The sequence below is a fragment of the Catellatospora methionotrophica genome (assembly GCF_011297335.1).
In the GTDB taxonomy this organism is placed as follows: domain Bacteria; phylum Actinomycetota; class Actinomycetes; order Mycobacteriales; family Micromonosporaceae; genus Catellatospora; species Catellatospora methionotrophica.
In genome coordinates this window covers 227,838-285,508 of sequence record NZ_JAAOTJ010000004.1, presented here as the reverse complement: position 1 = coordinate 285,508, position 57,671 = coordinate 227,838, and the positions used below count along the sequence as shown (strand labels likewise).

The following is a 57,671-nucleotide window of genomic DNA, read 5'->3' as shown; positions in this document are numbered from 1 at the left end:
GCGCAGCACGTGGTCGACGCGGTGCCGCGGCTCCTCGATGTGGCCGTACAGCATCGTCGAGGGGGTGCGCAGGCCCTTGCTGTGCGCCAGCCGGTGGATGCGCGACCAGTCCTCCCAGTGGCAGGCGTGGTCGACGATGTGCTGGCGGACCTCCCAGTCGAAGATCTCGGCGCCACCGCCGGTCAGCGACTCCAGGCCGGCCTCCATCAGCTCGTCGAGGATCGCGTCGGCGGTCAGGCCGGAGATCTTCTCGAACCACTGCACCTCGGTCGCGGTGAACGCCTTCAGCTTGACGTTCGGCAGCGCCTGCTTGAGCTCCTTGAGCACGCGCGGGTAGTAGCGCCACGGCAGCGTCGGGTGCAGGCCGTTGACGATGTGCAGCTCGGTGAGCTGCTCGTCCTTCATCTCCAGCGCCTTGGCCACGGCCTGCTCGACGCGCATCGTGTACGCGTCCTTCTCACCGGGCTTGCGCTGGAACGAGCAGTAGGCGCAGCTCGCCGAGCAGACGTTCGTCAGGTTCAGGTGCCGGTTGACGTTGAACATCACCCGGTCGCCGTTCTTCTCCGTCCGGACGTGGTGCGCGAGCCGCCCCAGCCAGGCCAGATCGTCACTCGCGTAAAGCGCCTCGCCGTCTTCGCGGCTGAGCCGCTCCCCGGCGTAGACCTTCTGCTCCAGCTCCCGCTTCAAACCCACGTCCATGGCAGTGAGCCTACGACGTGCCGCCCAGCGGCCCTGTTGCGGCCCTTGACAGCGATTGCTCAGCTTGACGCCACCGGGACAGAAGGGTCGACATGGAACCTGATTTCCGGTAGGAACTCTGTGGGACCAAAGGGGAGGACGGGGCCGCTGATGTCCAAGCGCCGGAGCGGGCAGGCTCGACGGCAGAGTCAGATAGCGGTGGGTTCGGCTGTTCTCAGCGCACTCATCGCCGGTGGCATCGCTGTGCCCGCCGCCGCTGACCCGCCCGTCGGCTCGAAGATCACCGCGATTCCCGATGCCGGGCTGCGGCCGCAGGCTGACGGCCTGCCCACCCTTCCGTTCGGCTCGCTCAGCCAGCCCCGCACCCTGCCGCAGACCGCGCAGGCCGCGCTGCAGGCGCAGTACACCGCCGCCGAGCTGGAGCTGTCCGTGCTCGGCGCCCGGCGCAGCGAGCTCTACCAGGCCTACACCAACGCGGTCGTGGCCAAGGCCATGGCCGACTACGCCTGGCGCGCCACCGCCGACACGCTGCGCGCGGCCAAGGAGGCCGCCGAGGCGGCCGCCGTCGCCGAATACCAGGCCGCCGTGAAGGCCCCGCCGCGCCTGGGCGACTCGCTCGGCGAGCTGGGGCAGCTGATCCCGCGGACCGAGTCGACTCCCGAGACCGAGGCCGTGCTCGCCGACCTCGGCACCGCTCAGCACGAGGAGCGGCAGGCCTACACGGTGCTCACCTCGGCGATCTCCGCCGAGCAGCAGTCGTCCACGGCCTACTCGGCGGTGGAGAAGGAGTTCAAGCGCAAGGAGATCGCGTTCCTGGAGCTGAAGCGGCGGCTCGCCGAGCTTCAGTCCGAAGCGGACCGGGTGCGCGAACGCCAGGAGCAGAACCTCGGCAACTACTCGCCGGGCAAGAGCAACGCGGGCCTGGTCGCCGCCGCGAAGGCGCAGAAGGCCGTCCTGTTCGCGCTCAGCCAGCGCGGCAAGCCCTACCGCTGGGGCGACGAGGGCCCGAACACCTACGACTGCTCCGGCCTGATGCTGGCGTCGTACAAGGCTGCCGGGATCACCCTCAACCGGGTCGCCAAGGACCAGTACTACGGCACCCGCAACAAGTCCGTGAGCAAGTACGCCCTGCTCCCCGGTGACCTGGTGTTCTTCGCCACAGACCCGAGCGACTGGCGCACCATCCACCACGTCGGCATGTATCTCGGCGATGGCAAGATGGTCCACGCGCCCCGCACCGGTGACGTGGTGCGGCCCGCATCGGTCAGCCTGAGCAGCATCGACTTCGCCACCCGCGTGGTGGACGCGGTGGCCGCCCCGAACCAGCCGAGCCCGACGAAGAGCCCCACGCCGAGCCCGACGAAGACCACCTCGCCGAGCCCGACGGCCACCACGTCGCCGTCGAGCAGCAGCTCGCCGAGTGCCGCGCCGGCCAGTTCGTCGCCGCCGCCGCCGAAGCCGGCCGAGTCGCCGTCCCCAGAGCCGCCGGCCGCCGAAAGCCCCAAGCCGACGCCGACACCGACGCCCACCCCCGCTCCGGCACCCGCGGCGTGACCCAGATCACCCCGCGAAACGGGCTTCCGGGGTGACCCCCACTACACCACCGTGTTAATCGCGGGGCGTTGGCGGCGAACACCGGTACACTCAACGGGTTGTTCTGGGCGCGCTCGGCGCGCCTTCGAGCGTTCCTGCGGGTGACTTGCAGCGGCACGAGGCCGCGCGGCGCGGGGATGCGCCACCCGAGAGGTTTCGCTTTGACTATGCACGACCCTGCCCTGTTCCCGTCCGTCTTCGAGATCAACATTGATGTCGAGGGCAAGGCCGCGGCCGAGAAGGCCGCCGCCACGGAAGCCGCAGCGGCAACCACCACCACCACTGACGTCATCGACGCCGGGGACGCTCCGGAGGCCGCGGACACCGCCGCCGCCGAGCAGCTTCCCAGCTTCGCCGACCTGGGCCTGCCGCGCGCCATGGTGCGCGAGCTGACCCGGGGCGGCATCACCCAGCCCTTCGAGATCCAGGCCGCCACCCTGCCGGACGCGCTCGCCGGACGCGACGTGCTCGGCCGCGGCCAGACCGGCTCCGGTAAGACCCTCGCTTTCGGACTGCCGCTGCTGGCGCGCATCGCCGAGGGCAAGCCGGCCCGCCCGCACCACCCCAAGGCCCTGATCCTGGTGCCCACGCGCGAGCTGGCCATGCAGGTCGCGGACGCGCTGCGCCCGCTGGCCAAGGCGATGGACCTCTACACCGGCACCGCGGTCGGCGGCGTGCCGTACGACCGGCAGATCCTGGGCCTGCAGCGCGGTCTCGACCTGATGATCGCCACCCCGGGCCGCCTCGGCGACCTGATCCAGCGCGGTGCCTGCGCGCTGGACGACATCGAGGTCACCGTCCTGGACGAGGCCGACCAGATGGCCGACATGGGCTTCCTGCCCGACGTCACCGAACTGATGGCCAAGACCCCGGCTGGCGGCCAGCGCCTGCTGTTCTCGGCCACCCTCGACGGTGACGTGGACACGCTGGTCAAGCGGTTCCTGAACAACCCGGTGACGCACTCCACGGCCCCGGCCGAGGCGTCGGTGTCCACCATGGACCACATGATGCTGCTGATCCCGCCGCAGGAGAAGTTCAAGGTCACCGCGATGATCGCGAACCGTCCGGGTCGGACGATCATGTTCGCGCGCACCCAGATGGGCGTGGACCGCCTGGTGGACCAGCTGCGCGAGGTCGGCGTACGCGCCGGTGGCCTGCACGGCGGCAAGACCCAGAGCGTCCGTACGCGGACCCTGGCGCAGTTCAAGGAGGGCCGGATGAGCGTCCTCGTCGCCACGGACGTCGCCGCGCGCGGCATCCACGTCGACGGCGTGTCGCTCGTCGTGCACATCGACCCGCCGAAGGACCCCAAGGACTACCTGCACCGGGCCGGTCGCACCGCCCGCGCCGGCGAGTCCGGCGCGGTGGCCACCCTGGTCCTGCCCAAGCAGCGCCGCTCCACCATCTCGATGATGGAGAAGGCCGGCGTGGCCAAGCCCGCCGAGCACCGGCTGCGCGTCGACGACCCGAAGCTGGTCGAGCTGACCGGTGCCGTGGAGCCGTCGGGCCAGCCCGTGGTCGAGGAGCCGGAGCCGCGTTTCCAGCGCGGCGGCCGTGGCCGAGACGGCGGCCGTGGCGGCTACGGCGACCGTGGTGGCTACGGCGACCGCGGCCCGCGCCAGTACGGCGACCGGGGCGGCTACGGCGACCGCGCCCCGCGCTCGTACGGCGACCGCCCGCAGGGCGACCGGCCTTACCGTGGCGACCGCCCGACCGGCGGCGACCGCCCGTTCCGCAGCGACCGCCCGGCCGGCGACCGGCCGTTCAACGGCGACCGCCCGCAGGGTGACCGGCCGTTCCGCAGTGAGCGTCCGCAGGGCGACCGCCCGTTCCGGGGCGACCGCCCGCAGGGTGACCGCCCGTTCCGGGGCGACCGCCCGCAGGGTGACCGCCCGTTCCGGGGCGACCGCCCGGCCGGTGGCGACCGCCCGGCCGGTGGCGACCGCCCGGCCGGTGGCGACCGCCCGGCCGGTGGCGAGCGCTCGTTCAACGGCGATCGGCCGCCGTTCCGCGGCGAGCGCTCGTTCGGCGACCGCCCGGCCCGCAGCGACCGCGGTGACCGTCCCTACGGCGACCGTCGCGCCAGCTGATCAACGCTTTACCAAGGTCCCGCATCGGCCGCTGTCGCGGCTGGTGCGGGACCTTTCGTATGCGGGACGGAGTGACACACCCCGCAAGGATGCTGCTCTGCTCGCGTCGCCAGGCCTGCACCCAGACATGTCTGCGCCAGCCGATGCTCGTTTCGGGACGCTTAGGCGTCCCGAAACGAGCACTTCGCCGCGGAGCACAGCCCCGGGACGCGACACGCCGCAGCCGACACGCGGTCCGCCACTGCGCTGCCTGCCCGCCGTCGCCGGCCGGTGCGGGCGATCAGCCCTGCCAGGTGCCGGTGGCCAGGAAGTGCCGGACCGTGGTCAGCGGGTCGGCCAGGTCCAGGCCCTGCCCGGTCAGCCAGCCGTCGTCGTAGTAGGTGTGCGCGTATCGCTCGCCGCCGTCGCACAGCAGGGTGACCACCGAGCCCGTCTCACCGCGCGACAGCATGTCGGCGATCAGGCCGAACGCGCCCCACAGGTTCGTGCCGGTGGAGCCGCCCACCCGGCGGCCCAGCACCTCGGAGGCGACCCGCATCGCGGCCAGCGAGCCCGCGTCGGGCACCCGCACCATCCGGTCCACGACGTGCGGCTGGAACGACGCCTCGACGCGCTGGCGGCCGATGCCCTCGATCCGGGAGCCCTTGCCGGTCGTCAGGGTCGGGTCGCCGGACTCGTAGGAGGGGTAGAAAGCGGAGTTCTCCGGGTCGACGACCAGGATCTTGGTGCAGTGCCGCTGGTAGCGGACGTACCGGCCGATGGTGGCCGAGGTGCCGCCGGTGCCCGCGCCCATCACGACCCAGGCCGGGACGGGGTGCCGCTCCAGCGCCATCTGCTGGAAGATCGACTCGGCGATGTTGTTGTTGCCCCGCCAGTCGGTCGCCCGCTCGGCGTAGGTGAACTGGTCCATGAAGTGACCGTTGCGGTCCTCGGCCAGCCAGCGCGCTTCGACGACGACCTGCGCCGGATCGTTGACCAGGTGGCACTCGCCGCCCTGGAACTCGATCAGCTCGATCTTCTCCTTGCTGGTGGACGCGGGCATGACCGCCACGAACGGCAGCCCCAGCATGCGCGCGAAGTACGCCTCGGACACCGCCGTCGAGCCCGACGACGCCTCGACGACCGTCGTGTCCGCCCGGATCCAGCCGTTGCACAGCGCGTAGAGGAACAGCGAGCGGGCCAGCCGGTGCTTGAGCGAGCCGGTGGGGTGCACCGACTCGTCCTTGAGGTAGAGGTCGACGCCCCAGGACAGCGGCAGCGGGAACGGCAGCAGGTGGGTGTCGGCGCTGCGGTTGGCGTCCGCCGCGACCTTGCCGATCGCCTCCGTCACCCACGCCCGGTCGTCGTCACAACACCTGTCCAGCTGTTCCATGCCCCGGACGGTAACACCGCACGAAGGAGTTTCAGCTGAGCAGAGGCCTGGGACGGCCCTCGAACGTGGTCGACAGGGCGATGGCGGTGCGGGTGCGGGCCACCCCCCGGGTGCGGGAGAGCTGCACGATCAGCTGCTCCAGCTCCCCGATGGTGCCGACCCTGGCCTTGACCAGGTATGACTCCTCACCCGCCATGAAGTAGCAGGACTCGATCTGGTCGAGCCCCTGCAGCGCCGCGGAGACGTCTTCCATGTCGACGGCCGGGTCGGCGACGATGCCGATCAGCGCGGTCACGCCCAGGTCGATGGAGCTGGGCTCCACGTCGGCGCGGTAGCCGCGGATGACGCCGGAGGCCTCCAGCTTCCCGACGCGGTCGTGCACCGCCGGCGCGGAGAGGCCGACCTGTCGCGCGAGCTCCGCGTACGAGAGGCGGGCGTTGTTGCGCAGCAGGTCAAGCAGGTTGCGGTCGATCGCGTCCACACAGAGCACCTTAGAGGCAGTTTCTTCCAGAGTGGGCACGGAGGGGCGCATCTTCGGGCAATATACGAATGAGGTTCGCAACATATGGATGCGAACCCCCCAAAAGGTGCATACGACCATTTTAGGGACACAAGCTAGTGATGGTGCTCTAATTGGGCGTACGTCCCAGCGGACGCGGCTACCGGGTGCGCCCGGACCAAATCCGTCGACGCGAGGAGGTGGGCGTGGACACAGGAGATCGCCTGTTGACACCTGGCGAGGTGGCCGCGCTGTTCCGGGTCGACCCAAAGACGGTGACCAGGTGGGCAGCGGCCGGACGCATCGGCAGCATTCGCACGCCGGGCGGCCACCGCCGGTTCCGCGAGTCGGAGGTGCGGGCGCTGCTGGAGGGCGAGGGCGAGTTCGACGAGGACAATCCTCCGGGCGGCCCGGCACCGCAACCCGGCACCGGCACCGCGCCGCGGGCGGCGGGCAGCCGGCCGGGCGGATACTGACGCGGCGGTCCAACCAGGATCTCCATCCAGGGGTACGACACGGCGGTCCATATGGTCGTACCCTCATCAGCGGCGCTGACCCGGCGCCAGGAACAGGGCACGTCCCGGCGCTCGCCTCCCGTCCGCGGGAAGGGACACCACGTTCCTTGAACGGGCCACCGAACCGTGTGGCCCGTGCCGGACCCGAGGATCGAGCCGACCGCATGCCAACCAATCGGCGAGCCGCCCAGCTGCTGGCAGCGACGTGCTCGGCGCTGACCGAGACCATCCGGCGGCACATGCCCGCCGGCCCCTACCGGGACTTCACCGCATGGGCGTACTCGGCCGACAATCCCCGGCGGCACGAATATCTGCAGAGCACCGGGGTCATCCAGCTCGTCACCATGAACACCAGGATGCTCAGCGGCCTGGTCGAGGAGGACGACTGGCCCGTCATGCTGGAACACGCCGGGCGCATGAACGCCTACCAGGTGTTCGAGGTCGTCTCCGACGACCTGGCCATCGGCCTGGGCCAGCCCGCGCTCGACGACGCCCAGACCCGGCGGCTCGAACTGATCGGCGCGCTCAACCGGGCCATGCTGCAGGCGCTGACCCCCGGCCGGAACACCCCCGCCATGCTGCTGCTGTCCGGCCCGGCCCGCGACGCCGCCCGGCACGCCTCCAGCTTCGACCAGAGCCTGGTCAGGGGCAAACGCGCCGGTATGGCCGAGGACTACGCCCGCCACGTCGGAGCCGACGCGCCACTGCTGCAGGACGTCGAGTACGGCCTCTGGGCCGCGCTCGTCGCCAACGTCGAGAGCTGCCGCGACCTGGTCGACGGCATCGACGGCGCACCGACCGCCTCGCTGGTCCGCCAGGGCCTGGCTGACCGCTACCGGGCGGTGGAGCGCACGCTGCGCGCCGAGCACCTGTCCCGGCTCGACCTGGCCGCACTCGGCGGGCAGAGCATCCTCGTCCTGCCGACCCTGGGTTACTTCGTCTGCGTCCTCAACGACGTGCTGGCCCCGGTGCCCCAACATCGGGCCGTACTCGCCGACGGCACCCTGTCCGACCTGCTGTCCGACGCGTCCCTGCTGGTGCGGCTGCAGAACGACCTGGGCACCCGGCTGCTGCGCATGCCCGCGGTGCAGCAGCACGCGCTGATCAACCGCATCGTGCGGACCTGCGACGCCGAGGGGCGCGACACCGCCGAAGGGGCACTGGATCTGCTCGCCGCCGACTCCGACGCCGCGTTCAACCGGCTGCAGAAGGACATCGTCGCCGGTGAGGCCAACGTCGCGCTCTGGCATGCCCGGCGCGCCCCCGACGCCGTCACCGCCCTCACCGCCCTGGCCGACAGCCTCACCTACCACTCCGGCCTGTACGCCCTGCACAGTGCCCGGTTGGCCGCCGGACTGTCCGCCCTGGACGCCCGGCTGCCCGACCGCCGCGCCACCACGCTGATCGACCGCTTCGTCCGCTTCCACGAGCGCATGTACTCCCACTCCCACACCGACCCGCTGGGCGAGTACGCCATCTGACCCGGGGCTCGGCCGTGCCGGGGTGGGACTAGGGTCGAAGTGTGCCTGCCGACGAAACGCCGCGTACGCCCTGGATCCTCGGGGTGTCGGGGGCGTCCGGGACCCCGTACGCCGCGGCGGTGCTGCGCGGGCTGTGCGCGGCCGGTGAGGCGGTGGACCTCGTCGTGTCCCGGGCGGCCCGGCTGACCATCCTCGACGAGACCGGGCACGCGTTCCGCGACGCGCACTGGCGCGAAGACCTCGCCGCCTGGCTCGACGCCCCACTCGACGGCGCCGACCTGCGCTACTGGCCTGCCGGGGACCTCGCGGCGGGACCCAGCAGCGGCTCGTACCGGGCCAAGGGCATGATCGTCGTCCCGGCCTCGACCGCCGCGTGCGCCGGCATCGCGCTGGGGCTGTCCAAGGACCTGCTGCAGCGGGCGGCCGAGGTGAACCTCAAGGAGCGCCGCCCGGTCGTGATCGTGCCCCGGGAGACGCCGGTGACCCGCAGCCACCTGCTGCACCTGGTCGAGCTGATCGACTCCGGCGCGGTCGTCCTGCCCGCCAGCCCCGGCTTCTACGGCAGCGGCGCGAACGCCCAGGCCCAGCAGCTCATCGACTTCGTCGCGGGCAAGGTCCTCGACGCCGCCGCCGTCCCCCACACCCTGCTCACCCGCTGGACCGGCCACCTCGGCACCCGCTGACCGCACCCGCCCGCGCGGCGCGCCGTAGGCCCACCGCATGATCGTCGTTTCGTGCCAGAAAGTCAGACCCGACTTTTGGACACGAAACAGCGATCAAGGCCCGCCGGCCAGACCCGGACCGACGTCTAGACGACCAGCGCCACGACGGCGAAGACGAACAGGGCGATGCCGACGAAACCGTTGGCGGTGAAGAAGGCCCGGTTGACCTTGGACAGGTCGGTCGGGGTAACGATGACGTGCTGGTAGCCGAACGCGGCCGCGGTCAGCGCCAGCCCGATCCACCACGGCCAGCCCAGGCCGACCCACACCCCGAACGCCACGAACAGCGCGAACGTCACCACGTGGGTGAGCGTGGAGATCAGCAGCGCGTTGCGCACCCCGTAGCGGGCGGGCACGCTGCGCACGCCGATCTGCCGGTCGACGTCGGCGTCCTGGCAGGCGTAGATCAGGTCGAAGCCGCCGATCCACAGCCCCACCGCGAGGCCGAGCAGCCAGGCCGGGCCGGACCCGGCGAAGGTGCCGGTGACCGCCAGCCACGCCCCGATCGGCCCGACCGCCTGCGCGAGCGCGAGGATCGCGTGCGGCCAGTCGGTGAAACGCTTGCCGTACGGGTACAGCACCAGCGGCACCACGGCCAGCGGGGCGAGCAGCGCGCACAGCGGGTTGAGCGCGAGCGCCGCCCCCATGAACACGACCAGTGCCACGGCCGCGCCGAGCCAGGCCGTACGCACGCTCACCGCGCCGGTGACCAGTTCACGCTGGGCGGTACGCGGGTTGCGCGCGTCGATGTGCCGGTCGATGATCCGGTTCGCGGCCATGGCGAAGGTGCGCGCCCCGACCATCGCGACCGTGATCAGCAGCAGCGTGAGCCAGTCCACGCGGTGCAGCGTCCGGTCCATCGCGACCAGCGCCGACAGGTACGCGAAGGGCAGCGCGAACACCGAGTGCTCGATCGCGACCAGCTTCAGGAACGCCTTGACCCGGCCCGGCTCCTTGAGCGCGGGGCCGGACGCGGCGACGTCACGCGACGCGGTGCTCACTTGCGCCATCCCTTCCGCGACGGGTTCTCCGGGAACCCGTACTCCTTCCAGCGCTTGTCGACCTTCGCGACGACCTCGGGGGCCATCCGCATCTCCTCCGGCCAGCCGCGCGTGTAGCCCTCGGTGGGCAGCTTGCGGGTGGCGTCGACGCCGGCCTTGCCGCCCCAGAACTGCTGGTACGACGCGTGGTCGAGGTGGTCGACGGGTCCCTGCGTGAGCACCAGGTCGTGCGCGTAGTCGACGTTGCCGAAGGCCCGGAACGCGACCTCGGTCAGATCGCGCGGGTCGCAGTCGTCGTCCACCACCACGATCAGCTTGGTGAGGCTGAGCAGGTGCGCGCCCCAGACAGCGCTCATCACCTTCTGCGCGTGCTTCGGGTAGCGCTTGTTGATCGCCACGACCAGGCAGTTGTGGAACACGCCCGCCTCGGGCATGTGGTAGTCCACGATGTCCGGCACCAGGATCTTGATCAGCGGCAGGAAGATGCGCTCGGTGGCCAGGCCGATCGGCCCGTCCTCCTGCGGCGGCTTGCTCGTGATGATCGAGTGGTAGATCGGGTCGCGGCGCATCGTCATGCACTCGACGTGCAGCACCGGGAACGGCTCGACCGGCGTGTAGAAGCCGGTGTGGTCGCCGAACGGGCCCTCGGGCAGCCGCTCGCCGGGCTCGACCCAGCCCTCCAGGATCACGTTCGCGCTCGCGGGCACCTGCAGCGGCACGGTCAGGCAGTCGACCAGCTCCACCCGCTCGCCGCGCAGGAACCCGGCGAACAGGTACTCGTCGATGTCACCGGGCAGCGGCGCGCTCGCCGCGTACGACACCACCGGGTCCGCACCGAACGCGATCGCGACCGGCAGCCGCTCGCCGCGGCGCTCCGCGACGGCGTGGTGCGCGGTCGAGTCCTTGTGAATCTGCCAGTGCATGCCGACCGAGTTGTGCGAGTGCTGCTGCAGCCGGTACAGGCCAAGGTTGCGCTTACCGGTTTCCGGGTGCTTGGTATGGGTCAACCCGTAGTTGTGGTAGATGCCGCCGTCACCCGGCCACATGACGAGGCCGGGCAGCATGTTGAGGTCGACCTCGTCGCCCTTGAGCACGACCTCCTGGCAGGGCGCGCTCTTCACCTTCTTCGGCGGCAGCGACTTCAGCTGCATGATCTTGCCGAGGCCGTCCATCATGCCGCTGAACCCCTGCGGCAGCTCCGGCTTGGCCAGCTCGCCGATGCGGGCCCCGATCTCGTCGAAGTCCTGCACGCCCAGCGCCATCGCCATGCGTCGCTCGCTGCCGAAGATGTTGATCGCGAGCGGCATCACGCCACGGGTCGGCTTCTCGAACAGCAGCGCAGGGCCCTTGGCCCGCACGGTACGGGTGACGATCTCGCTGATCTCCAGCGTCGGATCGACGGGGGTGGTGACCCGGTGCAACTCCCCGGCCCGCTCCAGCGCGCCGAGGAAGCCCTGCAGGTCGTCGAACGGGAAACGCGGTGCCGCCATGCTGGCATCCTCGCATCTGCCCCGTCACTCCCCCGGGGAGGGGCGACGCGCTGCGGCGTACGCCATCGTCACCAGCGCCCCGCCGGACCGGTTGACCGGGATGTGAACCCCCGCCTCACCCGCCTGCTGGCGGTGGCGCTGCTGGCGCTCGCCGCCGGATGCGCCCCCGGCGCGACCAGCGGCACCATGCCCGAGTGCCCCGCCGGCCGCCCCGCCTCCACCTCCGCGCCCACCGGGCCGCCGAGCCTGACCTCGCCGGGCGCATGCCGCTCGTACGCCACCGTGGTCCAGCCGGTCGCGCACGCCGTGCCCAGCCCCGGCTACCACCACCTCGGCGCGACTACCCGTGGCCGCTGGTCCGGGGTGCTCGGGCGGATCGAGGTCGGCGACGCCGACGTGCGCCAGAACACGTACGACTTCGTGGCGGCGCGGTTCATGGCCAAGGCGGGCCACGGCAGCGAGCAGGCCTGGCTGGAGGTCGGCTGGACCGAGACCGGCTGGACCGGCAACTCCCGCCAGCGCGTCTACACCTACGACACGGCCACCCGCGCCTGGGCCTTCTACGACCAGTACGCGGTGAACCCGGGCGACCGGCTGTGGCTGCACCTGCAGACGGAGACCACCGGTGACCGGCCGGTCTGGCAGGCGTGGTTGTGGTGGGGCGAGCGCTGGAACCTGCTCACCCAGCAACCGCTGCCGCTGACCGGCCTCGCCGAGATCGAGCAGTACGTCGAGGTCCACGGCGACCCCGCCGACCCCGGCACCGTCGTCATCCCCCGGCTGGCCATCGACAACGTCCAGCTCAAGTCCGCGCCCACCGGCCCGTTGCGCCCCTGGAACGGCGACGTCCCCACCGTGCCCGGCGCCGACTTCGCCACCTACTGCCTCGACTGGCAGCGCCCGTACACCTCCTGGACCACCACCACCTGCTGACCCGCGAAGGCTGGGCTAGCCTTCGGCCTCGTGCGGATCGTCACCTTCCCCGAGCGGCAGACCCCGGCGGCCCTGCGAGCCCAGGCCCTGGCGCTGCAAGCCCAGGCCTGGCCACCGACCACCACCGCCGCAGACATCGACCCCGACAGCGACGACTGGCACGATCCGGCGCTCGATCCCGAGACGATGCTGCTGGTCGACGACGGCGGCACGGTGCTCTCAAGTCTCGACGTGCTGTCGAAGGACGTCGAGCACGGTGGCCGAAGCTACCGCGCCCGAGGTCTGAGCCGGGTGGTCACCGGGGCGGCTCACAGGGGCCGGGGGTACGGCCGCCTTCTGGTCGCCCACGCACGCGAGGCGATCCGGCTCAGCGGCGCGGACCTGGGCATCTTCACCTGTGACCGGGAGTTGCAGGGCTTCTACGAGAGCGCGGGCTGGCACCTGCTACCCGGCGCGGTGCTCATCGGCGGCACGGCCGACGACCCGTTCCCCAGCGACCGGTTCGACAAGGTGACGATGGCCGACTTCTGCACGCCCCTCGCCCGATCACACGCGACGACGTTCACCCACTCCCGCATCGCCCTCCACCCCGGCCTCATCGACCGCCTCTGGTGACCGCCGCCGGTCAGGATCGGAAGCGGTTTCCTCAGGGCTGAGGAGGCCGGGGCGGCTACACGCCGCCGTAGGAGTGCAGGCCGGTGAAGAAGATGTTCACGCCGAACAGGTTCATCATCATCGTCAGGAAGCCGATGACGGCGATCCAGGCCGCCGTGGAGCGCTTGATGCTGGGCGTGGCCCGCGCGTGCAGGTAACCCGCGTAGACGACCCAGGAGATGAACGCCCAGACCTCCTTCGGGTCCCAGCCCCAGTAGCGCCCCCACGCGACCTCGGCCCAGATCGCGCCCGCGGTCACCCCGAAGGTCCAGATCGGGAACGCGAACGCGTGCAGCCGGAACGACAGCCGCTCGACGGCCTCGGCATTGGCCAGGCGCCCGCCGAACGCGTACAGGAAGCCGCGCTTGCCGTCGTCCCAGCCGGTCCGGACCAGGTACATGATCGAGGCCGCGCCCGCGACCATGAACAGGCTCGACGAGGTGATCACCGCACCGATGTGGATGCCGAACCAGTACGAGTCCAGCGCCGGGACCAGCGGCCCGACCGGCGTGTAGAGGATCATCCCGGCCACGCCGACGAGCAGCACCTCGAACAGCATCACGAACAGGCCCAGGTGGCGCACCTGCCGCTGGAAGTACAGGGTGCCCAGCCAGATGACCCCGCCCAGCGCGGTGATCGACAGCACGAACTCGTACATGTTGCCGAACGGCAGCCGCTCGGCGGCGATGCCCCGGCTCACCACGGTGATCACGTGCGCGGCCACGCCGAGGATCGTCGCGCCGACGGCGGCGGGCCCGAGCCACGCGGCCCGCGACCGGGAGGCGCCGGGTGCGGCGTCGTCCGGTGCGGTGACCGTCGGGGCCGCGTAGCCGTGCGGGGCCGGGGTGACGACCGGCGCACCCGCGCCGACCAGCTCCTTCGCGGGGACGGCCGCCGCGGTGGCCGCGTTCGCGATCCGGCCGCGGTCGCCGAACGCGTACTCGCCCGCGTGCAGCAGCATCGCGGCCAGGTACGAAAGCAGGGTGACGACCAGAAGGCCGTCGGACAGTTCTGCCACTACCGTTGCCACCTCTCGACCAGGGAACGGAACTCGTCTTCGAAACCGGGGTACTCGGTGCGGGGCAGGCCGCCCGCCTCGGCGGTGCCGTCGGGGCGCAGCCGCAGCCAGACGCGGCGGCGCTTGCCGTACAGCGACAGCGGCAGGCCGACCAGCAGCAGGATCGCGCCGGTGAGCACGATCGGCTCGCCGGGGTCGTGCCGGATCGACACGGTGATCCACTGCCGGGTGCCGGTGAACTGGAGCTTGCTGCCGTCTTCCAGGGTCCAGGTCTCGCCGATGCGCATCAGCTTGGCCTCGCCGTACTTCTTCAGCCGTCCGGCGTCGAGCTGGCGCTGGTCGAGGTCGTAGACCGAACTCGGGATGCCCGCGTCCAGCCCCAGGTCGCCGCGGTAGGCGACGAGCATGAGCGCCGGGTTGCGCTCCTCGGGATGGTCCGAGCGCAGGTAGGGCGGCCCGTCCTTGGTCGGCAGGTACGTCCCGGAGAACGCCATCTGCTTCGTCTTGTCGCTGCCGTTGGCGTCGGGGAACGCGGCCACACCCTCGCTGGTCAGCGTCGGGTCGGTGAACGGGAACGGCGCGACCGTCTCCTGGGTCACCCCGGCGGCGTCGGTGTAGCGCAGCACGGGGGCGTACCCGTGGCCGAGCAGGTACACGTTCGCGCCGTCCAGGCGCAGCGGGTGGTTCACGGCGAACGTGTGGCGGCCCAGGTCGCCGTGCGCGGAGTCGCTGGCGGTGACGTCGGCGGCGAACGAGATCGGCATGCCGTCCGCGCGGTACTCGGCGCGGAAGTCGGTCAGTTCCAGGCAGAAGTCGGGCAGGTCCCCCGCGGTGACGCGCGGCCCGAGCCCGAAGTCGTCGTACTGCTGCACCGTGTTGCAGAAGACCTGCTCCGGCCCGGCGACGATGAGCCGCCCGGCATGCCAGCCCCACAGCGAGCCGAGCCCGACACCGACCAGGATGACCAGCAGCGAGCTGTGGAACAGCAGGTTGCCGGCCTCCTTCAGGTAGCCCTTCTCGGCGGCCAGGGTGATCGTGCCGTCGGCGTGCTCGCGGCGCACGGTGCGCCAGCCGCGCAGCACGGCCTTCGCCGCCGCCTCGTCCACGGGCGTGGCCAACAGCGCCGACTTCGGCAGCCGTTCGAGGACCTTGGGCGCGTCCGGCGGCGCGGTGCGCAGTGCCCGGGCGTGGTCACGCAGGCGCGGCGTGATGCAGCCGACCAGCGACGTGAACAGGAGCAGGTAGATCGCGGCGAACCACGGCGAGGCGTACACCTCGAAGCCCCACAGCCGGTCGAGCACCGGCGCGAGGTTCGGGTTGGCGGCGTAGAAGCGCTGCACGTCCTCGACCTTGACCGAGCGCTGCGGCAGGACCGAGCCCGGAATCGCCGCGACGGCCAGCAGGAACAGCAGCATCAGCGCGGTGCGCATGCTGGTGAGCTGCCGCCACCCGTTGCGCGCCGCGGCCCATCCGGCCGCGACCACCCAGGGGGTACGCCGACGCGGCGGCTCGCCCGCGGGCGGCAGCTCGACGGCTGCTTCGGTGACGCTCATGCGCCGCTCCTGCGGCATGACATGCGCTGCCTCATATGGAGATCTCCCCGGCTCCGAAGGTGACCCGCAGCCAGATGATGAAGTCGCCCCAGGCCCCGGTCATGAGGGCGAGGCCGACGAGGATCAGCAGCGCGCCGCCGAACCGGGTGACCCAGCGCGAGTTGCGCCGGATGAAGCCGACCACCCCGGTCAGTTTGCGCATGCCGAGCCCGAGCACGATGAACGGGATGCCGATGCCGAGGCAGTAGGCCAGGCCCAGCACCACGGCCCGGCCGGTGTCCCCGTACGCGCTGGCGAGCAGCCCGACCGCCCCGAGCGTCGGCGACAGGCACGGCACCCAGCTCAGCGCGAACACCGCGCCGAACACCGGGGCCCCCCACAGCCCGGCCTGCGGCAGCCGCTGGATGCGCTTCTCGTTCTCCAGGCCGGGGATGACCCCGACGAACGCCAGGCCGAACAGCACGATCAGCGCGCCGATGCCGACCTGCAGCGCCCGCTCGTAGGTGAGCAGCACGCGGCCGATCTGCGCGGCGACGATCGTGGTGGTGAGGAAGACGACGGCGAACCCGGCGATGAACAGCAGCACCCCGGCCAGCACCCGGCCGCGCCGGGCCTTGCCCAGCCCGGTGCGGTCGTCGCCGAGCGTGGCGTCGAGGTCGGCCCCGACCAGGCCGGTCACGTACGACAGGTAGCCCGGCACCAGCGGCAGCACGCACGGCGACAGGAAGCTGGCCAGCCCGGCGAGCGCCGCGACGGCGACCGCCAGCAGCAGCGGGCCGCCGTTGACGACGGCCGCGAAGTCCTCACCCATCAGCGTTCCTCAGCCACGGTTCATCAGCCGGCCTGCTCGGCGGCGAGTTCGCGCACGATAGGGCCCAGCTCGGCGGCGTTGGTCGCCTTGCGCAGCACGGCCGCGACCCGGCCCTGCCGGTCGATGATCAGCGTCGAGGGGGTGGACACCGGGGGCACGTCGACGAAGCGCAGCGACAGCCGGCCGCCCGGATCGAAGATGCTCGGGTAGGAGTTGCGGGCGGCCACGAACGCCTTGGCCTTGTCCCGGTCGTCCCGGTTGTTGATGCCGAGGAAGACCACGCCCGAGGCGGCGGTGTCCTTGGCGATCTGCTCCAGGTCGGCGGCCTCCAGGCGGCAGGGCGCGCACCAGCTCGCCCAGAAGTTCACGACGACCACGCTGCCGCGCTTGTCGGCCATGTCGTACGCGCCGCCGTCGAGCAGCTCGCCGGTGACCGCGGGGGCCGCCTTGCGCTCGGCCGGCGGGAAGCGCAGCACGTCGCCGACGGCGGGCGGCCGCTCGTCGTCACCGCAGGCGGCGAGCGCGACCGTGGCCAGCCCGGCCACGGCGGTCGCCAGCACGGCACGGCGGGTGCGGGGGCGTGATGTCACGCGCCCCATCATGCCCCGCGCCCGGCTCCGGTCCCCAGGTGGGCTGCCGGCTCGGAGTATGTGATCTGCGCCAACTGATCACCTTCGAAGACGAACGAGGTCAGGCTGGCCAGCCCGCACTGGCGGCGGCGCGGGTCGTGCCAGAGCCGCTTGCCCTCCATGGCCATGCGCAGGGTCCAGATCGGAAGCTGGTGCGACACGCAGACCGCCTCGTGCCCGCGGGCGTGCTCGCGGGCGGCGTCCATGGCCAGGATCATCCGGGCCGCGATCAGCCGGTACGGCTCGCCCCAGCTCGGGGTCAGCGGGTTGCGCAGCACCCACCAGTGGCGCGGATCACGCAGCGCGCCGTCTCCAGCGCCGACCCGCATGCCCTCGAAGTAGTTGCCGCTCTCGACCAGGTTCGGGTCGAGGTGCACGTCGAGGCCGAGTTGCTCGGCGAACGGCTGGGCGGTCTGCTGGGCCCGTTCCAGCGGGCTGGACACCAGGTAGGTGACGTCCCGGTCGGCCAGCGCCGTGGCGGCCGCCTTCGCCATCTGCTGGCCGAGGCCGCTGAGCTGGAAGCCCGGCAGCCGCCCGTACAGGATCTTGGCGGGGTTCTGCACCTCACCGTGCCGCAGCAGGTGAACGATCGTCCGCATCACCGATCACGCTCCGGGCGATCGACGATGCGGCACCGACGGCGACATGGTGCTCTCGCGACGCTCGATCATGACGCTGCTGCCGCCGCCCTGGCCGCGCCCGGCAGGGCGGCGGCGATGTGGTCTAGGGCGTCGTCGTCGATGGCGCCCGAGACGAACCACGACTCGAACGCGCTGGGCGGCAGGTAGACGCCCTGCGACAGCATGCTGTGGAAGAACGCCTTGAACGCGGCGGCGTTCTGCCGCCGGGCGTCGTCGTAGTCGCGCACCTCGGCGTCGGTGAAGAAGATCGAGAACATGCTGCCCGCGGTGGCCAGCCGGTGCGGCACGCCCGCCCCGGCCAGCGCCTTCGAGGCGAGCTGGCCGATGGTCGCGGCGGTGGCGTCGAGTCTGGCGTACAGCGCGTCGTCGGCCAGCCGCAGCGTGGCCAGCCCGGCGGCGCAGGCCAGCGGGTTGCCCGACAGCGTGCCCGCCTGGTAGACCGGCCCGGCCGGGGCCAGCTTCGACATCACGTCGGCGCGGCCGCCGAACGCCGCGGCGGGCAGCCCGCCGCCCATGACCTTGCCGAACGTCCACAGGTCGGCGTCGACCGGCTCCAGGCCCTGCCAGCCGGAGCGCGACACCCGGAACCCGGTCATCACCTCGTCCATGATGAGCAGCGCCCCGTGCCGGTGTGCGATCTCGGCCAGCCCCGCGTTGTAGCCGGGCAGTGGCGCGACCACGCCCATGTTGCCCGCGGCGGCCTCGGTGATGACGGCGGCGATGTCCGCGCCGTGCGTCTCGAAGGCCTGCGCCACCGCGTCGAGGTCGTTGTACTTGAGCACGATCGTCTCGGACGCGCCCGCGCCGGTCACGCCGGGCGAGTCGGGCAGCCCCAGCGTCGCGACGCCGGAACCGGCCGCGGCCAGCAGCGCGTCGACGTGGCCGTGGTAGCAGCCCGCGAACTTGACGATCTTGGTGCGGCCGGTGAACCCACGAGCCAGCCGGATCGCCGACATGGTCGCCTCGGTGCCCGAGTTGACCAGCCTGATCTGCTGGGCGGAGGTACGCGAGACCAGCTCCTCGGCCAGCTCGACCTCGCCCGGGGTGGGCGTGCCGAAACTGGTGCCCCGGGCGGCGGCGGCCTGGATGGCGGCGACGACCTCGGGGTGGGCGTGGCCGAGCAGCAGCGGGCCCCACGAGCAGACGAGGTCCACGTAGCGGCGGCCGTCCGCGTCGAAGAGCCAGGGGCCCTCGCCGCGAACCATGAAGCGCGGAGTGCCCCCGACGGCGCGGAACGCCCGTACGGGCGAGTTCACACCGCCTGGCACGATCGCCGCCGCCCGGTCGAAAAGCTCCTGGGAGGCGGGTGCGTCTGCCGGATAACCCACCGGCTCGTTGAAGTCGATCACAGCGTACGAATTATGGCACGCGGTATGGCGCCAGCAGCTCACGCAGGTGCGGTGGGGCGGCCTGCACCACAGCGGAGCCGCTGCGCGCCAGCAGCACCTCCCGCAACGTCTCCAGCACCGACACCAGCCGCCCCGCGGGCAGCTCGCCGGGCACCGCGGCCCAGGCCTGCCCGACGCCGATGCTGCCGCGCACCGGCACCGGCGACCCGATCGCGTCGACCAGCGTGTAGCAGACCGAGTGCAGGTCGCCCTCGGGCGCGTACAGCCGCACCGCGACCTCGTCGGGGCGGAACGGGTACTTGCCCCACCACAGCGGGGCCTGCGCGGTCAGGTAGGCGTGCCCGCCGAGGCGGCGCACCAGCATCCGGCCCCGGTCGGCCAGGCCCACGGCCGAGCCCTCCAGCAGCACCGCCATCACGCCGGTGGCGTCGCGCCGCCCGCCCGCCTGCGGGGTGCGGCGGATGCCGGGCATGTCCAGCTCGATCGCGGCCGGGGCGAGGTTGGCGGCCAGCACGTCGTCGCGCAGCGTCGCGACCTGCAGCGGTTGCAGAACAGGACAGACCACCCAGGCCGCGGCCGGGGCGAGCGGGAAGGTCTGCAGCGTCACCGCGACGATCAGGCTCGCCGGGTGCGACCCGCCGGGGTGCGTCCAGCGCAGGTCGAAGACGCTGGACCCGAGCAGCTTGGCGCGGTCGGCCACGGTGGTCACGGTGCCGTCGGGCAGCACCACGGTCGCGTCGACGACCTGCACCGCGGGCGGCCCGTAGAGGTGGGTGAGCGGCCCGAACTCGGCCGCCGCCAGCACCCCGCCGAACGTCGCGCGAGCCGACGGCGGGTCGAGCGCCAGTCGGCGGCCCGACCGGGCGAGCACGTCCTGCGCGGCCGCCACGCCCACCCCCGCGCCGACCGTGAGCTGCTCGGTAGTGGCGTCGTAGCGCAGGTCGGCGAGGTCGGACACGTCCACCAGCAGGTCGACGACCGGCGGCGGGTCGAGCCAGCAGGCTTTGGACCCGTTGCCCCGGGGCAGCACCGTCAGCCCCAGCTCGTGGGCGCGGCTCATCAGCGCGGCGGCCTCGGTGAGGTCTCGCGGGGCGGCGACCCAGCGCACCAGCGCTCCGTCGACGGCGTCCAGCGCGCCCGCCGAGCGCACGGGGCAGCCCAGCCGTAACTCGTCCAGCTCGGATTCCTCACGCACCGGTGCCGTCATCCCCTGCTCCAACCGAAATTGAAGGGCTCGCTCCTGACAGTTCACCCCGCCGGAGGCGGGCTGGCGACACGTGAGACGGAAATCTTCACGCAGCGCACAAAGCTCATTCGTACGTATGTTCGATACTAGTCGTCGAACGCCGGTTCCGGCAATCACCGCTGCCTTCGTACCCAGGCTGCCGGTAGCGTTACCGCCATGACTTCCGATCTCCCCAACGGGCCCGAGACGGCCCCCGTCGCACCGCGGATCGCGAGCACGCGCAGCCATCACGGCGACGACGTCATCGACGAATATGCCTGGCTGGAGACGAAGGACGACCCGGCGGTCACCGCATACCTGGAAGCCGAGAACGCCTGGACCGAGCGTGCCACCGCGCACCTGAGCGGGCTGCGCGAGACGCTGTTCGGCGAGATCAAGGGCCGTACCCAGGAGACCGACCTGTCGGTGCCCGTCCGCAAGGGCGCGTACTGGTACTACGCCCGCACCGTGGCCGGAAAGCAGTACGGCATCCAGTGCCGCCGCCCGGTCGCCCCGGGCGAGACCGCCCCGCCGAGCATCGCCGCCGACGGCACCGCCCCGGCCGACGAGGAGATCCTGCTCGACGGCAACGAGCTGGCCGCCGGGCACGACTTCTTCGCCCTGGGCACGCTCGACGTGACCCCCGACGGGCGGCTGCTGGCCTTCTCCACCGACTACACCGGCGAGGAACGGTTCACGCTCCAGATCAAGGACCTGAGCACGGGCGAGATCCTGCCCGACAGGATCGAGGGCGCGTTCTACGGCAGCGCCTGGTCGGTGGACGGCTCGCAGCTGTTCTACCTGACCGTGGACGACGCCTGGCGTCCGCACCGGGTGTGGCGGCACGCGGTCGGCACGACCGGCGACGACACGCTGGTGCTGGAGGAGGCCGACGAGCGCTTCTGGATCGGCGTCGAGCTGACCCGCTCGCAGCGCTTCATCCAGCTCGACATCCACAGCAAGGTCACCAGCGAGGTCTGGCTGATCCCGGCCGACGACCCCACCGCCGCGCCGACCGTGGTCGCCCCGCGCGTGCAGGGTCTGGAGTACAGCGTCGAGCCGCAGGGCGACCGGCTGCTGATCCTGCACAACCGCGACGCCGCCGACTTCACCCTGGCCCAGGCACCGGTCTCGGACCCGGCCGACTGGCAGGAGCTGATCGGGCACACCCAGGGCGTACGCCTGGAGGGCGTGGACGCCTTCGCCGACCTGTACGTGGTGTCGCTGCGCCGCGAGGGCCTCACCGGCCTGCGCCTGGTCCCCACCGTCACCGAGCCGCGCGACATCACCTTCCCGGAGCCGCTCTACACCGTCGGCCTGTCCGGCAACCCCGACTACCCGACCGACCAGCTGCGCCTGAGCTACACCTCGATGGTCACCCCGGACTCGGTCTTCGACTACGTGGTCGCCACCGGCGAGCTGCTGCTGCGCAAGCGCAAGCCGGTGCTGCCCGGCCCGGACGGCGAGCCGTTCGACCCTGCCCACTACGAGCAGCACCGGGTCTGGGCGACCGCCGACGACAACACCGGCGTGCCGATCTCGCTGGTCTGCAAGGCGGGCACCCCGGTCGACGGCTCCGCGCCGCTGGTCCTGTACGGCTACGGCTCGTACGAGTCGAGCATGGATCCGTGGTTCTCCATCCCGCGCCTGTCGCTGCTCGACCGGGGCGTGGTGTTCGCGGTCGCGCACGTGCGCGGCGGCGGCGAGCTGGGCCGCCACTGGTACGACGACGGCAAGCTGCTGGCCAAGCGCAACACGTTCACCGACTTCGTCGCGTGCGCCCGGCACCTGGCCAAGAGCGGCTGGACCAGCCCCGACCGCATCATCGCGCGCGGCGGCTCGGCCGGTGGCCTGCTGATGGGCGCGGTCGCCAACATCGCGCCGGAGGCGTTCGCGGGCATCGTCGCGCAGGTGCCGTTCGTCGACCCGCTGTCGTCGATCCTCGACCCGTCGCTGCCGCTGACGGTCACCGAGTGGGAGGAGTGGGGCAACCCCCTGGAATCCCCCGAGGTGTACGCGTACATGAAGGCGTACTCGCCGTACGAGAACGTCGCGGACCTGGAGTACCCGCCGATCCTCGCGGTGACCAGCCTGAACGACACCCGCGTGCGCTACAGCGAGCCGGCCAAGTGGGTCGCGGAGCTGCGGCACACCGCCCCGCGCGGCGAGTACCTGCTCAAGACCGAGATGGGCGCCGGGCACGGCGGCCCGTCAGGACGCTACGACGCCTGGAAGGAAGAGGCGTTCGTCGCGGCCTGGATCCTGGACCGGGTCGGCCTCGCCGGCTGACCCGCCCCACTCGCCAACAGCGGCGGCGTCGCGCACCAGCGCGACGCCGCCGCTCTTTTGTAGATTGTTTGACTATTATGTCTGATTTAAAGCACTCCAAACCGGAGGGTCACTATGGTGCGATCATGTCGACATGGGAGCAGGCGTCGAGATAGTCGACGTCACCCGCATCGCCCACGAGGCCGCACTCGTGACCTTCTCCGAGATGGACGTTCGATGAAGACAGCATGATACGGCATTTGTCCGATAGCTACACATAGATAGCTCGGGAGTACTGACTGCCCATTGTGTCCGATTCACTTCTGGCAGCGATACATGGCAAAACTTGCCATCACGCATGTGTCGAAAATCGATCACCCCATCGAACACCATCAACTCCAGCAACGCCGAGAGGCATCCCCCGCGAATTCCGCGCGGAGGATGCCTCTCATGATCACCGGGTCAGAAGATCACCGGATCGATCTGCCGCCAGTCAGGACAGCGGCGGGTAGGCGTTCGCCATCAGCTCGGCGAACTGGGCCGAGAACCACGCGCCCGAGATCGGGGCGTTCGGCAGAGCGCCGGTGAGGTTGTTGCCATTGAGGCCGTTGCCGGTGTACGTCGGGTCGCACATCCGGTCGAAGCCCTTGCCCTCGTTGTTCGGGATCAGCGACGACGAGCCGTCGGACTCGCCCGGAGGCTTGACCCACACGTAGGCGTCGATGCCGGTCGCCGGGTTGGCCCGGGGACGCTCGCCCAGACCCGCGCCGGACTGGTTGCACCAGTTACCGGCGTGGATACGACGGTCGATCCGCGACTGGTTGATGAACGTGTCCACGTTCGTCGACGTCGACGCGGCGGTGGGCCGGTTCGCGCCGCCCCAGCCGTTGCGGGAGGTGTCGATCAGCATGCCGATGTTCGACGGGAAACCCTCGGCGACCAGCCGCGTACGGAACGCCTGCGCGAACGACTGCTCGTCGACGTACTGGTTCCAGTCGATCCACTTGGACTGCCGGACCGAGGTGCCGTTGACCGACGAACCGATCGTGAAGTACGGCTCGACCAGCGCCGAGTAGTTCGCCGTGTTCGCGATGAACCCGTGCACCTTGTCCACGGTGCTGCCCTCGGCGGTGGCGGCGGCCTTGAACTTCAGCGCCGACGGGCCGAAGTTGGTGTCCCAGCCGATCCAGCCGTGGTGGGCGGCGTCGATGTAGTTGTAGACATTCGAGATCGCGCCGAGCTTGTTCAGCGCGTAGCCGACGCCGTTGACGTAGCCGTTGTTGTTGTTCATCGTCTGGCACTTGGGAATGTTGAGGTTCGTGACCAGGTTCGGCAGCGAGTCGATCTCGATGATCGCCACGATGCGCAGCGACGAGTACTTCGCCTGACCCATGATCGCCGCGATCGGGTCGATGTACTCCGACTTGTAACGCGGCAGCTCGTCCACGCCCAGCTCGCCGTTGGAGGCCAGCGCGGCGCAGTCACGACCGGGCAGGTTGTAGATCACGAACTGCACGGTCAGCGGACCGGAACCCGCGTTGGCCTGCCGCAGCGCCTCGTCGAGGTGGTCGGCCAGGCCCATCGACCCGTTCGAGCTGCTGCCCGACGTGCCCGCGATCGCCGCGATCCGGTCCAGCCACACCGCGGTCGAGATGTTGGAGACCCGGCTGCCGCCCGACACGGACGCGGCCTTGGCCGACCACTCCGGGTTGACGTAGCCGCGCGCACCCGAGTACGGGTTGTCGACCTTCACGCCGGGCACCGTCGGGCTCGGCGAGGTGCTGGGGCTCGCGCTCGGGCTGGCCGACGCGCTGGGGCTGGCACTCGGGCTCGCGCTGGCACTCGGCGACGCGCTCGGGCTGGCCGGGGTGCTCGGGCTCGCCGTCGGGGTGACCCCACCGGTCGTACACGCGACGTTGTTCAGTGTGAACGCGGTCGGCTTCGGGTTGCTGCCGGTCCACCGGCCGTTGAAGCCGATGGTCGTCGACGCGCCCGTGGCCAGGCTGCCGTTGTAGGGCAGGCTGGCGCCGGTCACGTTCGCACCGGACGCGCTCCAGGTCGCCGACCAGCCCTGGGTGAACGTCTGCCCGGCCGGGAACGCGAACTTCAGCGTCCAGTTGGTGATCGCGTCACCGGTGTTCTTGACGACCACGGTGCCGGTGAAGCCGCCGCTGCCGGCACCCTCGGTCCAGTCGTTCGTGGTGTACGTGATGTCGCAACCGGGCGCGGCATGCGCCATGGTCGCCGGGATCGTGACAAGGCCGGCGAACACCAGGGTGCTCGCACCGGTCAGCGCGACGAGCTTGCGCCTTCCGGACAGCCGGATCGGGAATTTCATGCCATCTCCTTGGGCGGTGACCGCGCACCCGGCTCGGGACGCGGCTGCGGCACGGACGCGGCCGCGAACGGCCACGGCACAGTGCCGATGAGTGGTACAGACACCCGGCCCGGCGGGCGATGCGCATGCAGAAACGGCTCGTAATCACCGCCGACCCTGCTGGGTTGCCCTCGGCGGTTGATCGCATGGGCGCGCTCCCATACACGATCGAGTGTCATGCTTGCACAGCTGTAGCTGCCAACACAACACCGGATCTCCATCCTTGTATACGCACGGATAGCCGACGCATGGAATCGCTCCCACCGGGCGCTGCCACAGCGATGGCCCGCCCCAGGTCGGGACGGGCCATCGGGAAGGGCACCGTCAGCCGTAGCTGACGGTGAAGTTGTGCGTGGTGTACGCGGTCCACGTGCCGTCGGCCAACCGGCCGCGTACCCAGAGCGAGCGGTAGCCCGCCGACGTGGGCGTGAAGGTGAACGTCGCCGCACCGGCGACGGCCGGAGTCGTCGTCGGCACGCCGTACCACTCCCACTGGTATTCGTACTCGACCACACCGGCCACACCCTCGGTGAAGGTGAACTCGCCGGTCACCCCCACCCCGCCGGAGTAGCCTTCCGCCGGATAGGTGGACGAGGTGACCAGGGGGGCCGTGCCCACCAGGAACGGGTAGTCGGTCTGGGGTGTGTACTCGCCACTGGCCGTCCGGCCCCGAACGGAGAGGACGTTCTCTCCGTTACGGTTCATCGTCAACTGCGTCCGGGTGTAGAAGCCGGTGCTGGGCACCGTGACGACCGGATCGCCGTTGAGCCGGACCTCGTACGTGGCGATGTCGGTCCGCTCGGACCGCAGCGTGAACTCGGCAACCCATCCGAGGCCGCCCGCCGCGCTGTACATGCTGTACGTGCTCGTCACCTCGATGAACGGGTCGATCACCCGGAAGCTGTACTCCCGTGACGCGCTCGTGGCACCGTCGGCGTAGACGGCGGTCACGACCATCAGGTTGTACCCGGTGTGGGTCGGCGCGATGTCAGGTGTCGCCACGCCGTCCGGACCCGCCGGAACGGTGATGTACGTGTCGCTTGGGTAGAAGCTGTATCGGTACTCCACCACGCCGGTCTTGGCCGGGCGGAACGTGAAGCGCCCGGGCTGGCCTGGCTGACCGTGGGCGACGCCACCGTCCTGCGGGTAGTCCTCCGAGGAGACCGACGGACGGTCGCTGACCCGGAACGTGTAGGTCGCGGTCGGCGAGAACGTCCCATCGGCCAGTAGCGCCCGAGCCGTCAGCGCGTTGACGCCCGGGAACGACGGCGCCCACTCGACGGCGGCGCCGTAGACGCTGGCCGGGATGGTCACCTCGGGCTCGTCGTTGAACTGGTAGATGACGCTCACCGCGCCCGGCACGCTGGATCCGAGATAGAAGGTTCCCGGCATGCCGATGGCACCGGCCTCCTCGTTCTGCGGGTAGCTGCCCGACTGGATGAACGGCTTGGCGTCGACGACCTGGAACAGCTGTGTGGTGGTCGTAGAGATCGTGCCGTTCCCGCTGACACTGCGGAAACTCAGCGTCTGCTGTCCGACCTCGGTCGGGGTCCACGCCAGCGTCGCCGACCCGTCGGCTGCCGCCTGCAGCGAGGTGAAGGGGCCGCTGCCGATCGAGTACTCGTACTGGACCACGTCGGAGCGACCTGGCCGCAACGCGAACGTCGACTGGCGGTCCAGCACGCCGAACGGGTCGGAAGCCGTGACGACGGGCTTGTCGGAGACGTCTACGTCCAGCGTGATCGCGCCGACGAGCTGGCTGCCCGCGAAACTGCGAACCCGCACCGTGGTCAGGCCGAGTTGCTGGAACGCGAAATCGACCTGGGCGGTGTGATCGGCGTTCGCCGGCACCCGGACCTCGGCCGCATCCCCGACCTTATAGCCGAACTTGGTGACCGTGTCGATATTTGTGCCGACCGTCAGCCGGCTGGGCAGTCCGACTCCGCCCATGACCACGTTGGCCGTAGGCGCGGTGCTGTTCACCTTGAAGGTGTACACCGTCTGCGGCGACTGGTTACCGGCCGCGTCGACGCTGGTCACGTAGAAGGACTCGCCGTACTGCGGGGTCCACTTGAGGGTGGCGTCGCTGCCCGGTGCCGGCGCGGCCAGATACCGCACCGGTCCGAGGAACTGCCTCCAGTGGAACCCGACCACATCCGCCGAGCCGTTGGCGCTGAACACGAACGTTCCCGGGACGCCCTGGCCGCCGTGCGGCTGGCCGTCGTCGGGATACATCTGCGAGGTCACCGTGGGAGCCACCGGGGCCGTTTTGTCGAGCTTCATATAGCAGCGCTTGGACCAGGCCGAGTAGTCGTAGCCGTCGAAGGCCCGCGCCTGCCAGGCGACGACCGCGCCGTCCTGATACCCCGCCGTGTTCCAGGTGATCTTCGAGGTGCGGGGGAAGAACACGGCTCCGCTCCGCTCCACCCGCTGCTCCTCGTGACCCACCGGCCAGGCCGCGAACTGCGCCGGCCGCGCGTAGTCGATGCTGTCCACGTCGGCGGTGTCGGCCATCATGCGCACCGTGCCGCCGGTCACCGGGACCGGCTTGTCCTCCCGCCCGCAGGCCCAGTCAGGCTTCTCCAGCCCGACCTTCACCACCGTCGGGACGTGGTTGCTGTCGGCGACCAGGTAGGCGTTGACCTTCAGGGAACGCCCGTGCTGCAGGTCGGCCTCCTGGCCCTGAGGAACCCTCATCTCGACGGTGATGCTCTGCTCGTCGCGCTGCGCCAGCTTCTGGACGGCAGCCATGGCATCCCATCCCAGCCAGCCCGCGCAGCCGGACTCCCCGCCTACCTGCGCGACGCCGAGCAGTTCCCGACGGCGAGGGGCGTTGTCCCAGGTGGTCGCAGCTGAGATGGCGTCGACCCGCCACAGTTCGACATAGTGCGGTGTCTCGCAGTTCTGGCGCGTCGCCTCCTCGATCGACACCAACGCCCGGCTGACCACGGTCCCGCGCAGGTGCGAGATGTCGAAGGTGAAATACGACCGGGATCTGTGCTTGAGGCCGTCCGGACCGGTCCAGGCGCCGACGGGCGCGGGTCCTGCCTGGTTGAAGAACGCCTGGCCCGGTGCCCGTGAATCGGTGTACGCCCAGGCTGTGTGCGTGAGGCTGCGAGTCTCCTGTGCGCTCGCCGGAGCGGCGGTGACGCTGACGAGACCAGTGGCGAGCATCGTTGCCAGTGAAGCAGCGAGCAATCTGTCTGCGCGCAAGCTGAAGTCACTCTCCCCGTTGGTTACGGCGTGACTGCCGTGTCGCGGGCAGCATATTCATCAGATACGACGTTGCACACAGCCGCAGATCCACAACAGACCTGTCGAACGGGCTGTCGCGCAAGCGCTTCGGTGCGCAGGTCGCCTACCGCCTGACGACGCCCGATCGGCAAGGAGGAACGCGGGAGGAGACACACGCTTCGCCTGCGGCGCCGGTCTGGATTCAAGAAGCTGACGAAATTTCGGAAACGGACAAGAGGTGCAAGATCTGGCACCCCTCCTACTCGGTGGGGGCGAAAGGGGTCATCGGGTACCCTGACGGGCACGGGCTGCTAGCTCAATGGCAGAGCTGCGGACTTTTAATCCGTAGGTTCAGGGTTCGAGTCCCTGGCGGCCCACCAACGCACCACGTCGAAGGCCCTCCCGGGTGACCGGAGAGGGCCTTTTGATCTTCGGCACAGCAGCCGAGTACGGCGGCAGAGCATGCCAGGACGCCCGCTATGCGGCTTTCCCGTCCTTCAGCAACCGACGGGTCAGCTCCTGCTCCTTCAGCTCCCTGACGACCGCCTCTCCCACGGCGAGAACAACCGCCCAGGTGAGGACGAACAGACTGACCATCAACAGCGCCAGTTCCTGACCCCGGTCGCCGACGTCGGCCGACAGCAGCTCGCCGCAGCTGATCATCAAGAGCACCAGCCCGGCCACACCGAACCAGATCGCGACCCTACCCAGGATTGACTTCTCCGGCTTCATGAGTTCGGCACGCTAACAGGTATGCGCCACCGCCCAGCCGGTCAGAAGGCGTACGCCGTGACGTCCGCGACGACCACCGTCACGTTGTCCGGGGCCCCGGCGGCGAGCGCGAGTTTGATCAGCCGGTCGGCGATGGCCTCCGCGTCGGTGTACCCGCCCAGGACCTCGGCCAGCGCCTCGTCGGTGACGATGTCGGACAGGCCGTCGCTGCACAGCAGCAACCGGTCGCCGATCTCCAGGTTCAGCGTGGTGACCGTCGGCGTGAACTCCCGCCCCTGCACCGCCTGGGTGATGATCGAGCGGTGCGGGTGGTGCCGCACCTCCTCGGGGGCGAGCAGCCCGCGCTCGACCATCGCCTGGACCAGCGTGTCGTCGACGGTGAGCTGGCGGAGCCTGCCGCCGCGTACCAGGTAGCCCCGGGAGTCGCCGACGTGCAGCAGGGTCGCGTCGTCGGGGCCGAGCAGCACGGCGGTGAGCGTGGTGCCCATACCGTCGATGGCGGGTTCGGCCTCGATGGCCTCGCGGATGCGGCGGTTGGCCACGGCGAGTTCGGCCAGTAGCACGTCGGCGCCGTGGCGGGTGCCGTCCTGCTCCAGCGGGGCCAGGGTCTCGATGACGATCCGGCTGGCCACCTCGCCTGACGGGGAGCCGCCGACACCGTCGGCCACCGCCAGGAAACGCCTGCCCGCGAACGCCGAGTCCTCGTTGTTCTCACGGACGAGTCCGGCATCGGTGCGGGCGACGGCGTGCAGGCTCAGGGTCATGGTGCATAGCCTGCCTACTGAGACGCGGTTTGTCTTTAAGCAGTAGTACTTATCCCTGCGGGATCTCGGCCGTCGAGTGCTCGCCGCGCCCCGGCCGGGGCCGCAGTGATCCACTCTGAGCTGCATCTTTGCAGGGCTGCGGCCACAGGCAGCGGACGTGGGCCGGTTCGGTACTGTCCGGGTCCGGGGTCGCGGCGTGTCAAAGGACACCGCTCCCTGGGTCATGCATCGGGCGCGTCGCGGCGGGGCCGGGTCGCGAGGCCCCGCCAGTCGGTCGGTGATGGGCGGCCGTCCCGTTGGGCGCGAGCGCTCGCAGGTCAGCAGTAGTGGCCGTGACGTTGGTACGTATGGTGAACCGATGACGCCGGTGCCGATGGTGGGACGCGCGGCCGAGCTGGCAGAGCTCGTCCGGCGGTGGTCCCGTGTCCGGGACGGCGGTCCCACGCCCGCCACAGTGGTGTCGATCACCGGCGCGGCCGGGATCGGCAAGTCCCGGCTGGTCACCAGCGCGCTCGCGGCGTTCTCGCCGGGTCCGGCCACGGTGCTGTACGGCGTGGCGCGGCTGCATACGCCCGCGCCCTATGACTGGCTGGCGGCGGTGCTGTGCGGGCGGGACACCCGCGAGCTGCCGGTGCCCGCGGACGGACTGGCCTGGCTGGCGCAGGACCCGCACGCGCCGAGCGAGCGGTACGCCCCCGGCGCGCTGCTGCGGCTCGCGGTGCGTACGGTGCGGGCGCTGGTCGGGACCGGGCCGGCGGTGCTGGTCGTCGAGGATCTGCACGCGCTGGACCCGGCCAGCCTGAACCTGGTCGGCGAGCTGGCGGCCGCGCCGGACCTGCCCGCACTGATCCTGGCGACCAGCCGCCCGCCGGATGCCGCTGACTCGCCGGAGCTGGTCGCTCGGACGCTGGCGCGGCTGTCGGGCGCACCGGGGGCGGTCCGTCAGCACCTCGGCCCGCTGGTGCCGGACGATGTCGCGCGGATCGTCACCCAGGTGCACGGCCCGGTTCCGGAGCACCTGGCCGGGGCGGTCTGCGAGCGGACCGGCGGCAACCCGTACTGGCTGGTGGAGTTGCTGGCGGCGACGGCCGGGCGGGGTCCGCAGGCACTGCTTGACGAGCCGATGCCGGCTCATCTGCGGCCGGGCGCGGTATCGGCCGGGTGGGACGTGCGCGAGTCGGCCGAGCTGACAGTGCGGGAGCGGGAGGTGCTGGACTGCCTTGCGGCGGGCATGTCCAACAAGCAGATGGCCCGCACCTTGGACATCTCGATCCGGACGGTCGCCGTGCACGTGTCGAACCTGCTGCGCAAGACGGGTTCGGCCTCACGGACCGAGGCGGCGCTGTGGGCAGTCCGGCGCGGTTGACGGCTGTGGCGGCGGTTGGCGTCGAGGGAGCAGGCGCAGGCGCGCCACCGGGGAGACACTTGCCGCCCGACTTACCCGGTTTGCGCACTTTGCTTCGCTAAGCTAACGATACGCCCGTGCCGTCTAGCCAGGGGGATCAGTGCAGCTCACGTTCATCCGCAAGACCGTGCTGTCCGGAGACACCAACTGCCCGTCGCTGTACCGGACCGACCGGGACACGTTCGTGGTCCAGGGGTGGCGGGTCACCGACCCGGAGGCGCTGGGTCAGCTCGACATCCCGGCACACGAGACCGTCGTGGAGGTCCCCTCCGACGTGCTCGCGGAGATCGCCCGCAACCTCTAGACGCGAAGAAGGGCACCTTCCCCGACGCGGAACGCCAGGGAAGGTGCCCTGCTGCTGTCTCAGTCTTCGAGCTCTTCGACGAGGTCCTCGTCGGAGCGGCGCGACCGGCTGCGGCGGCGGCGGATGGACGGCATGGCCATCACGAAGCCGACCTCGCGGCGGCGGCGGTAGTGGTGGCGGCGGCGCGGGCCGGCGATGGCGTACACGATCGACGTGATGACGCCGAAGACGACGTAGACGCCGAGGATGACGATGCCACCGGCGTCCTTGATGCCGAAGACGGCACCGTCGCCGAACAGCGGCAGGATCAGCATTGCCAGCACCAGCCAGGTGATCATGCCCCAGACCAGGCCGACACCGACCGCGGGGACGATCTGGCCGCGGATGAACTTGCCGACGAACGCGCCGAACAGGCCGCCGGCCGCGCCGGCCACCATCAGCACCATGACCCATGCCGTCGAGGCCTCGACCTCGCCGACGAGCTGGGCGTACGGCTTGATGTGGCTGGTGATCTGCAGCGCGAGCGCCAGGAACAGGCCGCCGGCGACACCGCCGACCACGCCGGCGCCGGTGCGGCTGACCAGGTTCACCTGAGGGGTGTATTCACTCATGAGCGAGCTCCGGAGGGGTTGAGGGATCGCGGGCAGACCTTACAACGCCCGAGCAAGCCGCACCTAGCCATTGTCTCCTATGTGATCTAAGGGGCCGGGTCTGCCGCGAGCCCACCGAAGGGGCACATCGGACACGAGTTCGTTGGCACATCAAACTATTGACATGCCTGTGACGGGCGTGTGAACCTCTCCACGGGACCGGTGCGCGCAACCGAGGGCAGTCCCGCGCCACGCATTCGCACGTTCTGTCGCCGTTGCCGGCACAGGCGGTGCGGCGGTGAACACTGCCCGGGACCCGCCCCGTCACCTGTGCGCCAGCGGCACCGTCCCCCACTGGAGTGCCACAGATGCAACCCCGTGCCCGAAGAACCCGCACCCTCGCCGGGACCCTCGCCGCCACCCTGACGGCGGGCGCGCTGGCGGTCGTCACCCAGCTGGCCGGGGGCACCCCGGCCGCGGCCGCCTCGTCCGAGCCGTACACCTGGAAGAACGTTCGTATCGACGGTGGCGGGTTCGTGCCCGGCATCATCTTCAACCCGACCGAGCAGAACCTGATCTACGCGCGCACCGACATCGGCGGCGCGTACCGCTGGAACCAGTCCACGAGCAGCTGGATCCCGCTGCTGGACTTCGCGGGCTGGGACCACTGGAACTACAACGGCGTGCTCAGCCTGGCCACCGACCCGGTGCAGACCAGCAAGGTGTACGCCGCGGTCGGCATGTACCTCAACAGCTGGGACCCGAACAACGGCGCCATCCTGCGCTCCTCGGACAAGGGCGCCACCTGGGCCGCCACCACGCTGCCGTTCAAGGTCGGCGGGAACATGCCCGGCCGCGGCATGGGTGAGCGCCTGGTCGTCGACCCGAACCGCAACAGCACGCTGTACTTCGGCGCGGAGGCCGGCAACGGCCTGTGGCGCAGCACCGACTCGGGCGTGACCTGGTCGAAGGTCACGAACTTCCCGAACGCGGGCAACTACGTGCAGGACCCGGCCGACACCAACGACTACCTGAACTACAGCCAGGGCATCGGCTGGGTGGCTTTCGACAAGTCCACCGGCAGCGCGGGCAGCACCACGCAGACGATCTACGTGGACGTCGCGGACCTGCAGAACACCGTGTACCGCAGCCTCAACGGCGGCACCAGCTGGGAGCGCGTGGCCAACCAGCCGACCGGCTACCTGGCCCACCAGGGCGAGATCGCGGGCGGCTACCTCTACATCACCACCAGCGACAAGGGCGGCCCGTACGACGGCGGCCACGGCGACGTGTGGAAGATGCAGCTGTCGACCGGCGCGTGGACCCAGATCAGCCCGGTCCCGTCGAGCGACACGGGCAACAACTACTTCGGCTACTCGGGCCTGTCGGTCGACCGGCAGAACCCGAACACGCTGATGGTCACCGCCTACAGCTCCTGGTATCCGGACACGTTCATCTGGCGCAGCACCGACGGCGGCGCGACCTGGCGGCAGTTCTACGACTACGCCTGGCCGAACCGGACCAACCGCTACACGCTGAACATCTCCGGCGTGCCGTGGCTGGACTTCAACGAGCAGAAGTCGGCCCCCGAGCAGTCGCCGAAGCTGGGCTGGATGACCGAGGCGCTGGAGATCGACCCGTTCAACGCCAACCGGATGCTGTTCGGAACCGGCGCGACGATCTACGGGACCACGAACCTCACCGCGCTGGACACCGGCGGCACGGTCGCCCTGAGCCCGTTCATCAAGGGCCTGGAGGAGACCGCGGTGCTGGACCTGATCAGCCCGCCGACCGGCGGCGCTCCGCTGATCTCCGGCGTCGGCGACATCGGCGGCTTCCGGCACACCAGCCTGGACGTCGTCCCCGACATGTTCGACATGCCGTACTTCGGCAGCACGAACAGCCTCGACTACGCCGAGCTGAACCCGAGTTACGTGGTCCGGGTCGGCAAGGGCGCGCGCACCGCCAACGGGCAGACCAACATCGGCGTGTCCTCCGACGGCGGCGCGAACTGGTGGTCGGGCGGCTCGCCGAGCGGAGCGCAGGGCGGCACCGTAGCGCTCAACGCCAACGGCACCCGCGTGGTGTGGAGCACCGAGGCCAACGGCGTCTTCTACGCCACCAGCTTCGGCGGCGGCTTCAGCCAGGCCACCGGCGCGCCCGCCACGGCGAAGGTCGAGTCGGACCGGGTCAACCCGAACAAGTTCTACGCCCTGTACAACGGCACCTTCTACGTGAGCACCAACGGCGGGCAGAGCTTCACGAGCACCGCCACCGGGCTGGGCGCGACCGGCAACTTCAAGGCGATGCCGGGCGTCGAGGGCGAGATCTGGCTGGCCGGGGAGACCGGCGTGTACCGGTCGACGAACTCGGGCACGTCGTTCACCAAGTTCGCCGCGTCGGCCAGCGGCGTGGGCATCGGCTTCGGCAAGGCCGCCCCGGGCCGCACCAACATGGCGGTCTACACCATGGCCACCATCGACGGCGTACGCGGCGTGTACCGCTCCAACGACGTCGGCGCGACCTGGGTCCGCATCAACGACGCGCAGCACCAGTACGGCAACGCCGGCGACGCGATCACCGGCGACCCGCGCACGTACGGCCGCGTCTACCTGGGCACCAACGGACGGGGCATCATCTACGGCGATTCCACGGTGACCCCGTCGAGCCCGCCCGCGAGCCCGTCGGCGTCGGCCTCGGCATCCCCGTCGCCGTCCGCCTCGCCCAGCGCGTCACCGCGCCCGTCGGCGTCGCCGTCGGCCTCACCCAGCCCGTCCGGGCCGGGCGGCAAGGCGTGTACGGCGACGTACCAGGTGCTCAACTCCTGGCCCGGCGGGTTCACCGGTGAGCTGAAGGTGACCAGCACCGGCACGGTCGCCACGACCGGCTGGCGGGTCAACTTCACCTTCACCGCCGGACAGGTCATCTCGCAGATGTGGGGCGGCGTCAAGACCCAGACCGGGTCCGCGGTGCAGGCCGTCAACGAGGGCTACAACGGCGCGCTCGCGCCCGCGGCCAGTACGACGGCGGGCTTCAACGCCTCCTGGAACAGCAGCTCCAACCCGATCCCGTCGCCGGTGACCTGCACGGCGCTGTGATCGCCCCCTGAGAACCGAGGCGTCCCCCAGCCGGGGGACGCCTCGCTCGTGCGTGGAGAGGAAGCAGAATGAACGAGGCACGGATCTCCCGGCGCGGCCTGCTGGGCGCGGCCGGAGCGGTCGGCGTCGCCGCCGGAGCGGGTCTGCTCGGCGCGCCCGCGCTGGCCGGGGGCAGGGGCTACCGCTGGGACAACGTCGAGGTCGTCGGTGGCGGCTTCGTCCCCGGCATCGTGTTCAACCAGTCCGAACCCGGCCTGGTGTACGCCCGCACCGACATCGGCGGGGCGTACCGCTGGCAGCCGTCCACGAGCCGGTGGGTGCCGCTGCTGGACTGGGTGGGCTGGGAGAAGTGGGGCTGGTCGGGGGTGGCGAGCCTGGCCACCGACGCCCGCGACCCGGACCGGGTATACGCGGCCGTCGGGACGTACACCAACGACTGGGACCCGAACAACGGGGCGATCCTGCGCTCGCGTGACCGGGGCCGCACCTGGAAGGTCACCGAGCTGCCGTTCAAGCTGGGCGGCAACATGCCTGGCCGGGGCATGGGCGAGCGCCTGGCCATCGACCCGCACCGCAACGAGGTGCTCTACCTGGGCGCGCCGAGCGGGCAAGGGCTGTGGCGCAGCACCGACCACGGCGAGCGCTGGGCGCGGGTCACCGCGTTCCCGAATCCGGGCACGTACCGGGCGGACCCGAACGACACCAGCGGCTACTCCAGCGACCTGCAGGGCGTGGTCTGGGTGGTGTTCGACCCGCGTACCGGGGGCCGCCGGCGGCGCACGCAGACGATCTACGCGGGCGTGGCCGACAAGGACAACCCGCTCTACCGCTCCACCGACGGCGGGGTCAGCTGGGCCGCGGTGCCGGGCGCGCCGACCGGGCACGTGCCGCACAAGGGCGTGCTCGACCACGTGGGCGGGTACCTCTACCTGGCCACCAGTGATACCGGCGGGCCGTACGACGGCGGTTCGGGCAAGGTCTGGAAGCTCGACACGGCCACCGACGCCTGGACCGACGTGACCCCGGAGAACGGCGGCTGGGGCTACTCCGGTCTGACGATCGACCGGCAGCGCCCCGGCACTCTGCTCGTCGCCACGCAGATCGCCTGGTGGCCGGATGTGGTGTTCTTCCGCACCACCGACGGCGGCGCGAGCTGGACCCGGTCGTGGGACTGGGGCGACTGGCCGAACCGGATCAAGCGCTACGACCTCGACATCACCGACGCGCCCTGGCTGACCTGGAACGCGACCCCGCCGCTGCCGGAGGAGGCACCGAAGCTGGGCTGGATGACGGAGTCCCTGGAGATCGACCCGTTCGACTCGGACCGGCTGCTCTACGGCACCGGTGCGACGGTCTACGCGACGGACAACCTCACCGACTGGGACACCGGCGGGACCGTACACATCGAGGTGCGGGCCCGTGGCCTGGAGGAGACGGCGGTGCTCGACCTGGTCAGCCCGCCGGTGGGCGCGCACCTGATCTCGGCGCTCGGCGACGTGGGCGGCTTCGTGCACCACGACTTCGCGCAGCCGGGCCTGATGTTCGCCAATCCCACCCACGGCAGCACCACCGGCCTGGACTTCGCCGCGCTGGTGCCGGGCACGGTGGTGCGGGTGGGCAACCCGACGGGCGGCGAGCGCTTCGGCATCTCGTACGACGGCGGCGCGACCTGGACCCCGGCGGCGTCGCAGCCGGACGGCATCACCGGCGGCGGCAAGGTCGCGGTGAACGCCGAAGGCACCCGCGTGCTCTGGTCGCCCGACGGCGTGGCCGTGCACTGCTCCACCGACGGCGGCGCGACCTGGGCGCCCAGCTCAGGCGTGCCCGCCGGGGTACGGGTCGAGGCGGACCGGGTCGACCCCGCCCGGATGTACGCCTTCGCCGCCGGGACGTTCCACGTCAGCGCGGACGGCGGGGCCACCTTCACCGCCGGGGCGACCGGCCTGCCCGCCGAGGGCGATGTGCGCTTCCAGGCGGTGCCGGGGTTCGCCGGGCACATCTGGCTGGCGGGCGGCAAGACCGGCGGGGTGTACGGCATGTGGCGCTCCACCGACGGCGGCAGCACGTTCACACAGGTCGCGGGCGTGGACGAGGCCGACAACGTGGGCTTCGGCAAGGCCGCCCCGCACCGGCCGTATCCGGCGATCTTCACCAGCGCCAAGGTCCGCGGGGTCCGTGGGATCTTCCGCTCCGACGACGCCGGACGGCACTGGATCCGGCTGAACGACGACCGCCACCAGTGGGCGTGGACCGGGGCGGTCGTCATCGGCGACCCGCGGGTGCACGGCCGGGTCTACGTGGGCACCAACGGCCGCGGCATCATCGTCGGCGAACCTCACTGACCTGCATGAACAACCCTCCGTCGCGCCCGGATCGCCGGTCGGTCCGACCGGTATCGCACCGATCCGGGTGCGGCGGAGGGCTTTTCGCGACATGTCAGATATCGGGCAAACGGCACACATCGCCGCCTGTTTGGCGTGTCAGTCCGGCCGAACGTGCCACCATGATTTCGTGCGAAGCGTAATGGGGCCGACAAATCATGTGATTGTCGTCGGCGCAGGATTGGGTGGGTTGTCCTGCGCGCTGCACCTCGCCGGGGCAGGCCGCGAGGTGACCGTGATCGAGCGTTCCGGCAACCCCGGCGGCCAGGTCGGCGTGCTGGAACTCGACGGGCACCGGTTCGACACCGGCCCCACGATGATCACCGCACCGGACCTGCTGGCCGAACCGCTGGCCGCGGTCGGCGAGCACCTGCACGACTGGATCGAGCTGATCCGCCTCGACCCGGCCTACCGGGCCCACTTCCCCGACGGCACCACGCTGGACGTGCACGCCGACACGGACAGGATGGTCGCGGCCATCGCGAAGCTCTGCGGCGGCAAGGAGGCCGCAGGCTACCTGCGCTTCCTGCGCTGGGCGCGGCGGCTCCAGCAGTTCGAGCGGCGCGACCCGGCCGGCCACTGGCGCACCCTGGCCACCGAGGGGGCCCGGCGGCGGCTCACCGAGTTCTTCGACGACCCGCGTACGCAGCGGCTGTTCTCCTTCCGCAACCTGTTCACCGGCCGCGACCACCAGTCCGCGTCCTACTTGGACACCGTCACCGAGGTCTGGTACCCGCGCGGCGGCATGAACGCGGTCCCCAAGGCGCTGGCCGCCGCGGCCGAGAAGCACGGCGTGAACTTCCGCTACCACACCGACGTGACCTCGGTGGAGACCCGCGCGGGGCGGGCCGTCGCGGTGCACACCGCCGACGGCGAGCGCCTGACCGCCGACACCATCGTGCTCAACCCCGACCTGCCCGCCGCGTACGGGCTGCTGCCCGGCCTGCCGCCCGCCCGGCTGCGGCGGCTGACCCCGTCGCCGTCGTGCGTCGTGCTGCACCTGGGCACCCGCGACGACCGTGGCGGCTACCAGCGCATCGCCCACCACAACCTGCACTTCGGCCGCTCCTGGCGGCAGACCTTCGACGAGGTCGTCAACCGTGGCGAGCTGATGAGCGACCCGTCGATCCTGGTCACCAACCCGAGCCGGACCGACCCCACGGCCGCCCCGCCCGGCCGCCAGACCTACCAGGTGGTCGCGCCCGTGCCGAACCTGCGCACCGCACCCGTGCGCTGGGACGGGCCGGTCGGCCGCCGCTACGCCGGGGAGCTGCTGGCCACCCTCGAAGCCCGGGGCTATCTCGACATCGGCGCCGACCTGGCGCTGTCCTATGTGGTGACCCCCGACGACTGGGCCCGCCAGGGCATGGCCCACGGCACGCCGTTCGCCAGCGCCCACACGCTGCGTCAGAGCGGGCCCCTGCGACCGGGTAACCTTCATCCAACCCTGAGTAACGTCGTCTTCACCGGGTCCGGCACCCGCCCCGGCGTCGGCGTTCCCATGGTGCTGATCTCGGGCCGTTCCGCGGCCCGCCGAGTGGTCGGAGCACGCGCATGAGGTCACGGGAAGAAGATCTGGTCGAGCTGGTCGACGACAACGGCGCGCCCTGCGGCAAGGCCACCGTCTCCCACGCGCACACCGCCCCCGGCATCCGGCACCGCGCCTTCTCGGTGCACCTGCTCGACGCGCAGGGCCGCCTGCTGCTCCAGCAGCGCGCCGCCGTGAAGACCCGGTTCGCGCTGCGCTGGGCCAACGCGGCCTGCGGCCACCCCGGCCCCGGCGAGGACCTGGTCACCGCCGCCGCCCGCCGCCTGGCGGAGGAGATCGGCGTGCGCGGCGTCACCCTCACCGAGATCGGCGTGTACGCCTACCGCGCCGTCGACCCGTCCACCGACCGCGTCGAGGACGAGTACGACCACGTGCTGCTCGGCATCCTCGGCCCCGGCACGGAGCCCCCGCGCCCCGATCCGGCCGAGGTCGCGGCGCTGCGCTGGGTGCACCCCACCGATCTGCTCGCCTCGCTGGACGAACGTCCCGACGACTACGCCCCCTGGCTCGCCGGGGTCACCGCGGTGGCGGTCCCCGCGCTCGGCGAGGTGCCCTGAACCGCAATCCTCGCCCCATTTCGCCACGAGCGTGACTGTGGCACCCTGAGGTCTCCACGGGGGTGGACCGACCTGGGGAGCGGCGATGGAGCTGCGGCGCGCCCACGGCCTCGTCGTCGTGGTGACCGGTTTCACACTCTTGGCGGCAACGGGCTGCGGCGGCGGATCACCCACCGCCGCACCGTCACCGTCCAACTCACCCTCGGCCTCGCCGTCACCCTCGCCGAGCCCGTCGCCCAGTCCCAGCCCGTCGGCGAGCCCCACTCCCAGCAAGACGCCGACCACCCGGCCCACCACCGAGAAGTCATACGTCCTCCAGCGCACCAGCGGCTCGTCCGGCGTAGCGCTGACGTTCGACGACGGCCCGCACCCGACCTGGACCCCCCGCGTTCTCGACGCGCTGCGCGCCAGGGGCGTCAAGGCCACCTTCTGCCTGGTCGGCACCCAGGTCAAGGGACACCCGGACCTGGTCCGGCGGATCGTCGCCGACGGGCACACCCTGTGCAACCACAGCTGGAACCACGAGTTCAAGCTCGGCACCTACTCCGATGCCAAGATCAGCTCGAACATGCGGGCCACCAACAACGCCATCCACGAAGCCGTGCCCGGCGTCCCGATCCGCTACTTCCGGCACCCGGGCGGCAACTGGACAGCGGCCGCCGTACGCGTCGCCCGCAGCCTCGGCATGAGCCCCCTGCACTGGACCGTCGACCCGCAGGACTGGCGCCGCCCCGCCGCCTCCACCATCTCCAGCCGGGTCGTCAAGGGCACCCGCGCCGGGGGTGTCGTGCTGCTCCACGACGCCGGCGGAGACCGCGCCCAGACCCTGGCCGCACTGCCCAGCATCATCTCCGGCCTGCGCGCGAAGTACCGCCTGATCCGGCTCCCCGACACGCTGTGACCCCGATTTGGCGGAACGGTGGCTGGTCACATATGCTTTCCGAGCCTCCGGCGGGGCCGGATGGGAGCAACAGCCAGCATCACGGGCAGCTGCAAGCTTTGAGCAGCTGTGTGCGATGATGGTTCGGCCGCCCTCATCGTCTAGCGGCCTAGGACGCCGCCCTTTCAAGGCGGTAGCACGGGTTCGAATCCCGTTGGGGGCACGGACGGAGACCTGATAAGGTCTCCGGAGCAAGGAAGAGCAAGTAGCAAGGTCCTGTGGAGCAGTTGGAGTGCTCGCCGCCCTGTCAAGGCGGAGGTCGCGGGTTCAAGTCCCGTCAGGACCGCCAATGTTCGACCATCCCCCGGATGGTTTCGGCCAGGTAGCTCAGTTGGTACGAGCGTCCGACTGAAAATCGGAAGGTCGGCGGTTCGACCCCGCCCCTGGCCACCAAAGCTCTTCGCCGGGCTTTGTCGCCCCGAACTGCGGAAACGCAGGTTCGGGGCTTTTTCGCATCATGGTTCGGCCACCACGATCGAGTGACCGTGACGTACCGCACTCCCCCCTCGATCGCCGGGGCTAATCGCACGCAGATCGCACGCAAGATCACAGCCGAGGACCACCCGAACCCTGCTGCGCCGGAGCGCCACATCACGGTTCTCGGACCGGCCTTCAACACCGCTCCGTATGACTCCCTGACCGCCATGCCAAGCTTGCCCACATGCAGCCGATCGACGACCTGGGCAAGACACTCGATGCGGAATACGCCGTCGAGGCAGACGGCGATCATCTTGCAGTCATTCTCGAAAGTAGGAGCGGGAGAGCCGCCGGCCGGGGCGAGCGCAACACGGACTACCGCGCCGCGCTCGACCTTCTGCTAAGGCGGCTCAAGGAACTCGGCGCCGTAGTCGAAGCTGCGGTCGTCGACTCGCTGATCACCCAGCGCAGGCAGCTCTCAGAGGCCGATCGCGCGCTGCTGGCCGCCCCGGTCCGGCTATCGGACGTGCCCGACGTCGCCGCGCTGCGCCTGCGGCTCACGAATCGACAGAAGACCGTTGGTCAGGCACCGGATGCACGCCACGCCGGAAACAGCACCAAGCGGACGCGGCTGCGACTCACAGTTCCCGGGTACGGCATCGACGATGCTGACCGCCTCGCCGCCGATTTGGCGACCGGCCTGATCCCTCAGCCGGACGTGGCCGCACAGGACGAGTCGGCAGCAGTCGACCTGCTCGCTGCCCTGGGCGTTCTTACCGAGATCGTCGAGGCCGAGAAGAGCCACGTAACCTCAGCGACCTACGAGCGCGCGGCGGCCACCGTGGTCGTTCTCCGTGCCGAGGCTGCCCTGGTCAGCCGCTACCGCCACAGCATCTCGGGCTCCGGTGACCACCGCCTACGGTCGGCGGTCGGCCACACCGATCTCTACCTGAGCAGAGAGGGCGAGATCATCGAAGCTAAGAGCGGGGCCAGCCATCGATACGTTCGCGATGCGCTCGGCCAGCTCCTGGACTACGCCGTCAACGTGACGGTTCCCGTACACCGGCTCACCGCCCTCTTCCCGGCGGCGCCTGCCGCCTGCGACATCAGGCTTCTACACGCCTACGGTGTCGACTGCCTCCACTGGGATGGGGACGAGAGCTTCATCAGACACCCGGCGCCGGACGCGGTACGCGACGCGATGCAGCACTTGTGGCGTGCCACCGTCATGAAGGGCTAGGCCGAGCCGGAGAGATCGATCTACGCTCTCAAACACCAGGCGGTGGGCACTCTCTTGAGAGCACCCACCGCCTCATGCAGCCGGGAAGGAATGGCGCCACAGTCGGTACCCGGAGAGGACTGCCTCGTGCGGTCGTACCTGCCTTGGTGCCGGCCCGCCTCTGTCGCTGGTGAGGAACACCACCGGCACCGCCGTTCCTGGCCTGACCTGAACCATCAAGGCCGGTAAGCGAGGACACGTCCCCTCGCCGCGCGATCTTCCCGCTTCGGGCTAGACGAAGACTACCACCAAGTGATGGACAACAGCCGCGCTTACAAGCCCCGCCAGGGTACGGTTGCGCGGGGGTAACCTACACCTACACACGTAGTCACCCCTACGTTAGTGCAGGGGTATCACCCCCCCTACCTCCGGGCACTATAGGATGACTATTTAATGACGCTAGATGACACACAAGAGCAGGCCGCCCCTACGCAAGCGACGTCAGATGACGCGAAACCGCTCAGGGAGGCCCGTACACCTTCCGCACGGGCCATGGCGGTCGCCGGTCAGGTCGCTCAGCGCAACAACGGCCGGAACATGCCCCTGCGACGGTCTTTCTCCGAACGACCCGACAACTCAGGCGAGCTGACGCCCTTAGCGCGGATGCTTCGCGGGGGCCGCGGTGGCTCGGTACGGCTAAGGCTGTATATGTCCTACCTGTGGCTCGGGGCAGCGCCGCCACACTCGTTGGCGTATCCCGCACGCGCGTGGGCCGAGTTGCTCGATCTAGAAGACCCCAGCAACTCTGGCGCGCGGCGGGTCGCCGACGCGGTGCGATGGCTGGAGAAGAACGGCTTCATCGAAGTCGAGAACCGTGCCGGCACTCCGAATGTGGTTCATCTACTAAGTGACGATGGACGCGGCAAGCCCTACGAGCTTCCAGGCGCGGCGTATAACAGGCTCAGCCAGAAGGGCTCACCTGCGGCACGACGACACCGCTACATCCAACTGCCGCCGGAACTCTGGACGTCGGGCTGGATGGCCGTACTCAGTGCCTCCGCCCTGGCCATGCTGATCATCCTTTACACGCACACTGGCACCAAGGACCCGGAGGGCGAGGAACTTTGGATCGCACCTGACTACGCCACACAGACCTACGTTCTGGCGGAGGAGACTCGCACGAGAGGCCTGCGGGAGCTTCAGCTGGCCGGGATCATCACCGTTCGCCGCCGCGAACTCGTCGCCAACGACAGTTTCGACTTCAGAAGATTCCGCAACGTCTACCGCTTGCAGCCCTCAGCTCTCCGCCTGCCAGCCTTCATTCCCGCAACGAGTCGACGTATCCAAGCACTGACAACCCAGGACCTCGACGACTAGGCCGCCACAGGCTGTTCTGTCCTAGATCTGTCTAATCGAATACTCATCGCGTTTCTGATATGCCACTGCATCCACGATGTTCACTCAATCGTCTTACGCTGGCAAAACACAGAGAATCTAGTTAATTCCCTCGATGTATATCGCCGGAAGGCGCAACGGAACGCGGCCGAACCACACCCATGGAGGCAGCTCGGGACGCGCCACCCTGTGGATAAGTGTCCCCTGTGGACAATCACCTCTTGGCGCGATCATTGCTGTGACCTGGCAAAATACCAACGGGCTGCGCTGCGAAACGTGAAACGTCACACGGACTTGAGCACAAGTGGCTCAACATGCTGCTGTCCATGTCGCGTCGGGACGATAAAGTGGATGGCAAGTGCTGCAGGTGTGGCACCGCGCATGGTGGACCTCAGACGCAGACGCCCCCGCCTTCGGTCCATGCGCATAGACGAAGGTGCAGGCGACGTTGAACGCGCGAAAGCTGTTGTTGGGCTACGTGGACGAAACCGGAGACCGAGGTATCAAGGCGCAGTCGTCGCCCTACTTCGGACTGGCTGGCGTGATCGTTCCGGAGGAGGACGACCCGCTTGTCCACCAGGCCATGAACAACTGCCGCACCAAGATCAATGTGCCGCGCGTTAAAGCGTTCCACTGGTCGGAGCACGCTCGCTCGTACTCGCGACGCCAGATGATCACAAGTGAGCTGCTCCAACTGACGACGCTTCGCGTCAACTATGTGCTGTTCCAGAAGGCAGCAATCCCTGCGACATCCACCTTGTACGGGAACCACGCCAAGTTCTACAACTTCGCGGCCGGCGTGATGATGGAGCGGATGCTGCACGCTGCACGAAACTGGCCCGACGGTCCGCGTGACATCGCGGTCAAGTTCGCGCACGTGAGAGGCTTCGACCACACCGACACCTTGACCTACTTTGCGATCAAGCAGGCGAGATCACGCGGTACGCGACGTGCGCCCTGGCACCTTCACCGTGGCAACGTGAAGTTCAAAGCCATCGGCGACTATGACGGTCTTCAGGCTGCGGACCAGTATGCCGGGATGCTGAAGGCGGCGATCTCTCCCGACGAGTTTGGCCAGTTCGAGGAGCACCACTTCATGCGGATCCGAGAGCAGATCCGCCGGCGCCCCGACGGGCGGTGCTGGGGGGCTGGGTTTAAAGCATTCGCACTACCTGGCGGCCTTGAGGCTTTGCCATGGTGGCCAGCTGAGGGCCTGTAAGAGTCAGGCCTCCTGGAGGCCCGGGGAGCCTCATCTAGCCAAACGCTAAAAGGGCCTGGTGACAGACCTGACTTGATCCCCGAGACCTCCAGGAGGCCTTCTCTGTTCGTAAGAGTAGCGCCTAACGCAAGGGGTTCGCCGTCGTACTTGCCCGTTTAGTCAACATATCGTGTCAGACGCGAGCAACGCCGAAACCCTGTGACCTATGTCACAGGGTAGATGTGAAGTTTCTTTTGCGCAAGACACCCACTGGCGTACTGCGATTTTACCCCAATGGACACTCTGGCAACGTCCAAGTGTTCCGGATCACCTCAGGTCGCCGGGTTAGCCCGTAAGAGGACACGACGCAGTCTGGACGTTGCCAGCACAGCATTCAGATCCTGAACTTACGGATTTATGCGGCTGGTCGGTGACGGTCGGGCGCGAGCCGCGGGTGCTGATGTCGTCAGCAACGGTCAGGGAAGGCGCCATCGTTGCCGTATTACGCTGCTGTACAGCAGTTGCACCGCGTTCCCGCCTTCAACGCTTCTGTCGGCCGCGTGTCGCTGCCGACTACCGCAAGTGCAACTACACATAGTAGTGGCACAAGATCTTTGTGCGATCGTCGCCTGTCACCCATCTGCGCTCGCCGAACACATGGCCAACTTCCTCAAATCTCACCGCAGGTGTGGTAATTTTTCGGGAAGTTGATGTGCCCAAGGAAGGCGATGACCGGTGACGGTAAGTCCCGCACAGTCTGGAAATTGGTTCGAGGAGTGCCGCGTCTCTCAGGGGGAGGCGGCGCAGAGGCGCTTGGCCGATCTCGGGCTCCGCGAGTCTTACTTCGACGCGGCTATCAGCTCGGGGCTTGACGCCGCGGCCAGGGCCACGCCGGCTCACCCCAAGATCTTCGGGGGATGGCTTCTGTGGGCGGAGACGACTGCCGGGCTCCGCACTGTGCTGCTCTCCCTCGACCGCGAATGGCAGATCGGCCAGACTCGGGGTTACGAGACCTCGTACCACCTCGGGCACAACATCGCGATCGTGGTAGTCGGTGGGGATGCCAACACCGGCGTAGTCGGATTTAAGCCTCCGAAGACGCGCCGCAAGCGGGGTCCCGTGACGGCGAAGCGCGTTAGCCGGAACATCATCGAGGGCCAGATGGCGCTCAGTCCGGATCTTGAACCGCCCGTCGACGACGAGGGCTGTGTCACCTGGTTCTTGCTTCTGAAAGAAAGGAATGGCTCGCTATACCGAGAGCTCTCGCTCCCGATGTCGATGGGCGCTGACGGAAAGATCGCTCTGTGGAGGGAGCGGATCATTCTGGAGCCGATGCAGCTCAACGGCATTTCGCTCGATGACCACCACGACGATGACAATGGCGATGAACCGCAAATCCATGTTGGACGTAAGTAGCTACAAGCCGGAGTTTAATCCCGATAAGCTCCGGCTTGCCAGAGAGCGCCGAGGGCTGACAAAGGAAGGTCTAGCCGAACTGTGCGGTGTGAGTAGGCGCGCCGTGTCGGATTGGGAGTCTGGGCGTGTAGAGGCACCTCCCGTTGAAAAAATCGGGCAAGTACTGGATTTTCCGGCGGCCTTCTTCTTTGGCGACAGCATCGATGAGGTGGCGGAGTCAGCGGTTAGTTTTCGGGCTCTGTCTAGCATGTCTGTTCGTCAAGCGAACAGGGTACTCGCCCATGCCTCCCTCATGCGTACATTCTCATCGTGGATTGACGTTCGTTACGCAACGCCTGCGGTAGACCTGCCGTCGATTGAAGAACTTACTGCATCGATCACGAACCTTGAACCATCTCCCGTCGAAGCTGCGGAATCGATGAGGGCAATGTGGGGACTCGGCGCAAGACCAATCAAGGATCTACTCGCGCTACTGGAGAGCAAAGGCGTTCGGGTATTTGGTCTACCCGGTCATGACCGAGAGGTCGACGCATTTTCCTTCTGGCATGAAGACCTGCCGCTTATATTCTTGAACACAACTAAGAGCGCCGAGCGTCTCCGCTTTGATTTGGCCCACGAGTTGGGCCATCTTTGCATGCATCGTGACATCAACACTAATCGCAATCGACAGTTTGAACTTGACGCTAACAGCTTCGCAAGCGCGTTCTTGATGCCTACGGCGGGGTTGCTGCCGCAGCTTGTTGGCCGGCCCACGCTTGAGAACGTAATGCGCCTGAAGAAGTATTGGTTGGTGTCGGCAACCGCCATGGTACGTAGGCTTAACCAGCTTGGACGGCTCAGCGATTGGCAATACCGTTCATGGATGGTGAGTCTGAGCGAGAAGGGCTTTCGTTCTAACGAGCCGGACGGAATACAACCGGAGCAATCAAGCCTCTTGAAGCAGATTTTGGGGCTTGCGCGAGAGGACGGCTGGAGTGTCGACCGGATCGCCAAAGATCTGGGATTTTCGCGTCAAGATCTGACTGAGGCACTAATGGGTCTAACTGTGCTACCTGTTACAAGCTCTACACGTGGATCCTCTGCGGGAACAATCGAGCCGCCGCCTGGCAAGCCCACGTTGTACAGAGTGAAGTGAGTGGACTTGCCGGCCGCTGATCCCCTCGGACTGGCGGGCTATGCCTAAGCACGGGGCGGGGTCCGGAGTGCCTGCCGAGGCTTCAAGATTTTTTCTGCGGAGCGTTTAGAAAAAATCTTGGAGTGGCTGGCACGGAGTGGCCCCGCCCCGTGCTTACCTATGGCGACAGGCTGAGGGGATCTTGCTGATCCCCGAGCGTCGGCCGGGGTTTGGGGCGGAGCCCCAAGGTCTACCGTTCTAGCCGCGATGATCGCGGATGCGACGGCGGCGGGAGCTGCGGTCAGTTAGTCCGGCTGACGTGCGAAGAAATGATCATAAATCAAACAATAAATGATCTTCGTCGCTATCATCATCCTGTCGACAAAAGATCATCTCTCTTCGCTGAGCGGTCATCCTTAGCTTGATCACTTCGGCACGCTCTGACGCGCGTCGTCGCTGGCCATGGCCGCAACGTCGGCCGGTCGATCACCGACCGCGTTGATCGAAGTGCTGACCTGCGGTAACTCTTGGCCTTCGGCAATGTCGATCTACTCAGTCGAGGTATGGCGTTGCTACTGGCTGCCGGGTCGGGCGCGGGCCTGGCGCGGCCGGAGGCAGAGCGCCGAGGCCCAGTGCCCGGACCCGGCGCGGCGCTTCAGCGCCGCCTTGACCTCGTAGGGAAAGTTTCGACACATGCCAATGGCATGAGTGGCCGGCTGGTCGGCGGCGTGATCGAGATGCGGTGGGAGATCGCATGGCAGAGAGTCGTTGCGGCTACTGGTCTTGGCGTCGGTGTTGCGTCGTGGTGGTGTCGGTGTGGGCTCGTAGGCTGGTGTCGTCTCGCACCGCTCAGCGTTCCCCCTTCCGCCTGTTGTGGCTCTGGGGACCCCTGGTTTGGAGAACGGTTGACGGAGCGGCCTAGCAACCAACACAAACGGGACCCCGAAGGGTCCCGTTTCTGCATGGTCCTCACACCTCGGCGTCGCTCCGCTGAACCTCCAAGGTCCGTCGCACCTGCGGCCACTCTTCGGCGATCACGCTGTAGTAGATCGAGTCACGGACGTAGCCATCACGCAGGATGCGGTGGTTGCGGAACATCCCTTCCCGCGTTGCGCCCAGGGCTTCAATGGCGCGCTGTGAGCGTTCGTTCCGGCTGTCGGTCTTGAATGCGACGCGGATCGCACCGGCTACGTCGAAGGCGTAACGCATCAGCAGGTAGGAGGCCTCGCGCGCAGCGCCGGTGCGCCACTTGCTGGGGGTTACCCATGCCCAGCCGATCTCGACGCCGCGGTGCCGCCGCTGGATGTCGATGAAGCTGATGCTGCCGATCACCGCACCTGTTTGACGTTCGACAATGGCGTAGGGCACGCGCACGCCCTGGTCCTGCTCCTCAAGCGCCTCCGCGATGAGCGATGCGACCGCGTTGACGTCTGGCGTGGCCTCGTCGAGGTAGGTCCAGACCTCTGCCGACCCTGCGGCTGCCGCCAAGGACTCCAGGTGCGCGACGGCGAGGGGTTCGAGCCGAATCCGCTGACCTTCGAGCGTCGATGCGGTGATCTCCATCAGGCTCATTCAGCCGACACCTCGTACACGAGCACGTGCTTGTCTCCCGCGAGAAGCTGATCGAACGCTTCCAACGGCTTTTCGTCACGGTCGTAGGCGATGCGAACGACGCGAACCACGCTCACTCCCGGATCAAGTCGCAGGATGGATGCCTCGTCTGGCGTCGGCATGCGGAAGCTCAGCTCGTCGATGAAGTATGAGATCGGTTGGCCGTGGACACGCTCCAGGACGGCCAGCACGCCTTCCTCGACGGGCGCGGCAACCGCGATGGGGGTGTCCGACACCAGGTCATGCGGGTAGTAGCTGTCACCCAGCTGGTACGGCTCCTCGTCGACCAGCATGAGACGCCGCCGGGCAAGGACGGCGCTTCCTTCCGGCACACCGAGCCATTTCGCGACCTCTGCCGTCGCCGGCTCGGGCTGCACCGCTCGGATGACCTGTCGGCCTATCCGGCCCTGCATCGCGATCTCTGCGTTGAACGTGGCCGCATGGTTGGCCGCCCGGCGCGCGCGGCGGTCCTGGTCCATCGCCATGACTCGGATCGGCCTCGACTTGCGGACATAGGTGCCCTGTCCCTGGCCTGAGCCAACTAGACCCTGAGACTTCAGCGCGGACAGCGCCAACCGCACGGTCGTGCGGGAGGCGTTGAACTTGTCGGCCAGGTCGCGCTCTGCGGGTAGCCGTTCTCCAGGCGAGAACTCCCCACGCTGGATCGCGTCGCGAAGCGTGTTGGCGAGAGTCACATGAAGCGGCACTGGCGTTTCCGCTGGCTGGCTCGGTGTGGTGCTCATGGCGGTTCTCCAAGTGTTGCCGTTCCGAGGTTCCTCGAAGCTTACCGGGTTTTGGTACGGACCAAGCCTTGTGGTACCTACCAATGTGATATAGCCTTGGTAGGTACCAAGTGGGCGGCCCAATTGGGAGGCCCAAGCCAATCGAACGGAGTGGGCAGATGCTGAAGGGTCCGATCGCAGTCCGGTTCGAGCAGGTGTTCCCGTTCGGGGCGTACCTGAACTCGGATGTCGAGCCGGTGTTCGAGTTCGAGAACGGCAAGCGCGGTTCGCAGAAGAAGCACCCGGTGACGGGGGAGCTGCTGTGGGAGGTGACCGTGATCGACGGTGACCGGTCGCTCAAGGGCGCGCAGACGGTCGCGAAGGTCAAGCTCGCGGCGGCGTACCAGCCGGTTCCGCCGAACGCTGTCACGGGTTCGCCGTTCACGCCGGTGGAGTTCACCGAGATGACCGCGACGCCGTACATCTCCGACAACGGTGGCCGGGCGCGTCTGGCCTGGTCGTACATGGCCCGTGACATGGTCGCCGCCGATGCGGCCAACTCCTGATCTTCACACGCCACGCGGGACCGGTCTCCTCCGCCAAGATTCGCCCGGTCCCGCGTGCTGACTCCTCACCTCGAAAGGGGAGGTTCGTCATGTCCACGCTACCCAACCCCGCGCCCGATCACGCTGCAGACTCGTCGGCGCTCGTGTCGTCCCTCGCGGCACCCGCGATCCTGGCGTCGCGGTCGCTGTTCACGGCCGGGTTCACCGATGAGCTGCGGGTCGCGACGCTGATCGAGGTCGCCGGCGCTGCCGCCGCGATGGCCCGTCAGATCGCCCTGGCCGGTCACGTCGACCTGCGGTCGGTGATGCTCCAGGTGACTACCCCGGTCGACGCCCGCGCGGTGCTCGGCCGTGGCTCGTGGCTGCCGACGATGGTCCGCCCGGTCCCGGTCCCCGCCCGCCCCACCGAGATCCGGCCCGCCCCCACGTGGCCTGCCGACAACGACACTCAGCTCGACCTGCTGACCGCGATCGGCGGTGATCGGTGATGTTCGGCGGTGCCCGCATCGAAATGATCAAGTGCCTGTGCGGTGCGTGGGTCCACCCGCGCGACTACCACCGCTCGTGGTGCCTGTGCCGTCCGTGCGCGCAGTTCGCGAAGTTCCGCCTGGATGAGATCGAGCCGCTGTGGCCGCAGCTCATGACCGCGTGCAAGCTCACGATCCGGCACTACGGCACGCTCTACACCCCGCGCATCGTCGGGATCTACTCCCGTGATGGCCTGGACGTGCTCACCATCGCGGTCGTGCCCGGTCAGACCCGCGCGGACTACGCCCGCCACATCTCCCGCATGGCCGAGACATTCGGGGTACGCCGGGTCACGGTCCGCGCCGGGCTCAAGCCGGGTCTGGTGGTGCTGCACCTGCACCAGGGCGACCCCCTGTCCGCGGTCGTCAAGCCGCTGCCGGTGCCGATGGTCCCCGACTTCACCGCTCTGCCGATGGGCCGCCGCGAGTCCGGCCAGACGTGGACCCTGCGGCTGCACGGCGGGCACTGCCTGGTCGTCGGCGCGTCCGATGCCGGGAAGGGCTCGTTCGTCCAGTCGTTCATGCGCTCGGTCGCCGGCGGCATCGCCGCGGGCACGGTCCGGGTGGTCGGGTTCGACCCCAAGGGCGGCATGGAGATGGCCGGCGTCGCGCCGCTGCTGGCCCGGTTCCTGTGCGATGGTGCCGCAGAGATGGCCGACGCCCTGGAGGAAGAGGTCACGGTGCTCAACGAGCGCACCGTCGCGCTGCGCGGCCGGACCCGTCAGCACGTCGCCACGGTCGAGGAGCCCAAGCGCATCATCCTCATCGACGAGCTGGCGACGCTGACCGCCTACGGCGACAAGAAGACCACCGACCGGGTCAAGGCCGCACTGGCGCTGATCCTGACCAAGGGCCGCGCCGCCGGTATCCACGTCGTGGCCCTGGTCCAGGACGGCCGCAAGGAGGTCGTACCGCTGCGCAACCTGTTCGCGATCCGGGTCGGGCTGCGCATGGTCGAGCCCGCCGAGGTGGACCTGGTGCTGGGCGAGAACGCCCGAGACCGCGGCGCGCTGTGCGACCTCATCCCGAGGTCCATGCCGGGGGTCGGCTACGTGGTCGACGGCGACGCCGACCCCGAACGCATCCGCATCGGCTACCCGACCGACGCCGACATAGACGCCCTCGTCGCCGAGTACACGCCCGCCTACGCCGGACAGGAGCACTGACCATGAACACCGACACCCGTGGTCGTGGCTGGTCGCGCTTCGGCGCGCTGCTGGGCGGCGTCATCTCCGTGGCCGCCAACGTCGCCCACTCCTACATCCCTCCGGCCGGTGCCCCCGCCGACTGGCAGCCGATGCCCGGTGCGGTCGTCGGCTCGATCGTCTGGCCCGTGATCCTGTTCGTGGCGATCGAAATCCTTGTCCGCGTCGCCTGGCCGGTCGGCCGACAGTGGGCCGTGCTGCGCTTCGGCGGCATGATCCCCGTCGCCCTCGTCGCCGGCGTCGTGTCCTACCGGCACCTGTCGTCCCTGCTGACCTACTACGGCGAGGACCGCCTGGTCTCCGCACTCGGCCCCCTCGCCATCGACGGCCTCATGATCATGGCCACCGGGGCGCTACTGGTCATCGGCCACCGCACCTCCACCACGACCGCCACGGACACCAACCCCACGACCCAGGACGCCCCGGACGTCCGTCCCCGTCCCCGTCCCCAGGACGTCCCCGCGCCGTCCCCGGCGTCCCTGCCCGTCCCGGACGAACGCCCCCAGCCCGTCCCGGCCGTCCCGGAAACGCCCCCGGCCGTCCCGGTCGTCCAGGACCGTCCTGAGCCAGTCCCCGCCGTCCCCGCAGCCGTGGTGCGGGCTATCGCGCCGGTCATGACGAACGTGCCCGCCTTGGGTGGCCGAGTCTCCGACTGGCCAGCGCCGCCGCTGCCGGCAGATCTGCTCGACCGCGCCCGCGCCGCGGCTGCCGAGCACGAGCAGGCCAACGGTCGGCCGATCACACGCGATGAGCTGCGGGCGGTGCTGCGGGTCAGCAACGACACCACCGGCCAGATCATGCGCGCCCTGGGCCTAACCGCCCCGCGCACCTCGATCGCGTCGGTCAACGGCACGCCGCTACCGGAGGCGGCCCGATGAACGCGCCTCGCTCCACTGCGGTGGACCTGTTCGCCGGGATCGGCGGGTTCAGCCTCGGCCTGACGCGCGCCGGATTCCAGATCACGCACCAGGTCGAGATCAACCAGTTCTGCCAGTCCGTCCTGTCCCGCCACTTCCCGGAGGTGATCCGCCATGACGACGTCAACACGTTCCCGCAGGCGTGGACCGGCACCGGACATGCTTCCCCTGTCCTGGTCTGTGCCGGTGCCCCCTGCCAGCCCTTCTCCGTCGAGGGCAAGCGACGCGGCGTCAGGGATGAGCGGTGGCTGTGGCCGGCTGTCGTCGACACCCTTCGCGTTCTTCGACCGCGCTACTTCCTGCTGGAGAACGTCGCAGCTCTGCTTGCCGACCGAGACGCCTTCGGGATCATCCTCGGTGACCTGGCCGCGCTCGGGTTCGATGCGGAGTGGTCGGTGCTATCAGCGGCAGAGTTCGGCGCGCCGCACCCGCGTGAACGGCTCTTCCTCGTGGCCCACCCCGAGAGCGTCGATGGGAGCCCACGGAATCTGCTGGAAACGGGCCGAGACAGGCGCGCACCGCTCGCAGCTGGAGGACTTCCTGGCCTGGCAGCACATCACCGCAGGCGGGCAGCGGATGACTGGCTGGAACGTCAACCCTCAGTGGCTCGACTGGCTCATGGGATTCCCCACCAACTGGACCGGCTCCACGCCCTCGGCAACGCCGTCGTCCCACAGCTCATCGAGCACATCGGCCGACTGATCCTCGCCGATCACGCGGCCGTTCTCACCTCCTGACGGCGCTTCACCCCAACCTCCGCTTCACCTGCTGCGACACCTCGGAAGGAGGTGCCCTGTGATCACTGCACCCGAAAACAGCCCGCAGACCATCACCGGGCACCTCCTGGCCGACCTCGTCGGCCTGGACGAACTCCCCGCCGACGACCGCTTCGGGCTCCTCGACCGCGCCGCCAAGCCCGGCTTCGGCCGCTGGCTCGACGCCGCCGCCCGCGCCCGCGGCTGCACCCGCCCCGTCCGCCTACGCGGTGAAGTCCTCACCGTGTCCGCGGCCACTGGCGCCGTACTCGAACGGTTCTCCACCGACACGCTCCCCGACAACGTGCTCTACAAGCCGTGCGGCACGCGCATCGCCTCGCTGTGCCCGGCCTGCGCCACCACCTACCGCTACGACACCTATCAGCTCATCAAGGCAGGTCTGGCCGGCGGCAAAGGCGTGCCCGAGACGGTCGCCTTGCACCCGGCTGTGTTCGTCACTCTCACCGCGCCGTCGTTCGGGGTCGTGCACACCCGCGTGGTGCGCAACGACAAGCCCCAGCCCTGCCGCGTCCGCCGTGAACGCCCCGCCTGCGCCCACGGCAAGCCGATGTCCTGCAACGCCGTACACGGCGAGGGTGACGCCCGGCTCGGGCAACCGCTCTGCCTGGACTGCTACGACCACGACCACCAGGTCGTTTGGAACCACCTGGTTGCGAAACTGTGGGACCGGACCATGCTCGCTGTCCGCCGGAACATCGGCGCGACCCCCAAAGGCTGGGTCAAGCTCCGGTACGCGAAGGTCGCCGAATACCAGCGGCGCGGCGTCGTCCACCTCCACGCCCTGCTCCGCCTCGACGCGAACCTGCCCGGCGACCCGCACACCATCGCCCCACCGCCGTTCGGCATCGACCCGCAGGGCAACCAGGTCGCGCTCTACACCGCCACAATGCTCAAGACCGCTGTCGAGGTCGCCGCCGCGTCCACCGCGCTCAACACCGCCCCGCACCCCGACCAACCCGCCGGATGGGTGCTGCGCTGGGGCAAGCAGGTCGACGTCAAGGTCGTGCGCTCGGGCCTGCCCGGTGAAGTCATGACCGAGCAACACGTCGCCGGCTACCTCGCCAAGTACGCCACCAAGGCCACCGAGATCACCGGCGTCAACGCCGGACGGGTCACCGCGGACTCCATGGACGCCTACGCCGACCCGGCCCGGCACACCAACCGACTGATCACAGCCTGCTGGAACCTCGGCGCGGCAGACGGCTGGATCGGGCTGCGCCGCTGGGCACACATGCTCGGCTTCGGCGGCCACTTCGCCACCAAGAGCCGCCGCTACTCCACCACCATGGGCGCACTCCGTCTAGCACGCCGACCGCAGCACCGAGACGGCGCGACCGTCCACGCCATCGGCCCTGGGGACCCGGTCGACGTCGCCGACACCGCCGACGACTACACGGTCCTCGTGATCAACCACTGGCAGCACGTCGGCAACGGCTGGCGCACCTCCGGTGACGCTGCCCTCGCCGCCATGGCCGCAGACGCGGCACGGCAGCGCCGACCGCTAAGCACCCAACCATCAGCCGACTGACCAGGGGAGATGAGGAGAACATGAGCACAATCGATCGCCTGCTGACCGTCGATGAGGCTGCGGCAGTCCTCGGCACCAAACCCAGGTTCCCGCGACGACTCATCGCTGAGCGACGTATCCGCTTCGTGAAGCTCGGTGGCCGGCACGTCCGCATCCCCGAGAGTGCGCTTCGGGAGTTCATCGCGAGCGGCACCGTCGACCCCATCCGGGTCAACTGGGCTGGCGGACGGGTGGTGGCCTGATGGCTGCGAAACGTCGGCAGTTCGGCTACATCCGAAAGCTGCCCTCGGGCCGCTTTCAGGCGTCCTTCATCGACCCTTCCGGCCAACGGCAGACAGCTCCAGAGACGTTTCGGACGAAGCCCGATGCGAGCCGCTGGCTCTCCATCGTCGAAGCCGACCTGTCGCGCGGAACATGGCTGGACGGGAAGGGGGGCGCGGTCAAGTTGGGCGACTACGCACGGGCCGTGCTGCGCGACAGCGAGACTGTCGGCGTGCGTTGGCGGGAGACCTGCGAGCGAAACATGCGGCTACACCTGGCTCCGCTGCTGGAACTCCCGCTCCGCACGGTCACGCCTCTGCGAGTACGCGAGTGGTACGCGGCGGCTCTCCGTGGCGACGGTGGCCGGACATCGATCTCGCAGACCTACCGCTTCCTGCGGATGGTGATGAACGTGGCCGTCCGTGAAGGGCTGATCGCTCGCAACCCGTGCCAGGTGAAAGGGGCCGGTGTCACCAAGTCGGCTGAGCGCCCGGTCGCCACTCCCGCCCAGGTGACCGCTCTTGTCGAGGCCATAAACCCGCGCTACCGCACAGCCGTACTGATCGCCGCGTGGTGCGGCCTGCGCCGTGGCGAGATCGCCGGTCTTCGGACAGCAGATGTCGACCTGACCGCCCACACGATCACCGTGCGGAAGAACCGGATCGAGCCGCTTGCCGCTCCTGGGCAGGCGTTCGATGGGGACCCGAAGTCCGAGGCAGGAAAGCGGACCGTCACCATTCCGCCCCACGTGATGCCGATCGTCGTGCTGCATCTGGACCAGTTCGCGGGCAAGGATCGTCTCTTCATCAGCCGTGACGGTTCACCGCTGCGCGGCAACACGCTCTACCAGGCATTTGTCCGCGCCCGGAAGATAGCCGGGCTGGAAGAGTTCACGGTCCACGACATGCGTCACACGGGACAGACGCTCGCGGCCCAGGCCGGCGCGACTATGGCTGACCTCATGCGACGGCTCGGCCACTCGACCATGGTCGCGGCGAAGCGGTACCTACACGCCGTCGAGGGCCGCGACGCGGAGATCGCCAAGGCGCTGTCAGACCTCGCTGCACATGGGGATATCGCACGGCTGCCGAAGCGGGTCACCATGAGCCCGTAATCGCACGCACCATCGCACGCGTCCGATGATCATGTTTCCGAGCTGCTGAAATGCTCGCGACTGAAAATCGGAAGGTCGGCGGTTCGACCCCGCCCCTGGCCACCAAAGCTCTTCGCCGGGCTTTGTCGCCCCGAACTGCGCCGGAGAAATCTGGCCGCGGCTCGGGGCTTTTTCGCGCTCCGGCGGGGCTGCGCGACCCGGTGGCGGCATGATCGCTGTTTGCGGGCAAAACATGTGGCCGGACCGCAGATCTTGACCGCAAACGGCGATCATCAGCGGCCGCACGGCGCGGGCGGCGCGAGGTGCGGTCGGCCGCCGGATCGGCGGGCGGTGCCGGAAATCCGTGGCGGGCGGGAGTGGGCGGTACTAGGTTCGGCGCATGGCTGAGCTGGTCGCACCCGCCGTTTCGTTGCACCGTGCCTGGCTGGACGCGCGTGACGAGTGGGGACGCGACGTTGTGCAGCCGGGCAGCGGGCTGCACGAGGCGGCGGGCGTGGACAGCGCCGAGTCGTTCGCCGCCTGGGTGAAGCGGCTGGAGGTCAGCGCGGACGAGTCGGTGCCCGTGGCGGACGACAGGGTGCACGCCACGTACTGGTGGATCGTGGAGGACGGCGCGGTGCTGGGCTCGATCTCGCTCCGGCACCGGCTGAACGACTTCCTGCTCGCCGCGGGCGGTCACATCGGATACTCGGTGCGCCCCTCGGCCCGGAAACGCGGTCTGGCCACCTGGGCCGTGGGGCTGGTGCTGGCGTACGCCCGGCGGATGGGCCTGGACCGGGTCCTCATCACCTGCGACGACGCCAACACCGCCTCGGCCCGGGTCATCGAGGGCAACGGTGGCGTGCTGGAGGACGTGCGCGAAACGACGCTCGGCCCGACCAGGCGCTACTGGATCACCCTGGACTGACGGGTCAGGACTCGCGACGGCGTTTGGTGGCGACGGTGGAGCCGGCCAGGGTCAGCAGGCACTGGGGGAGCAGTCCGTCGGCGAGCGCAGCCCCGATCAGGGCCTCGCCGGTGGGCTCGTCGCGGTTGACGTACGCGCTGACGAAGCGGGCCACCCAGCGGGTGTCGTAGGGAGCTTCGTCTATGCCTGGGTACTCCAGCGCCCAGGCGCCCGCCCGGACACCGTCCCCGGCCAGCTCACCGGCCAGGCACCAGGCGACGTTGTAGGCGCCCGAGCTGCCGTCGCGGCTCACCACCTTGTCGAG

Annotated in this window: 49 protein-coding genes and 4 tRNA genes (2 of these 53 cut by a window edge); 33 read left to right on the top strand and 20 right to left on the bottom strand. The window is 69.3% G+C overall.

Annotation, left to right across the window (positions count from 1 at the left end):
• Positions 1-699, bottom strand: the 5' portion of a protein-coding gene (gene mqnE / locus HAV40_RS13950; RefSeq protein ID WP_166381384.1) for an aminofutalosine synthase MqnE. It extends 471 nt beyond the left edge of the window; only the first 699 of its 1,170 coding nucleotides appear in the window; its start codon is at positions 697-699; its stop codon lies beyond the left edge, outside the window.
• 198 nt (positions 700-897) lie between these two features.
• Between mqnE and HAV40_RS13945 the strand changes: the two genes are divergently transcribed.
• Complete coding sequence (locus HAV40_RS13945; RefSeq protein ID WP_166381383.1) at positions 898-2,253, top strand: C40 family peptidase; 1,356 nt, start codon at positions 898-900, stop codon at positions 2,251-2,253.
• Between the two features lie 206 nt (positions 2,254-2,459).
• Positions 2,460-4,382, top strand: coding sequence for a DEAD/DEAH box helicase (locus HAV40_RS13940; protein WP_409364950.1), 1,923 nt, complete (start codon positions 2,460-2,462; stop codon positions 4,380-4,382).
• A gap of 280 nt (positions 4,383-4,662) precedes the next feature.
• Here HAV40_RS13940 and cds1 read toward each other — a convergent pair whose 3' ends face one another.
• The gene (gene cds1, locus HAV40_RS13935; RefSeq protein ID WP_166381382.1) at positions 4,663-5,754 is read right to left on the bottom strand and encodes an L-cysteine desulfhydrase Cds1; all 1,092 of its coding nucleotides are present in this window, start codon (positions 5,752-5,754) and stop codon (positions 4,663-4,665) included.
• A gap of 31 nt (positions 5,755-5,785) precedes the next feature.
• Positions 5,786-6,235: an Lrp/AsnC family transcriptional regulator gene (locus HAV40_RS13930; protein ID WP_166381381.1), complete on the bottom strand. Its 450-nt coding sequence runs from the start codon at positions 6,233-6,235 to the stop codon at positions 5,786-5,788.
• Between the two features lie 224 nt (positions 6,236-6,459).
• Here HAV40_RS13930 and HAV40_RS39080 point away from each other — a divergent pair, with 224 nt between their 5' ends.
• The 3 genes from HAV40_RS39080 to HAV40_RS13915 all read left to right on the top strand — a co-directional run bounded on the left by HAV40_RS39080 (position 6,460) and on the right by HAV40_RS13915 (position 8,932).
• On the top strand, positions 6,460-6,729 hold the full coding sequence (locus tag HAV40_RS39080) for a BldC family transcriptional regulator (protein ID WP_308441009.1): 270 nt from the start codon (positions 6,460-6,462) through the stop codon (positions 6,727-6,729).
• A gap of 203 nt (positions 6,730-6,932) precedes the next feature.
• Positions 6,933-8,249, top strand: a complete 1,317-nt coding sequence (locus HAV40_RS13920; protein ID WP_166381380.1) for a hypothetical protein — start codon at positions 6,933-6,935, stop codon at positions 8,247-8,249.
• A 41-nt stretch (positions 8,250-8,290) separates the two neighbouring features.
• Positions 8,291-8,932: a UbiX family flavin prenyltransferase gene (locus HAV40_RS13915; RefSeq protein WP_166381379.1), complete on the top strand. Its 642-nt coding sequence runs from the start codon at positions 8,291-8,293 to the stop codon at positions 8,930-8,932.
• A gap of 125 nt (positions 8,933-9,057) precedes the next feature.
• On the opposite strand, the gene mqnP is transcribed toward HAV40_RS13915, so the two are convergent.
• Together mqnP and HAV40_RS13905 are read right to left on the bottom strand one after the other, a co-directional pair.
• Complete coding sequence (gene mqnP / locus HAV40_RS13910; RefSeq protein WP_239086047.1) at positions 9,058-9,972, bottom strand: menaquinone biosynthesis prenyltransferase MqnP; 915 nt, start codon at positions 9,970-9,972, stop codon at positions 9,058-9,060.
• Positions 9,969-11,462: a menaquinone biosynthesis decarboxylase gene (locus HAV40_RS13905; protein WP_166381377.1), complete on the bottom strand. Its 1,494-nt coding sequence runs from the start codon at positions 11,460-11,462 to the stop codon at positions 9,969-9,971. The genes mqnP and HAV40_RS13905 overlap by 4 nt, the downstream gene beginning before the upstream one ends.
• 102 nt (positions 11,463-11,564) lie before the next feature.
• Between HAV40_RS13905 and HAV40_RS13900 the strand changes: the two genes are divergently transcribed.
• Positions 11,565-12,395, top strand: coding sequence for a hypothetical protein (locus HAV40_RS13900; RefSeq protein WP_239086048.1), 831 nt, complete (start codon positions 11,565-11,567; stop codon positions 12,393-12,395).
• Positions 12,396-12,425: 30 nt separating this feature from the next.
• Positions 12,426-13,010, top strand: coding sequence for a GNAT family N-acetyltransferase (locus HAV40_RS13895; protein ID WP_166381376.1), 585 nt, complete (start codon positions 12,426-12,428; stop codon positions 13,008-13,010).
• Between the two features lie 55 nt (positions 13,011-13,065).
• Here HAV40_RS13895 and ccsB read toward each other — a convergent pair whose 3' ends face one another.
• From ccsB to HAV40_RS13860, 7 genes are all read right to left on the bottom strand, one after another.
• Positions 13,066-14,067 carry a c-type cytochrome biogenesis protein CcsB gene (gene ccsB, locus HAV40_RS13890; protein WP_166381375.1) on the bottom strand — a complete coding sequence of 334 codons (1,002 nt, stop codon included), beginning with the start codon at positions 14,065-14,067 and terminating at the stop codon, positions 13,066-13,068.
• Positions 14,067-15,620: a cytochrome c biogenesis protein ResB gene (gene resB / locus HAV40_RS13885; protein WP_166381374.1), complete on the bottom strand. Its 1,554-nt coding sequence runs from the start codon at positions 15,618-15,620 to the stop codon at positions 14,067-14,069. Before resB ends, ccsB begins: the two co-directional genes overlap by 1 nt.
• A gap of 31 nt (positions 15,621-15,651) precedes the next feature.
• Complete coding sequence (locus HAV40_RS13880) at positions 15,652-16,431, bottom strand: cytochrome c biogenesis CcdA family protein (protein WP_166381373.1); 780 nt, start codon at positions 16,429-16,431, stop codon at positions 15,652-15,654.
• Positions 16,432-16,454: 23 nt separating this feature from the next.
• The gene (locus HAV40_RS13875; RefSeq protein ID WP_239086049.1) at positions 16,455-17,021 is read right to left on the bottom strand and encodes a TlpA family protein disulfide reductase; all 567 of its coding nucleotides are present in this window, start codon (positions 17,019-17,021) and stop codon (positions 16,455-16,457) included.
• An 8-nt stretch (positions 17,022-17,029) separates the two neighbouring features.
• Positions 17,030-17,659: a histidine phosphatase family protein gene (locus HAV40_RS13870; RefSeq protein ID WP_166381372.1), complete on the bottom strand. Its 630-nt coding sequence runs from the start codon at positions 17,657-17,659 to the stop codon at positions 17,030-17,032.
• A 68-nt stretch (positions 17,660-17,727) separates the two neighbouring features.
• Positions 17,728-19,050: a glutamate-1-semialdehyde 2,1-aminomutase gene (hemL, locus tag HAV40_RS13865; protein ID WP_166381371.1), complete on the bottom strand. Its 1,323-nt coding sequence runs from the start codon at positions 19,048-19,050 to the stop codon at positions 17,728-17,730.
• Positions 19,051-19,060: 10 nt separating this feature from the next.
• Entirely contained in the window at positions 19,061-20,245 is a 1,185-nt protein-coding gene (locus HAV40_RS13860) for an FAD-binding oxidoreductase (protein ID WP_166381370.1), read from the bottom strand.
• Between the two features lie 207 nt (positions 20,246-20,452).
• On the opposite strand from HAV40_RS13860, the gene HAV40_RS13855 reads away from it, so the two are divergent.
• On the top strand, positions 20,453-22,564 hold the full coding sequence (locus HAV40_RS13855; protein WP_166381369.1) for a S9 family peptidase: 2,112 nt from the start codon (positions 20,453-20,455) through the stop codon (positions 22,562-22,564).
• Between the two features lie 472 nt (positions 22,565-23,036).
• On the opposite strand, the gene HAV40_RS13850 is transcribed toward HAV40_RS13855, so the two are convergent.
• On the bottom strand, positions 23,037-24,881 hold the full coding sequence (locus tag HAV40_RS13850; protein WP_166381368.1) for a glycoside hydrolase family 6 protein: 1,845 nt from the start codon (positions 24,879-24,881) through the stop codon (positions 23,037-23,039).
• 363 nt (positions 24,882-25,244) lie between these two features.
• Positions 25,245-28,094 (bottom strand): hypothetical protein, encoded by a 2,850-nt coding sequence (locus HAV40_RS13845; RefSeq protein ID WP_239086050.1) that lies wholly within the window; start codon positions 28,092-28,094, stop codon positions 25,245-25,247.
• A gap of 365 nt (positions 28,095-28,459) precedes the next feature.
• On the opposite strand from HAV40_RS13845, the gene HAV40_RS13840 reads away from it, so the two are divergent.
• Positions 28,460-28,534, top strand: a tRNA-Lys gene (locus HAV40_RS13840).
• Positions 28,535-28,631: 97 nt separating this feature from the next.
• On the opposite strand, the gene HAV40_RS13835 is transcribed toward HAV40_RS13840, so the two are convergent.
• Positions 28,632-28,886, bottom strand: a complete 255-nt coding sequence (locus tag HAV40_RS13835) for a hypothetical protein (protein WP_166381366.1) — start codon at positions 28,884-28,886, stop codon at positions 28,632-28,634.
• 41 nt (positions 28,887-28,927) lie between these two features.
• Complete coding sequence (locus tag HAV40_RS13830) at positions 28,928-29,650, bottom strand: PP2C family protein-serine/threonine phosphatase (protein WP_166381365.1); 723 nt, start codon at positions 29,648-29,650, stop codon at positions 28,928-28,930.
• A 358-nt stretch (positions 29,651-30,008) separates the two neighbouring features.
• On the opposite strand from HAV40_RS13830, the gene HAV40_RS13825 reads away from it, so the two are divergent.
• Both HAV40_RS13825 and HAV40_RS13820 read left to right on the top strand, forming a co-directional pair.
• Entirely contained in the window at positions 30,009-31,016 is a 1,008-nt protein-coding gene (locus tag HAV40_RS13825) for a helix-turn-helix transcriptional regulator (protein ID WP_166381364.1), read from the top strand.
• 139 nt (positions 31,017-31,155) lie between these two features.
• Complete coding sequence (locus HAV40_RS13820; RefSeq protein WP_166381363.1) at positions 31,156-31,359, top strand: hypothetical protein; 204 nt, start codon at positions 31,156-31,158, stop codon at positions 31,357-31,359.
• Positions 31,360-31,418: 59 nt separating this feature from the next.
• On the opposite strand, the gene HAV40_RS13815 is transcribed toward HAV40_RS13820, so the two are convergent.
• Complete coding sequence (locus HAV40_RS13815; RefSeq protein ID WP_166381362.1) at positions 31,419-31,970, bottom strand: hypothetical protein; 552 nt, start codon at positions 31,968-31,970, stop codon at positions 31,419-31,421.
• Between the two features lie 347 nt (positions 31,971-32,317).
• On the opposite strand from HAV40_RS13815, the gene HAV40_RS13810 reads away from it, so the two are divergent.
• The 13 genes from HAV40_RS13810 (at position 32,318) to HAV40_RS13750 (ending at position 47,254) form a co-directional block, all read left to right on the top strand.
• Entirely contained in the window at positions 32,318-35,047 is a 2,730-nt protein-coding gene (locus HAV40_RS13810; RefSeq protein ID WP_166381361.1) for a cellulose binding domain-containing protein, read from the top strand.
• Between the two features lie 68 nt (positions 35,048-35,115).
• A complete protein-coding gene (locus HAV40_RS13805) occupies positions 35,116-37,389 on the top strand; it encodes a WD40/YVTN/BNR-like repeat-containing protein (protein ID WP_166381360.1) in 2,274 nt (757 codons plus the stop codon).
• 169 nt (positions 37,390-37,558) lie between these two features.
• Positions 37,559-38,986 (top strand): phytoene desaturase family protein, encoded by a 1,428-nt coding sequence (gene crtI, locus HAV40_RS13800; RefSeq protein ID WP_203671184.1) that lies wholly within the window; start codon positions 37,559-37,561, stop codon positions 38,984-38,986.
• Positions 38,983-39,534 (top strand): isopentenyl-diphosphate Delta-isomerase, encoded by a 552-nt coding sequence (idi, locus tag HAV40_RS13795; RefSeq protein ID WP_166381358.1) that lies wholly within the window; start codon positions 38,983-38,985, stop codon positions 39,532-39,534. Before crtI ends, idi begins: the two co-directional genes overlap by 4 nt.
• Positions 39,535-39,619: 85 nt before the next feature.
• Entirely contained in the window at positions 39,620-40,435 is an 816-nt protein-coding gene (locus HAV40_RS13790) for a polysaccharide deacetylase family protein (protein ID WP_166381357.1), read from the top strand.
• Positions 40,436-40,564: 129 nt separating this feature from the next.
• Positions 40,565-40,637 (top strand) — tRNA-Glu (locus HAV40_RS13785).
• A gap of 49 nt (positions 40,638-40,686) precedes the next feature.
• Positions 40,687-40,763, top strand: a tRNA-Asp gene (locus HAV40_RS13780).
• A gap of 27 nt (positions 40,764-40,790) precedes the next feature.
• Positions 40,791-40,867: transfer RNA gene (locus tag HAV40_RS13775), tRNA-Phe, on the top strand.
• 268 nt (positions 40,868-41,135) lie between these two features.
• Positions 41,136-42,131: a hypothetical protein gene (locus tag HAV40_RS13770; protein ID WP_166381356.1), complete on the top strand. Its 996-nt coding sequence runs from the start codon at positions 41,136-41,138 to the stop codon at positions 42,129-42,131.
• 687 nt (positions 42,132-42,818) lie between these two features.
• Positions 42,819-43,487, top strand: a complete 669-nt coding sequence (locus HAV40_RS13765; RefSeq protein ID WP_166381355.1) for a hypothetical protein — start codon at positions 42,819-42,821, stop codon at positions 43,485-43,487.
• 466 nt (positions 43,488-43,953) lie between these two features.
• A complete protein-coding gene (locus HAV40_RS13760) occupies positions 43,954-44,724 on the top strand; it encodes a DUF3800 domain-containing protein (protein ID WP_166381354.1) in 771 nt (256 codons plus the stop codon).
• Positions 44,725-45,516: 792 nt separating this feature from the next.
• Positions 45,517-46,119 (top strand): hypothetical protein, encoded by a 603-nt coding sequence (locus HAV40_RS13755; protein ID WP_166381353.1) that lies wholly within the window; start codon positions 45,517-45,519, stop codon positions 46,117-46,119.
• Positions 46,061-47,254 carry a helix-turn-helix domain-containing protein gene (locus tag HAV40_RS13750; protein ID WP_166381352.1) on the top strand — a complete coding sequence of 398 codons (1,194 nt, stop codon included), beginning with the start codon at positions 46,061-46,063 and terminating at the stop codon, positions 47,252-47,254. The genes HAV40_RS13755 and HAV40_RS13750 overlap by 59 nt, the downstream gene beginning before the upstream one ends.
• A gap of 948 nt (positions 47,255-48,202) precedes the next feature.
• Here HAV40_RS13750 and HAV40_RS13745 read toward each other — a convergent pair.
• Both HAV40_RS13745 and HAV40_RS13740 read right to left on the bottom strand, forming a co-directional pair.
• Positions 48,203-48,805: a GNAT family N-acetyltransferase gene (locus HAV40_RS13745; RefSeq protein WP_166381351.1), complete on the bottom strand. Its 603-nt coding sequence runs from the start codon at positions 48,803-48,805 to the stop codon at positions 48,203-48,205.
• On the bottom strand, positions 48,802-49,587 hold the full coding sequence (locus tag HAV40_RS13740) for a GntR family transcriptional regulator (protein ID WP_166381350.1): 786 nt from the start codon (positions 49,585-49,587) through the stop codon (positions 48,802-48,804). The genes HAV40_RS13745 and HAV40_RS13740 overlap by 4 nt, the downstream gene beginning before the upstream one ends.
• Positions 49,588-49,745: 158 nt before the next feature.
• Between HAV40_RS13740 and HAV40_RS13735 the strand changes: the two genes are divergently transcribed.
• The 9 genes from HAV40_RS13735 (at position 49,746) to HAV40_RS13695 (ending at position 57,367) form a co-directional block, all read left to right on the top strand.
• On the top strand, positions 49,746-50,132 hold the full coding sequence (locus HAV40_RS13735) for a plasmid replication, integration and excision activator (protein ID WP_166381349.1): 387 nt from the start codon (positions 49,746-49,748) through the stop codon (positions 50,130-50,132).
• An 89-nt stretch (positions 50,133-50,221) separates the two neighbouring features.
• The gene (locus HAV40_RS13730; RefSeq protein ID WP_166381348.1) at positions 50,222-50,620 is read left to right on the top strand and encodes a hypothetical protein; all 399 of its coding nucleotides are present in this window, start codon (positions 50,222-50,224) and stop codon (positions 50,618-50,620) included.
• Positions 50,620-51,825: an FtsK/SpoIIIE domain-containing protein gene (locus HAV40_RS13725; RefSeq protein ID WP_166381347.1), complete on the top strand. Its 1,206-nt coding sequence runs from the start codon at positions 50,620-50,622 to the stop codon at positions 51,823-51,825. The genes HAV40_RS13730 and HAV40_RS13725 overlap by 1 nt, the downstream gene beginning before the upstream one ends.
• 2 nt (positions 51,826-51,827) lie before the next feature.
• The gene (locus HAV40_RS38870) at positions 51,828-52,742 is read left to right on the top strand and encodes a hypothetical protein (protein ID WP_166381346.1); all 915 of its coding nucleotides are present in this window, start codon (positions 51,828-51,830) and stop codon (positions 52,740-52,742) included.
• Complete coding sequence (locus HAV40_RS13715) at positions 52,739-53,518, top strand: DNA cytosine methyltransferase (protein ID WP_166381345.1); 780 nt, start codon at positions 52,739-52,741, stop codon at positions 53,516-53,518. Before HAV40_RS38870 ends, HAV40_RS13715 begins: the two co-directional genes overlap by 4 nt.
• Positions 53,519-53,576: 58 nt before the next feature.
• The gene (locus tag HAV40_RS13710) at positions 53,577-55,085 is read left to right on the top strand and encodes a replication initiator (protein WP_239086052.1); all 1,509 of its coding nucleotides are present in this window, start codon (positions 53,577-53,579) and stop codon (positions 55,083-55,085) included.
• Between the two features lie 20 nt (positions 55,086-55,105).
• Complete coding sequence (locus tag HAV40_RS13705) at positions 55,106-55,327, top strand: excisionase family DNA-binding protein (protein WP_166381344.1); 222 nt, start codon at positions 55,106-55,108, stop codon at positions 55,325-55,327.
• Entirely contained in the window at positions 55,327-56,460 is a 1,134-nt protein-coding gene (locus tag HAV40_RS13700; RefSeq protein ID WP_166381343.1) for a tyrosine-type recombinase/integrase, read from the top strand. Before HAV40_RS13705 ends, HAV40_RS13700 begins: the two co-directional genes overlap by 1 nt.
• 379 nt (positions 56,461-56,839) lie before the next feature.
• Positions 56,840-57,367, top strand: a complete 528-nt coding sequence (locus HAV40_RS13695) for a GNAT family N-acetyltransferase (RefSeq protein WP_166381342.1) — start codon at positions 56,840-56,842, stop codon at positions 57,365-57,367.
• A gap of 4 nt (positions 57,368-57,371) precedes the next feature.
• Here the strand turns inward: HAV40_RS13695 and HAV40_RS13690 are convergent, their stop codons facing one another.
• Positions 57,372-57,671: the 3' portion of a hypothetical protein gene (locus HAV40_RS13690; protein ID WP_166381341.1), read on the bottom strand. The gene runs 90 nt beyond the window's last position; the window shows 300 of its 390 coding nt (coding positions 91-390); the start codon falls outside the window, past its right edge — the gene reads right to left on this strand; it ends in the stop codon at positions 57,372-57,374.

Bases quoted from the DNA above. Each gene is read 5' to 3' on its own strand.
- HAV40_RS13940 (WP_409364950.1), top strand. From the start codon at position 2,460: ATGCACGACCCTGCCCTGTTCCCGTCCGTCTTCGAGATCAACATTGAT.
- cds1 (WP_166381382.1), bottom strand. From the start codon at position 5,754: ATGGAACAGCTGGACAGGTGTTGTGACGACGACCGGGCGTGGGTGACG.
- HAV40_RS13920 (WP_166381380.1), top strand. From the start codon at position 6,933: ATGCCAACCAATCGGCGAGCCGCCCAGCTGCTGGCAGCGACGTGCTCG.
- HAV40_RS13905 (WP_166381377.1), bottom strand. From the start codon at position 11,462: ATGGCGGCACCGCGTTTCCCGTTCGACGACCTGCAGGGCTTCCTCGGC.
- resB (WP_166381374.1), bottom strand. From the start codon at position 15,620: ATGAGCGTCACCGAAGCAGCCGTCGAGCTGCCGCCCGCGGGCGAGCCG.
- HAV40_RS13880 (WP_166381373.1), bottom strand. From the start codon at position 16,431: ATGGGTGAGGACTTCGCGGCCGTCGTCAACGGCGGCCCGCTGCTGCTG.
- HAV40_RS13870 (WP_166381372.1), bottom strand. From the start codon at position 17,659: ATGCGGACGATCGTTCACCTGCTGCGGCACGGTGAGGTGCAGAACCCC.
- HAV40_RS13855 (WP_166381369.1), top strand. From the start codon at position 20,453: ATGACTTCCGATCTCCCCAACGGGCCCGAGACGGCCCCCGTCGCACCG.
- HAV40_RS13850 (WP_166381368.1), bottom strand. From the start codon at position 24,881: ATGAAATTCCCGATCCGGCTGTCCGGAAGGCGCAAGCTCGTCGCGCTG.
- HAV40_RS13845 (WP_239086050.1), bottom strand. From the start codon at position 28,094: ATGCTCGCCACTGGTCTCGTCAGCGTCACCGCCGCTCCGGCGAGCGCA.
- HAV40_RS13835 (WP_166381366.1), bottom strand. From the start codon at position 28,886: ATGAAGCCGGAGAAGTCAATCCTGGGTAGGGTCGCGATCTGGTTCGGT.
- HAV40_RS13830 (WP_166381365.1), bottom strand. From the start codon at position 29,650: ATGACCCTGAGCCTGCACGCCGTCGCCCGCACCGATGCCGGACTCGTC.
- HAV40_RS13825 (WP_166381364.1), top strand. From the start codon at position 30,009: ATGACGCCGGTGCCGATGGTGGGACGCGCGGCCGAGCTGGCAGAGCTC.
- HAV40_RS13815 (WP_166381362.1), bottom strand. From the start codon at position 31,970: ATGAGTGAATACACCCCTCAGGTGAACCTGGTCAGCCGCACCGGCGCC.
- HAV40_RS13810 (WP_166381361.1), top strand. From the start codon at position 32,318: ATGCAACCCCGTGCCCGAAGAACCCGCACCCTCGCCGGGACCCTCGCC.
- HAV40_RS13805 (WP_166381360.1), top strand. From the start codon at position 35,116: ATGAACGAGGCACGGATCTCCCGGCGCGGCCTGCTGGGCGCGGCCGGA.
- idi (WP_166381358.1), top strand. From the start codon at position 38,983: ATGAGGTCACGGGAAGAAGATCTGGTCGAGCTGGTCGACGACAACGGC.
- HAV40_RS13790 (WP_166381357.1), top strand. From the start codon at position 39,620: ATGGAGCTGCGGCGCGCCCACGGCCTCGTCGTCGTGGTGACCGGTTTC.
- HAV40_RS13770 (WP_166381356.1), top strand. From the start codon at position 41,136: ATGCAGCCGATCGACGACCTGGGCAAGACACTCGATGCGGAATACGCC.
- HAV40_RS13765 (WP_166381355.1), top strand. From the start codon at position 42,819: ATGTCCTACCTGTGGCTCGGGGCAGCGCCGCCACACTCGTTGGCGTAT.
- HAV40_RS13750 (WP_166381352.1), top strand. From the start codon at position 46,061: ATGACCACCACGACGATGACAATGGCGATGAACCGCAAATCCATGTTG.
- HAV40_RS13745 (WP_166381351.1), bottom strand. From the start codon at position 48,805: ATGAGCCTGATGGAGATCACCGCATCGACGCTCGAAGGTCAGCGGATT.
- HAV40_RS13740 (WP_166381350.1), bottom strand. From the start codon at position 49,587: ATGAGCACCACACCGAGCCAGCCAGCGGAAACGCCAGTGCCGCTTCAT.
- HAV40_RS13735 (WP_166381349.1), top strand. From the start codon at position 49,746: ATGCTGAAGGGTCCGATCGCAGTCCGGTTCGAGCAGGTGTTCCCGTTC.
- HAV40_RS13730 (WP_166381348.1), top strand. From the start codon at position 50,222: ATGTCCACGCTACCCAACCCCGCGCCCGATCACGCTGCAGACTCGTCG.
- HAV40_RS13725 (WP_166381347.1), top strand. From the start codon at position 50,620: ATGTTCGGCGGTGCCCGCATCGAAATGATCAAGTGCCTGTGCGGTGCG.
- HAV40_RS38870 (WP_166381346.1), top strand. From the start codon at position 51,828: ATGAACACCGACACCCGTGGTCGTGGCTGGTCGCGCTTCGGCGCGCTG.
- HAV40_RS13715 (WP_166381345.1), top strand. From the start codon at position 52,739: ATGAACGCGCCTCGCTCCACTGCGGTGGACCTGTTCGCCGGGATCGGC.
- HAV40_RS13705 (WP_166381344.1), top strand. From the start codon at position 55,106: ATGAGCACAATCGATCGCCTGCTGACCGTCGATGAGGCTGCGGCAGTC.
- HAV40_RS13700 (WP_166381343.1), top strand. From the start codon at position 55,327: ATGGCTGCGAAACGTCGGCAGTTCGGCTACATCCGAAAGCTGCCCTCG.
- HAV40_RS13695 (WP_166381342.1), top strand. From the start codon at position 56,840: ATGGCTGAGCTGGTCGCACCCGCCGTTTCGTTGCACCGTGCCTGGCTG.